Here is a 57,671-nt window from a genome sequence, read left to right on the forward strand (position 1 = left end):
CACGTTACGCTTTAAGTGCGGCTTTGCCGTGTGCGGTTAGAGTAATGCGCCAAACCCGATTTGCTGTGTTTTAAACGCACAAATCTTTACTTATTAAAAGAACTTCGGCATTATCTTGCCGGTTCAAATTACGGTAGTGATACCCCAGAGGATTAGATGGCCAAAGAAGACAATATTGAAATGCAGGGTACCGTTCTCGATACGTTACCTAATACCATGTTCCGCGTAGAGTTAGAAAACGGTCACGTGGTTACTGCACACATCTCCGGTAAAATGCGCAAAAACTATATCCGCATCCTGACGGGCGACAAAGTGACTGTTGAGCTGACCCCGTACGACCTGAGCAAAGGCCGCATTGTCTTCCGTAGTCGCTGATTGTTTTTAACGCCCGAATGGCGTCCAGATAATAAAAGGTCGGTTTAACCGGCCTTTTTTATAGGCTGAGGACAGGTATTTAATCCTCAATCATCCGCGCATATTCCTCTGTTAAGAAATCCACCAATGCGCGTACTGAGGGCAATAATCCCCGACGAGACGGAAAGACTGCGTGAATAATCTCCCGCTTAGGCTCCCAACCGTCGAGCAATGCCACCAGTTCACCCGCCGCTAATTGTTCTTTCACCATCAGTTGCGGCAGTTGTACAACCCCCACACCGGCAACCGCAGCTTCACGTAACGCCAGCATATCAGTGGTGATCATACGCGGCGTGAAATGCACCTCCGCCCGTGCGCCCTGTGGGCCAAATAACTCCCAGCGATGCACATGTTTACCCGATGCCAGACTCAGCCCCGGCCAACGGGTCAAATCCGCCGGAGAGTTGACCGCGCCCATTTGTTCAATTAATCGCGGGCTGGCATATAACCGGTGTCCCCTGTCTGCAAGTACCCGCATCACCAGGTCGCTATCCTCAAATGGACGAGGTCTGACGCGAATCGCCACATCCAGGCCTTCGCCTACCACATCAACGCGGCGGTTCGTCGCCTCAAGCTGCACGGAAACATCGGGATAACGGGCCATAAATCGGGCGAGCATTGGCCCAATATGCACATGCAACAACGTGACCGGACAAGTCAGTTTTACAACGCCGCGCGGCTCAACCTGTAAAGCCGCAATAGCATCCTGCGCCGCCTGCGCTTCCACCAGCATTGCCTTACAGTGTTCGTAAAATGTTTGTCCGACTTCAGTCACGTTAAACTGCCGGGTGGTTCGCTGAATAAGTCGAACCCCCAACCTCTCTTCAAGTTGCGCAATACGTCGGCTCAGTTTTGATTTCGGTTCATCAAGCGCACGTCCCGCCGCTGCGAATCCACCTTCCTCTACAACATGTACAAACCAAGCAAAATCATTGAGATCCGGCTTTGTCATTTTATTGTCCTATTTATGAGACAGTGAAGACCATTTTAGCGACTACTCAATTCGCTGTCATGAATATAAGCTTATTCACATCAAGACAACGCCACTGAGGAGACACAAATGAAACAAGTAACAGGCGTCTACACCGCACCTCGCCCACACTGGGTTGGCGATGGATTTCCGGTTCGCTCAATGTTCTCTTACCAGTCTCATGCAGAGCAGTTAAGTCCATTCCTGCTGCTGGATTACGCCGGTCCGCATACGTTCACACCGGGTAACGAAAAGCGCGGCGTCGGCGAACACCCTCACCGTGGTTTTGAAACGGTGACCATCGTTTACAGCGGCGAAGTTGAACACCGTGATTCAACTGGTCGCGGCGGCATTATCGGTCCCGGCGACGTGCAGTGGATGACCGCAGGTGCAGGAATATTACACGAAGAGTTCCATTCACCGGAATTTACCCGTCGGGGCGGCGAACTGGAAATGGTACAGCTGTGGGTTAACCTGCCGGCAAAAGACAAAATGGCCGCGCCGGGTTATCAGAGCATCACCAGCGATGTTATCCCCACGGTTGCTCTGCCTGATGAAACAGGAAGCGTTCGCGTTATTGCGGGTAGCTACGAGGAAACCAAAGGGCCTGCACATACCTTTTCGCCGCTGAACGTCTGGGATATGCGACTACAACGTAATCATCAGCTCACGTTGTCTCAGCCGGAAGGATGGAGCACCGCACTGGTGGTATTGAAAGGCAATATCACTGTAAACGGGACCACGCCAGCCAGCGAAGCGCAACTGGTGGTGCTAAGCCAGCAGGGGAAAACGCTGCACATTGAAGCCACCAGCGATGCCATCGTGCTGCTGCTGTCTGGCGAACCGTTGAACGAGCCGATTGTAGGTTACGGTCCGTTTGTTATGAACACGAAACAAGAAATCGCTGAAGCTGTACGCGATTTTAACTCCGGCCGTTTTGGCCAAATCTGAATCGAAGGAGAAGAATATGTCCAGTCCTGCAAACTTTAATGGCTCACGTCCGGTTATCGATGTGAATGATTCCGTCATGCTGCTTATCGATCATCAGAGTGGGCTTTTCCAGACCGTCGGCGATATGCCAATGCCTGAACTGCGTGCACGTGCCGCTGCGCTGGCTAAAATGGCGACCCTGGCGAAAATGCCGGTGATTACCACGGCATCCGTACCGCAGGGACCTAACGGCCCGTTGATCCCGGAGATCCACGCCAATGCACCGCATGCCCAATACGTAGCGCGTAAAGGTGAAATCAACGCCTGGGATAACGAAGACTTCGTGAACGCGGTAAAAGCAACGGGTCGTAAGACATTGATTATCGCCGGTACGATCACCAGTGTCTGCATGGCTTTCCCGGCCATCAGCGCAGTGGCTGAAGGTTACAAGGTCTTCGCGGTGATTGACGCGTCCGGTACCTACAGCAAGATGGCGCAGGAAATCACCCTGGCTCGCGTGGTTCAGGCTGGTGTCGTGCCGATGGATACCGCTGCAGTCGCTTCTGAAATACAGGGGACATGGAACCGTGAAGACGCCGCTGAGTGGGCGGAAGTGTATACCAAAGTCTTCCCGGCTTATCAGTTGCTGATCGAAAGCTACAGCAAAGCCCAGGAAGTTGTGACCAACGGCGAAAAACTGGACTCTCAGCGTTAATTATATCCTCCGCGCCGGTTCGGGCGGAGGAATATGTACACTGTGTAACCAAACAACAGTGAACACGTAAATTCTGCTTGACCGTTTTAGCGCAACTCCCTATAGTAGCGCCCCGTTGCCCCCCAAGCGGTCAGGCAGCAATACAATATGGTGAGGTGTCCGAGTGGCTGAAGGAGCACGCCTGGAAAGTGTGTATACGGCAACGTATCCGGGGTTCGAATCCCCGCCTCACCGCCATATTTTAAGAAGAGCTCGTACGCAAGTACGGGCTTTTTTTTTCGCATATTTCACAGCCTGGCGGGGATGAGAAGCCCGGACCGGGTTCGACTACTGGCGCAGCCAGTTGGACAGACTGAGAGCGCAGCGAACAGGCTGCCCGCAGGGCGAGCGAAGCGAGTCAATCCCCGCCTCACCGCCATATCTTAAGAAGAGCTCGTACGCAAGTACGGGCTTTTTTTTCGCATATTGCCTTTGCCGGATGCGGTGCAAGCACCTTATCCGGTCTACAAATGACGAACAGCCTGTAGGCCTGATAATCGAAGCGCCATCAGGCATAGCAGTTATTGTTTACAGAGCAGCGTTAACACTTCGTAATGCGCGGTGTGTGGGAACATATCGAAAAGCTGGACGCGTTCAATGCGGTACCCCGGCAACTGGTGAAAATCCTTCGCCATGGTTTGCGCATTGCAACTTGAATAGACAATAAAACGTGGCGCCATGCGGGAAAGAAAATCGCACAGCGGTTTGCCAATCCCACGACGCGGTGGGTTCACCAGCACCAGATCGGGTACTTCGTCCTGGGCGGTAGCAAACTGAGTCGAATCCAGCGCCTGAAAATACAGATTCTGCAACCCAAGCTCCTGCGCCGATTGTTTCGCACAGTTAATCGCCTCTGGCGCGATTTCAATACCTGTCAGTTTCATCTGCGGCGTGGCACAATGCAGACCAAAGCCCCCTACGCCGCAAAACAGATCCCACATATGAGTAACCGGAAGCTGACGCACCCAGTCGCGCGCGGTGGCATATAAATGCCCCGCCACCACTGGGTTGGTCTGGAAAAAGCTCTGCGGGCGTATCCACAACGGCACATTGTTAAAGCGTTCCGCCAGCGCCTGCTGCTCTGTCAGGAAGATTTCTGTCTCCCCTTCCATAATCGCCATATGCACCGGTTGAAAATTAACAGTGATCACTTTTAACTGTGGCAATTGTGCCTGCAACCACGGTAGCGCTGCACGCAACTGCGCCAGTTTGGCGTCTGAACGCAGGACAAAGCGCAGCATCATACCGCCATCAAACCGGCTTTCCGTTAACAGCAGATATTTCAGCTCTCCGCGTTTACGAGCCACGTTATAGGGCGTTAACCCCGCCCGGGCGATAAACGGTTTGAGCGCGGCAAATACGGGCGCAAAAGAGGCGGGATAGAGCGGACAATCACACAAATCTTCCGGCGTACCGTCACGATGCAGCATCCCAAGCAGTGGTTTTTCCACGCTGCCGCTGACCACCATTTTGGCTTTGTTGCGAAAAGCGCGTTCCGGGCCGCTGACCGGCGCGCACCATTCTCCGACCGAATAATCAGCCAGCAGATTCTGCAGATCGGCTGTTTTTGAGAGGAGTTGATCGGCGACAGGCTGTGTTATCCACTGACAGGAGCGGCAGCGCTCAGCGTCATATAGTGCGCACTGCATACAAAAACCTATAAATTAACAGGGGGCCAATATTATACACGTTATTGCAAACGGAAGAACCGCCGACTGGACGCGGGAACAAACAGTAGCAGCAACACCAGCATATCCGGCAACTTTTGCATCACCAGCGTACGCAGGATCTCACGTCTGGACTCTCCCGCAATGCTGAACAGTTCCGGATAACCATAGCCCAACGAGGCCGCCCACAGATAAACGCTGGCGATAATCTGGGTCAACAGATAGACCCAACGCGCCCAGTTACGTCCTTTTACCAGCGAAAATGCGCAGTAGATTTCGATAAACAGCAGCGCCAGGCTGCCCAGAAACACCAGCGTCAAATTCCAGGTCTGCACGCTGCGATGAATAAATTCGCTGGTGCCACGCAACCCTAGCGTATTAAAAATCATCAACAGATCGAGACAGCGGATCATGATAATAGCCAGCGCCGCCACCTGCACCAACGCAGGGACGTTTAAGCGAGCATGTGATGTGGATGATTTCTTAAAAAATCCCAACGCGTCGTCTTCCATGAAAACGGCGCAGCCACCACAGCTGCGCCGTATAGACAGGTTGGCAGATTTTAGTTTTTTCAGCCGCGTCTTGCACGTTGGATATCGCGAATCCGTTGTTTTTCTGTTCGCGCCATCAGATACCACGCGATAAATCCGATAATTCCTACCACGCCAAGAATCAGCGTCGCCAGCGCGTTGATCTCCGGGTTAACCCCCATACGTACGCTGGAGAATACCAGCATCGGTAATGTTGTGGCGCCAGGACCAGAGACAAAGCTGGCGATAACCAGATCATCAAGCGACAACGTGAAGGCCAGTAACCAGCCGGAGATCACCGCAGGCATAATCATCGGCAGCGTGATAACGAAAAAGACCTTCAGCGGCGTAGCGCCAAGATCCATCGCCGCTTCCTCAATGGAGTGATCCAGTTCGCGCAACCGTGAGGAAATCACCACCGCCACGTACGCCGTACAGAAGGTGACGTGCGCCAGCCAGATGGTCAACATACCGCGATCCGCAGGCCAGCCGATGGCGTGCGCCAGAGCTACAAACAGCAGCAGCAGCGACAAACCGGTAATGACATCCGGCATAACCAGCGGTGCGGTAATCATAAAAGCAAACCCATTCGATCCGCGAAAACGGCCAAAACGCACCATTACCACGGCGGCTATAGTGCCGAGGATTACCGCCATCGTCGCTGCACCCGCAGCAATCGTTAAACTCATGCCAACAGCGCTTATCATCGCGGTATCATGGAAAAGTTCACCATACCAACGCGTTGACCACCCCGCCCAGACCGTAACCAGCTTCGAGCTGTTAAACGAATAGATAACCAGCATCAGCATCGGCGCATACAGGAAGGTAAAGCCCAGCACCAGGATAAAAATACGCCACGGCGAGCGAACGACCGGTAAGTTATTCATCCGTGTTCCCCCATGCTTTTTTGCTGATATTTGTGGAACCACATGATTGGCACAATCAGTAACAGCAGCATAATAATGGCAACGGCAGACGCCACCGGCCAGTCGCGGTTATTGAAAAATTCCTGCCACAGCACGCGACCAATCATGATGCTATCCGGGCCGCCCAGCAGTTCCGGAATGACAAACTCACCCACAGCCGGGATAAACACCAACATCGATCCGGCGATAATCCCGCCTTTGGTCAATGGCACAATCACGCTAAAGAAGGTTTTCAACGGTCGGGCACCCAAATCCAGCGCCGCCTCTACCAGCGAATAATCAATACGCGTCAGCGCGGTGTAAATCGGCAGCACCATAAAGGGTAAATAGGCGTAAACAATCCCGATATAGACCGCCAGATTGGTGTGCAGAATCGTCAATGGTTGATCGATAACGCCCAGCCACATCAGAAAGTTATTCAGTACACCGTTATTTTTCAGGATCCCCATCCAGGCGTACACGCGAATCAAAAACGACGTCCAGGACGGCAGGATCACCAGCAACAACAGAATATTGCGTGTCGAGGGTTTACTGTGTGCGACAGCCCACGCCAGCGGATATCCCAACAGCAGACAACAGATCGTCGAAATCCCCGCCACCTGCAAAGATTGCAGGTAGGCATCAAAATAGAGCGGATCGTCCGTTAACTGCAGGAAGTTGGCTAAGTTGAGCGTGATGGATAGCTGATCGTCAGCCCATGAAACGAGGTCGGTATAGGGTGGAATAGCGCGCGCCATTTCAGCCAAACTGATTTTGAAGACGATCAGAAAAGGCAGCAGAAACAGGAGCAGCAGCCACACATACGGCAGCGCAATCACCAGCTTGCGCCCGTGTTTCATTTGCAGCCGCGACATAAACAGCGTGAATCGCCCTGCTTTATCCACGCGTGCCGGAGGTTCAAGTGTACTCATCTTCGCTCCTTAAACCGTCAACACCACACAACTGTCTGCATCCCAGCACAAACGGACCTCGTCACCCCAGGTGGGTAATCCCTTGCGATAACGATGTTCATTTTGTAGCTGAGCACTCAGCATCTGGCCGCTTTTCAAACGTACGTGATATACCGACAAATCGCCCAGATAGGCAATGTGCACCACTTCGCCTACCGCGAAGTTATAACCATCTGGCGGAGGAGCCTCACAGAGCATGATTTTTTCCGGGCGCAGCGCAACATACACCGGGACGTTATCGACAATAGACGCATCTGCATCTACTTTCAGCGGATGTACCAGTCCAGGAGACTCAATAATCAGACCATCTTCCTGGCGTTCTTTCAGTAGTCCTTCAAAGACGTTAACCGAACCGATAAACTCGGCGCTATAGCGCGTAGTCGGATGCTCGTAGATCTCTTCCGGTTCGCCGATCTGCACAAATTTGCCACGGTTCATGATCGCAATGCGCCCTGCCATCGTCATGGCTTCTTCCTGATCGTGCGTTACCATCACGCAGGTCACGCCGACGCGTTCAAGGATATCCGCCACTTCCAGTTGCATGCGGTCACGCAGCTTTTTGTCCAGCGCCCCCATGGGTTCATCAAGCAGCAGTAACTTCGGCCGTTTCGCCAGGCTACGCGCCAGGGCCACACGCTGACGCTGACCGCCAGAAAGCTGGTGCGGTTTGCGTTTGGCGAACTCCTGCATATGCACCAGGCCCAGCATCTCATTCACCCGGCTGGCGATTTCAGCCTTTGGCAGCTTGTCCTGCTTGAGGCCAAAGGCAATGTTCTGCTCAACCGTCATGTGCGGAAACAGGGCATAGGATTGAAACATCATATTGATCGGACGCAGATAAGGCGGGACGTGCGCTAAATCGACGCCATCAAGCATAATTTGCCCGGTTGTCGGCTGTTCAAATCCCGCTAACATGCGCAGCAGAGTCGATTTGCCACAGCCGGATGCGCCGAGCAGGGCAAATATTTCACCTTTGTAGATAGTAAGGTTGACGTCATCGACGGCGTGTTGGCCGTCAAACGACTTGGTCAGGTTGCGAATTTCAAGCAGCGGGGTCAGCGCCTTGCGGATTTTCGCGTGTGGGCGTGGGGTTGCATCATTCACTCAGGTGCTCTCCGGCATAAAACAAAGAAACGGTGCAAATAACGCACCACGGTGGTGCGTATTGCCGGGTTAGGTGTGTTTAGGATCAACACTGCCCGGCAGGCATCAATCCTGCCGGGTCATGTCCCAAACATCAGGTTATTTTCCGCTTTTTACCTTCGTCCACGCTCGGGTACGGACACGGTCGATCTTCGGATCCTGTACTTTCAGCGTGAACAGCTTGGCGCGCACATCCGCAGGCGGGTAGATGCCAGGGTTATCACGAACTTCCTGACTGACCAGAGCCGTCGCTTCTTTGTTGGCATTGGCATAGAACACGTGGTCGGAAATATGCGCAATCACATCAGGACGCAGCAGGTAGTTGAGGAACTGATAGGCTTCGTCTTTGTTTTTGGCATCGGCTGGCATCGCGAATACGTCAAAGAACGCCATTGCCCCTTCTTTAGGAATTGAGAAAGAGATATTGACGCCATTTTTCGCTTCTTTTGCACGGTTCGCCGCCTGCCATACGTCCCCCGCCCAGCCAATCGCTACGCAGGTATCACCGTTTGCCAGGTCGTTAATATATTGCGAAGAGTGGAAGTAGCGAATATTCGGACGCAGTTTCAACAGCAGGTCGGTCGCCGGTCCGGTGTAATCATCTGCTTTGGTACTGTTTGGATCTTTACCCAAATAGTTCAGTACGGTTGCAAACACCTCTTCAGGCGCATCAAGGAAAGAGACACCGCAACTTTTGAGTTTTTCCAGATTTTCCGGTTTGAGGATCAAATCCCAGCTATCAACCGGCGCATCTGGCCCCAGCACCGCTTTCACTTTGTCCACGTTATAGCCAATGCCGGTTGTTGCCCACATATACGGCATCGCAAACTTGTTATCCGGATCGTGTTTACCCACCAGCTTCAGCAGTTCGGGATCGAGGTTTTTCCAGCCCGGCAGTTTGCTCTTATCCAGCGGCTGGAAGACGCCTGCGGTTAGTTGACGTTCGAGGAAACTGGCGGAAGGAACAACGAGGTCAAAACCGGTGCTGCCCGCCATGAGTTTTCCTTCCAGTACTTCATTGGAATCAAATACGTCATAGATAACTTTAATTCCGGTCTCTTTTTCAAAGTTAGCCACCGTATCCGGAGCAATATAATCAGACCAGTTATAAATATGCAGCGTTTTTTGTTCAGCAGCGAGCGTGCCGGCAGAGATGGACATCAGAGCACCCACAACCAGGCCTGATAACCATTTTTTATTTAAGGCGGTCATAATCTCTTTCCTTCTGAAAGTTCGTTAACAAACGAACAAAAATGTCACACTCTAATGATATGCAAGAAACGTGCATATTCTTTCATGCGGCATCAATGAAAAGAGAGACCTCTCCCGATGCCGCTATCGCCCGCAGATATGCGCCCACTCATTCACCACGTATTGTAGCCACAGCTCAGGTCATACGGGGCAGTTAGAAAATTGACGTCTATATGCTTCGCAAGAATAACTTTAGCCAGGTTTTGTGGATATAGCCCAGATTAAAAAACGTCTTTTATCAATTTTTTATGCAGGAATTGTCTATGACATAAAGCAGAAGGAGCAGAATGGAAGTGAATAATTCTTTAATAAAAGGTTAAACACAGAATAAAAACAGGCCGTACGCAACCGCTCTGGTAGCGGCTGCGCAAAATGCGTCCAGATTCAGGGGGAATTAATGGAGGAAATAGACTTCAGCGTTGCTATTTTGCGTATCTTCTTCAGCGTTAAATAACAGCTGATGCGCCCCAGCTTCGAGGATCACCATCGATATCTGCTCTTCGCTCTGGCGAACAAAACATTCAAACTGCTCAAACGTTACGCCCGGCGTAACGGATAAAGACTGGCAAACCACCAGCTTTGGCAGATTATCATCCTGCATATCCAGAAATGCTTTTACCGTCAGTGAACTGGCATTAATCGCGGACAAATCGGCGGCCAGGGGCAGCAGTGCGGAAGGTCTGACTTCCGCCATCGCAGAAAACAGGATGACGTTATCCACCAAATCAACTTTTGCATCAAAGATGCCGTCGAAGTTCTGCATATGAGGTAAATGCAGCGCCTGACAGGTATCGCATTCAAAAAAACTCATGCCCAGGTCGTCGAGCCATTGACGCAACGTATCCAGAGTGGGAACGACCAGTGATGTCATAATAATGTGCGACCTCTAATGATGAAAAAAATACCGGCACAGCTTACGCAAAAAGAGCGTGTCATACCACGATCGCAATCTATATTGTGTTTAGCCGCCGATTTTAAGACAAAATTCAGGCGTAGCATGGCGCTCGATCCACTGGATCATCTTGCCGGCAATGTCTATCCCGGTGGTTTTCTCGACCCCTTCCAGACCCGGAGAAGCGTTAACCTCCATGACCAGCGGCCCACGTTCTGCACGCAGAATATCAACACCAGCAACATCCAGCCCCATGGTCTGAGCGGCTTTGAGCGCAATTTTTCTTTCGCGCGGCGTGATATTCGCAATCGTAGCAACCCCGCCGCGATGGAGATTAGAACGAAAATCGCCCTCTTTCGCACGGCGTTCAATGGCAGCCACCACCTCGTCACCCACCACGAAACAGCGAATATCCCGCCCTTGCGCTTCTTTGATATATTCCTGAACCAGAATATGAGCATTCAGCCCACGAAACGCATCCACGACACTTTCCGCGGCCTGCCGTGTTTCCGCCAGCACCACGCCGATCCCCTGTGTGCCTTCAACCAGTTTCACCACCAGCGGCGCGCCGCCAACCATATCAATCATGTCGCTGGTATCGTCCGGGGAGTGAGCAATCCCGGTGATGGGTAAATCAATCCCCTGACGCGCCAGCAACTGCAGCGAACGCAGCTTATCGCGCGCGCGCGTAATCGCTACCGATTCATTTAACGGATAGCTACCCAACATTTCAAACTGACGCAGCGCCGCCGTACCATAAAAGGTAATCGCTGAACCAATCCGTGGGATCACCGCGTCAAAATGGGGAAGCTGGCGGCCCTTGTAATGAATAGATGACGCCGCCGGGCTGATGTTCATATAGCAAGAAAGCGGATCGATAATTTCAACCAGGTGACCGCGCTGCATCGCCGCTTCACGCAGGCGCTTACAAGAATAGAGCGTTCCGTCCCGGGACAAAATGGCAATTTTCACCCTGTACCTCTCAATGACCTGGTAAAAGCAGGCGTATCATACACTGGGTTGAAATCTTTAGCGCGTGGCCCATCCCTGTTTATGCAAATATTCCAGGATAAAGGGACGACTTTCTTTGATGATGGTTCGACGAATGTGATCGCTCCAGGTGTCACGACGCGTATTGCTGCCGCGGGTCAGATAGTACTGCGCAAGCTGTTCGTCATACTGCGACAAAACATCTGTATCGAGCGGCTGATACTGGTTTTCGTGCACCACCAGCGACGCGGGCAGGCGCGGCTTGATATCCGGGTTATCCGCAGGCCAGCCAAGGCACAAACCAAACAGCGGCAGAACGTGCTGCGGCAATTTCAATAATTCCGTGACCGACTCAATATTGTTACGCAACCCACCAATATACACACCGCCAAGTCCCAGCGATTCTGCCGCCGTCAGCGCATTTTGCGCCATCATCGCCGTATCAACCACGCCCAGCAGCAGTTGCTCTGCCAGCCCCAACTGCGCGTCAGGGCAAATCTGCAAATGACGGTTAAAGTCAGCGCAAAACACCCAGAATTCAGCGGCCTGCGCCACATGCTTTTGACCGCCAGATAAGGTAGCCAGCGATTCACGCAGAGTTTTATCGGTTATCCGAACAATCGTTGTGCACTGTAAAAAACTGGAGCTTGAGGTGCCCTGAGCGGCGGCAATGATTGCCTCTCGCTGTGCGTCAGAAATAGCTTCATCGGTAAAATGGCGAATGGAACGGTGGCTGCGGATTAAATCAATGGTTGGCGTCATCTCTTTTTTCTCTGTCTGAACGGGAAGAATCGTCGGGAGCGCGCGACAGGAGCTGCGGCGCCAGCAGTTGAGCAATGCGCCACATCAACATCACTGCGGCGGGTAACATCAGCAGTACGCCCAGAAATATCATCACCACGCAGGCTAACGGGCTGTTAAGCGGCGCGGGTAAGGTCAGGTAATCATTAAGCGACAGCAGCGCCAGCGATAACAAAACCATCCCCATTATTTCCAGCATCAATACGCTTTTCGGTAATACACCAATGGTGCGCATAAGCGACCTCCCGGCGAAATGGCTTTTATTATAAAACGTTCCGGCTCGTCGTGTTTAACAGTTATAGCTTGAGGATATCAAAGCAACAGGCCGAACCTGCTTTCCATCCGTCACAAATCGCGGCATCATAATAAGTATTCGCCATCCGGCCTGATAAGTTCGAGGAGAGAGAGATGTTTGCCGTTATTTTTGGTCGCCCAGGGTGCCCGTATTGCGTGCGCGCAAAAGAATTAGCAGAAAAATTAAGCAATGAGCATGACGATTTTAACTTCCGCTACATTGACATCCATGCCGAAGGTATTACGAAAGCCGATCTGGAAAAGACGGTAGGTAAGCCAGTAGAAACCGTTCCGCAGATTTTTGTTGATCAAAAACACATCGGCGGATGCACGGATTTTGAGGCGTGGGCAAAAGAAAATATGAATCTGTTCGCCTGATAGCAGTTTCTACGCCCTCCGCTGGAGGGCGTGATCAGTTCTTTTTCCGTCGTTGATGCTGATTGAACAAGCTACTGATAAACAAAAAACACAATGCGCCAAGCGCGCACCAAAACACCGCACTGAATAACCACGCCAGTTCTTGCCACAATGAACGCGTCGGCATAAAAACGAACCGCATTAGCAACAGACAGCATGGCGCCGCCAACATTGCACCCAGAAGAGGTCTGAGCACCTCCCGACGGTGGGAGAAAAAGCTTGCTGCAGCACCAGGCAAGATAAAAAACAACAACCCGACCTCAGGATGCCCTGCCGCTCTGAATGCCCCTTTCACGTTTAGCGTCAATGAAAGGCACACCACAATAAAGAGCACAAAGCAGCAGATCGCCCCCGCCCAACTTTGCTTATGTTTCAATCGTTCCTCCTGACACATTCTCTATCGAACACTCTTTTCGCCCGCAGGCGTCCAGTCAGATAAAGTAACTCGGCATTCCATGCCAAAAACACACCCACACGATTCTTATAGCCGTTGATACGTAATGAGATTAAACTATCCGCATATATTGTTATGCTGCATTAATCGGGGCTGTGTGCGGTGCTGTCGCCCCTTAATTTCTGGCAAAAACATTAGCGTAAATTGCCATTTCTTTCAATAGCTTACTAGTAAACAAGAAGTTAGCCTCAGTGAATATAAACGTCGCAGATTTGTTAAATGGGAATTACATCCTGTTATTATTTGTGGTCCTGGCTCTGGGCCTCTGCCTGGGTAAATTACGCCTGGGTTCAGTCCAACTCGGTAATTCCATTGGCGTTTTAGTGGTGTCCCTATTATTAGGTCAGCAGCACTTTAGTATTAACACCGACGCATTAAATCTCGGCTTTATGCTGTTTATTTTTTGTGTCGGCGTCGAAGCCGGCCCCAACTTTTTTTCGATTTTTTTTCGCGATGGGAAAAATTATCTAATGCTTGCTCTGGTGATGGTCGGTAGCGCAATGCTGATCGCCCTGGGGCTGGGTAAGCTATTTGGCTGGGACATCGGCCTGACGGCGGGTATGCTGGCCGGTTCGATGACCTCCACGCCGGTGCTGGTCGGCGCAGGCGATACCTTGCGCCATTCCGGAATGGCAGGCTCACAGCTTTCCACCGCCCTCGATAACCTGAGTCTGGGGTACGCCCTCACCTATTTGATTGGACTGGTCAGTCTGATTGTCGGTGCGCGCTACCTGCCAAAACTTCAACATCAGGACCTGCAAACCAGCGCCCAACAAATTGCGCGTGAGCGTGGTCTGGACACTGACGCCAACCGTAAGGTTTATCTGCCGGTGATCCGCGCCTACCGCGTGGGCCCGGAGCTGGTGGCATGGGCTGATGGTAAGAATCTGCGCGAACTGGGTATTTATCGTCAGACCGGCTGCTACATTGAACGCATCCGCCGCAACGGCATCCTGGCCAACCCGGACGGTGACGCAGTGCTGCAAATGGGCGACGAAATAGCCTTAGTTGGTTATCCAGACGCGCATGCCCGCCTCGATCCCAGTTTCCGTAACGGCAAAGAAGTGTTCGATCGCGATCTGCTCGATATGCGTATCGTCACTGAAGAGATTGTGGTGAAAAACCACAATGCCGTTGGCCGTCGCCTGGCCCAGTTGAAGCTGACCGACCACGGCTGTTTCCTCAACCGCGTGATCCGCAGCCAGATCGAAATGCCTATCGATGACAACGTCGTGCTCAATAAAGGTGACGTGTTGCAGGTTAGCGGCGATGCTCGTCGCGTTAAAACGATCGCAGATCGTATCGGCTTCATTTCCATTCACAGTCAGGTGACCGATCTGCTGGCCTTCTGCGCCTTCTTTATCATTGGTCTGATGATTGGGATGATCACTTTCCAGTTCAGTAATTTCAGCTTCGGTATTGGGAATGCGGCTGGATTACTGTTCGCCGGGATTATGCTCGGCTTCCTGCGTGCCAACCATCCAACGTTTGGCTATATTCCGCAGGGCGCGCTGAACATGGTGAAAGAGTTTGGTCTGATGGTATTCATGGCAGGCGTCGGTTTGAGCGCAGGTAGCGGCATTGGCAATGGCCTTGGCGCCGTTGGTGGTCAAATGCTGATTGCCGGATTGGTTGTGAGCCTGGTTCCGGTTGTTATTTGTTTCTTGTTTGGCGCTTACGTATTGCGCATGAACCGCGCCCTGCTGTTTGGCGCCATGATGGGCGCGCGTACCTGCGCTCCGGCAATGGAAATCATCAGCGACACGGCCCGCAGCAACATCCCGGCATTAGGCTATGCTGGCACCTACGCCATTGCCAACGTTCTGCTGACATTGGCGGGGACACTCATCGTCATTGTCTGGCCAGGCCTTGGTTAGCACTGAAAATCACCCTTAAACGAAAATTTTTTGCAGTTCAGCAGAACTTTTCTTCAAGGTGTCAGTCATAACTATTGCCACTGCTTTTCTTTGATGTCCCCAATTTGTGGAGCCCATCAACCCCGCCGTTTTGGTTCAAGGTTGATGGGTTTTTTGTTGCCTGAAATTTGCTATCCCCCCTTCTCCCCATAATTCCTCCCCAAATTTGCAGCACACCGGTTATGGCACATACTTTTAATCGGTGCTTAAAGGTGACGGGAGTTTACTATGTTGCTTACTGGAAAGGTTGCGGTGATCTTCGGCGGCAGCGGCGCTATTGGTAGCGCGGTTGCACAGGCGATGGCGCGCGAAGGTGCTCATGTATACCTGGGCGCTCGCTGTCAGGAAAAGCTTGATTGGGCGGCCAGTCGCCTGCGAATGGCGGGGGGTACCGTCGATACGTTTATCACCGATGTGCTCGACGAGCACGACACCTCAACACAAGTTACCCGCCTGGTACAGCAAATCGGTGGAATTGATGTGGTGGTTAACGCGACCGGCTTTATGCATGAACAGGGCAAGCGCATCGACGCACTATCCCTCTCTGAGTTTATGAGTGGGATCACCCCTTTCCTTGCGGCGCAGTTCAATATCGCAAAAGCCGTAACGCCACACATGGGCGGCAATCGAGCTGGCGTCATTCTCACCATCGTTGCTCCCGCAGCCCCGATGGCGATGCCTGGGCATCTCGGCCATATCGTCGGTTGTGCAGGAACAGAAGCATTTATTAAAGCGCTTGCCAGCGAGACGGGCCCCATAAACATTCGTGTCGTCGGCGTGCGCTCGCATGCGATTATGGATGGGGTAGCGGCCGGTTCCTATACCGGGGAGATTTTCACCGCGAAAGCGCAGTCAATGGGTTTAACCGTCGAACAATGGTTAAGCGGTGCAGCACAAGGCACCATGATCGGACGCCTGCCTACGCTGGCACAAATCGCTGAGGTTACAACCTTTCTGGCTTCAGACCATGCTGGAGCAATGACCGCCACGGTGGTAAATATTACCGGGGGCACAACCGTAAGCTAATTTACCCGCTTTTCACGCCGTGCGCTGCTGCGAGCCTTTTTTTGCACTCGGGCGGGAACACAATGCTATACCGCACATAATAACCAACGCGCTCACCAGATGATATGAATGCAGGGTGACGTGCAAAAACATAACGCTAAATAATCCGCCACTCAGTGGGATCAAGTGCGAATAGATCTCTCCGCGGGTTGCGCCAATAGCGCTAATCCCTTTGTTCCATAACAGATATGACAGCCAGGAAGGAAAAATAACAAGGTATGCCAGCCCAGTAATAACGCCTGTATTGGCATAGCTATCCCAGCCCGGCATACCATTACGCATCAACTCCACAGCCAGTACCGGAATAAGCACCATCGCACCGAGCATCGCGCTCACGGCGACAAAGGCGTTTCCCTTCACCTCACGCGGTTTAATGCGCAAAAAGGAACAATATACGGCCCAACTTAACGCCGACCCCATGGTCCAGACATCGCCCTGATTCAGATGTGCAAATACCCGCGTATGTATCATATCGCCCTGCGACACCAGCCAGATAACACCAACAGTGCTCAGGATCACACCTGCTATATTTCGCGCAGAAATCCGCTCTTTAAAAAAGAACTTATTGATTAACAGAACGAGCGCCGGAGTCGTGGACATATAAATCGCCGCATTGAGCGAGGTTGTATATTGCAGGCCGATATACAGCGTTAAGGGGAAAAGAACCTGACCACAAAGTGCGAGGAAGACGATGGTACCCAAGGATGTTTTCATCACCGGCCATTGCTCTGCGACCTGACGAAAATAGAGCGCCATCAATAATAACGCGGTAAATATCCAGCGTGCCGCTGATAAAACAATGGGATCAACTTCAGCGACTAATAGATGACCAACCACATAATTCCCACCCCAAAAACAGGCAGCCAGACTGAGTAAAAGATAGGGCATATTTGCGCCTTATTGCCAGTTGTACGGTATGACCACAAGGCTACGGCGGCGTGAGAATGAATGCTAATATAACGTTTTTATCCATCTGCATAGATTAAAACTATGAAATTTACGCTAAGGCAACTTGAGTTTTACATCGCACTTGCAGAAACATTACAAATTTCCAAAGCTGCTGCGCGCTGTCATATTTCTCAGTCATCAATGACCATTGCCATGCGGAATCTGGAAGAAGCATTAGACGTGCAGCTATTTGTACGTTACCCCAAAGGCGTGAAGCTCACCGCCGAGGGCGAGCGCTTTCTGGCACATGCCTGCAACATCATCAACAGCAGCCACTCGGCTATTGCCGCCCTGCATGACAGGAGTGAAATTCTCACCGGCACGGTGCGCATAGGCATTGCCGAAACGCTCTCTGCCTATCTTATCCCCGATATACTCAACGATATTGAACGACGTTTCCCTTTGCTGGAGATCGTGTTTTATGAAGCTACTGCACCGGAACTGGTACAGGCGCTACGGGAACACAAGGTCGATTTTTGCCTGCTTCTGACCTCAAATATCAGCCATGATAACGACCTGGAGATCGAAACATTTATTCGTTCACAGCGCCGCCTGTGGACGTCTATTGGGCATCCGCTACAGAGCCAAGCATCAATCCGTTTAATAGACGTCGAGAAGCTACCATTTTTACTGCTGGAAACAGATAAGTACCCTGACGTAATCATCGATTACTGGCAGCAGCGTGGCTATACGCCCAATATCAGTTTTCGCAGCAACTCTTTTGAAGCAATAAGAAGCCTGGTTGCAAAAGGCAGAGGAATAACTATTTTATCCGACCTGGTGTATCGCCCGTGGTCACTGGATGGTCTGCGCGTCATGCACAGAACGATTGATGATTTTATTACTTATATGGATGTCGGGACGGTAAAAAAAGCCGCCCGACCGTTGACTACAGAGGCGGTGAAAGTCGTTGATTTTTTACGTCAGGCCATTACCCGCCTCGACAAACCATTTTGATGATTTTATCTCTGCGGCAATCCGGCAATACGCTCCACCATCATCAGAATCTCTTCCCGCGACAGCGGTTTTTTGTCGGTAACAAAATGCAGCGTCATTCCTTCGAGAAATGCATCCAGCGCCCGCGCAGTTACCGGTTCAAACCACTGTTCCAGCGTTTGTTGACTGCGTAACATCCAGTTTTGCATCACCATTTTCAACGTCGGTTTGCGACTGGCGAAAGCATACAACTGGTACATGAGTTCCATATTATCGGGCGTCGTAACCTGGGAGCTGTAAATCATCTCGGTAATGGCATGGCAGGCTGTCTGCGCATCCGCAACGTCGGCAAAAAAAGCCTGATACTGCTGAGACATCGTGTCAGTAAAGCGCCCGAACGCCTCCATTAAAAGCTCATCTATTCCCGAAAAGTAATAGGTCATTGAACCCAGCGGTACCCCGGCAATCATGGCGATTTTTCGGTGCGTAACCCCATGGACACCGTAGGCGATTACCGCCGCCAGGGTGGCCTGAACTATCTTTTCCCGCCGTAGCGGATCGTTCGCGCGTCGCACTGCATTTCCTCACCTTGCGTTTGTGTACAAATGTACACAGTCTTGCTAATGTTGTCTTCTTCCCTCTTTTCTTTGGTTCGAATTCATGACAGGCACCTCACCACGCAAAGCCTTAAGACGTCGTACCTGGGCGCTTTTCACGTTTTTCTTTTTACCCGGATTACTAATGGCTTCCTGGGCAACGCGTACTCCTGCCATCCGAGATATCCTCTCCATCTCCACTGCCGAAATGGGCGCGGTATTGTTTGGACTCTCTATTGGTTCGATGAGTGGCATTCTTTGTTCGGCCTGGCTGGTGAAACGATTTGGCACGCGTAAAGTGATCCGCACCACCATGTCCTGTGCAGTCCTCGGGATGGCTATCCTCAGCGCGGCGCTATGGTTGCATTCCGCATGGCTTTTCGCGTTTGGCCTGGGCGTGTTTGGCGCCAGCTTTGGCGCGGCGGAAGTCGCCATCAACGTCGAAGGCGCGGCAGTTGAGCGCGAAATGAACAAGACCGTGCTGCCGATGATGCATGGTTTTTACAGTCTGGGAACGCTGGCGGGAGCCGGGGTCGGGATGATGCTTACCGCCTTCAGCGTGCCTGCGACCGTACATATTTTATTGGCGGCAATGGTGGCAATCACTCCTGTCTTTATCGCCATCAAGGCCATTCCAGACGGCACGGGTAAGAATGCCTCTGACGGCGCTCACTCCAGCGAAAAAGGCGTGCCTTTCTATCGCGACATCCAGTTGCTGCTGATTGGCGTCGTGGTGCTGGCGATGGCGTTTGCTGAAGGTTCGGCCAACGACTGGCTGCCGCTGCTGATGGTGGATGGCCACGGATTTAGCCCGACATCAGGCTCGCTGATTTATGCTGGATTTACGCTGGGTATGACCGTGGGTCGATTCACCGGCGGCTGGTTTATCGACCGCTACAGCCGCGTCGCGGTGGTGCGTGCCAGCGCGCTGATGGGGGCGCTTGGCATCAGTCTGATTATTTTTGTCGATAGCACATGGGTAGCGGGTGTTTCCGTTATTCTGTGGGGGCTTGGTGCATCGCTCGGCTTCCCGCTGACCATTTCAGCAGCCAGCGACACCGGTCCCGATGCGCCAGCCCGCGTCAGCGTTGTAGCGACCACCGGCTACCTGGCATTCCTGGTAGGGCCGCCGCTGCTGGGCTATCTGGGTGAACATTACGGCCTGCGCAGCGCTATGCTGGTGGTGCTGGCGCTGGTGCTTATCGCCGCCATTGTCGCGAAAGCGGTGGCGAAACCGGATCTCAAAAATACCCCTGTGATGGAGAACAGCTAATGAGCATCAAATTAATTGCGGTCGACATGGATGGCACATTTTTAAGCGACCAAAAAACCTATAACCGTGAGCGGTTTATGGCGCAATACCATCAAATGAAAGAACAAGGGATCCGCTTTGTCGTCGCCAGCGGCAATCAGTATTACCAGCTCATCTCCTTTTTCCCTGAACTGGCCAATGAAATCTCATTTGTCGCTGAAAACGGCGGTTGGGTAGTCAGTGAAGGGAAAGATATTTTTAACGGTGAACTGGCAAAAGACGATTTCAAGGCCATCGTGGATCATCTGTTGACCCGTACGGACATCGACATTATCGCCTGCGGTAAAAACAGCGCCTATACGCTCAAAAAATACAGCGATGAGCATAAATCCGTTTCCGCCATGTACTATCATCGTCTTGAATTTGTAGATAATTTTGACAATCTCAACGACGTTTTTTTCAAATTCGGGCTGAATATTTCAGACGACCGTATCCCGCAGGTGCAGGCTGATCTCCATGAGGCAATTGGCGATATCATGGTACCGGTGCATACCGGCTACGGCAGCATCGATTTAATTATTCCAGGTGTGCATAAGGCAAACGGTCTGCGCCTGCTGCAACAACGCTGGAATATTAGCGACGACGAGGTTGTTGTGTTTGGCGATGGCGGAAATGATATTGAGATGCTGCGTCAGGCGGGATTTAGTTTCGCAATGGCCAACGCTCACGAACCGGTTGTCCAGGCGGCAAAATATCGCGCGGGATCGAACAACGAAGAGGGTGTGCTGGATGTTATCGACCGCGTATTAAAAAACGAAGCGCCGTTTACGCATTAACGCCTCAGCACAGACGGCAACAAAATGATGATATGATCTATTCATAATCCGCCTCAAATTAACCCCACTGGATTATTACCTCCAGTGATTACTTCAGGCGAGCGGATCATGAAGAAAAGTGTACTGATAGCAACATTGTTGCTGGGTTTTGCGGGGACTTCATTTGCGCAAAGCGTTACCGTGGATGTACCAAGCGGTTATAAAGTGGTGGTCGTGCCCTCTTCCGTCAGCGTTCCGCAGGCGGTCAACGTGACGACCGCGCCACAAACAGTGTATGTTGCTCCAACACCCGCCCCGGCACCTGTCTATCGCGCACATCCCTATGCGCGACATGTTGCCAGCGTAGGTGAAGGGATGGTTATCGAACATCAGATTGACGACCATCACTAAGTTTCGTCAGGCCCGGGCAACCGGGCTTTAGCCTTCCCGGGAATTCCCTACCCGTTTATCTTTCAGAAAGATAACCATCAATATCAGCCACAGTACGCCGCTTGTCAGATTAAACAGGCTGAACAAGCCGTTTCCTCCCAGCAGATAAGCATGTTTGCTCAACTCAATACCGACGGTAAAAATCAGCATCTGCAACATGCCCATAGCGGCAGAAACCGTCCCCTTACTCATTTCACTGGCAAACAACGTCAGGCGGACCAGCCCCGCATTCGCCACGCCAATGCCAAACGCATAGAGACTCAAACCCGCCGTCATCCACAAATACGCATGGGATGACACTACCGTGGCCGCCGCGGCAATCACCAGTCCGACGGCGATAGGCCAGCCACCCATGATAATCAGCGAACGCACGGTCTTGCGCGAAGTCAGACGCGCCAGCACCAGATTACCGGCAATCAGCGCCCCAAAAATCGGCACCTGCAGCAGGCCATATTCGTAACTGCTGAGGTGTTCACCGCTGATGATAATAATCGGCGACTGGGCAATCCACGCCAGTAACGGCAGGCTGACAAAACCTAATGCCAGCGCGCCGGCAACAAAACGCCCATTTTTTAGCACCAGCTTATAATCTTTACCCAGATCTTTAATGGACAGCTTTTCACCAAGCCGGGTCGCCGTTTCCGGCATCGCGCGTTGCAGGCCAAAGAAGGAGATAGCTGCAAGAGCAGCAAACAGGATAAACATCCCTTCCCACGGCAGAACATGTACCCAGGCCGCGCCAACTAACGGTCCCAGCAGCGGCGCAATCAGCGCCACGTTTGCCATCAGCGCGGTAATTTTTATACACACCGCTTCCTCAAAGGATTCCTGAATGGCGGCGTAACCCACCGCGCCAATAAAGCACAGGCTTATCCCCTGCAAGAAACGCAGAAAGGTAAATTGCTCAATATTCTGTGCCAGCAGAGTCGCAAGGCAGGTCACAATGAACCAGAGCACGCCGGTTAACATTACAGGGCGACGACCAATACGATCCGACAGCGGCCCTAACAGCCACTGTAAAAACATGCCACCCGCCAGATAGGCAGTCATGGAAGTGGGTACCCAGTCTAATCCGGCCTGATATTGCTCCACCACCGCCAACATTCCGGGCTGGATCATATCGTTACCGATATAAGTAGAGAATTCGTAAAGCACCAGACAGAGAGGGAAAAGTAATGCCTGACGCCCCAACCGGGCGCCTGAAGATAAACGGTTTTGCATGCAGTCTCTTAGCAAATGAAAAAACGCGCAAAGTGTAATAAATGCGCCGTACCGGTGATAGTGAATTATGTGATTTGAAAGCAAAATGCGCACATTTTTACATTCATTTGCTCAAGAACATTTTGCTTTAAGGTTAATTTAAGTTGAGGCCGCTATCATGCTTAATAGGTCTCATTAATTGTCTTAAAAATAGTCATTTAGCAGACAAATAAGACAAGACCGCTTTTTATCCTGTAACAGCAATTTTATGCTCTCCCCCTATGGGCCTTTTAACGAGTACACTGAGTCTGGACGTTATGCTGGAAAATCTTAATAATTCGCTGTTTTACCTGATCAACGCAACGCCGGACTCTGCGCAATGGGCTATCTCGCTCGCCATATTTATTGCCAAAGATTTAATCACCATTGTCCCGCTGTTAGCGGTTATTCTCTGGCTTTGGGGACCGCGCGCTCAGGTTACTCTCCAGCGCCAGTTGGTCATAAAAATGGCGATAGCGCTGGCAGTTGGCCTGACTATTTCATGGCTGATGGGGCATCTGTTCCCCCACGATCGTCCGTTCGTTAACCACATCGGGTACAACTTCCTCCACCATGCGGCGGATGACTCTTTCCCGAGCGATCACGGCACGGTTATCTTTACTTTTGCTCTGGCTTTCCTGTTCTGGCATCGCCTGTGGACTGGCGCGCTGCTGATGGTTGTCGCCGTGGCGATTGCCTGGTCGCGCGTATACCTTGGCGTACACTGGCCGCTGGATATGCTGGGCGGATTCCTGGCTGGGCTGATCGGCTGCCTGAGCGCCCAGATGATCTGGCAACGGTTCGGCGCGCCCCTTTACTTCGGCTTGCAGACCTGCTATCGCACCTGTTTCGCTCTGCCCATCCGTAAAGGCTGGGTGCGTGACTAACCCACGGTAAAAAGAGTAGTATTAGGCGCAATACGAGCACTTATACTACTCTCCAGGGGAACTATGGAAACTCGACGCGACGAGCGTATTGGTCAGTTGCTACAGGCGCTGAAACGCAGCGATAAATTACACCTCAAAGAAGCCGCGACGCTGCTGGGCGTATCTGAGATGACCATTCGTCGCGACCTGAATAATAACAATGCGCCTGTCGTCTTACTCGGGGGCTATATTGTTCTGGAGCCCCGCAGCGCCAACCACTATTTAATCAGCGATCAAAAATCCCGTCTGGTTGATGAAAAGCGCCGTGCCGCACAGCAGGCGGCAAGCCTCGTGCAGGCGCATCAGACCATCTTTTTCGACTGCGGCACGACCACGCCGTGGATTATTGAGGCTATCGACAATGAACTGCCTTTCACCGCAATCTGCTACTCGCTAAATACGTTTCTGGTATTGCAGGAAAAACCGCAGTGTCGCGTCATTCTATGTGGCGGGGAATTTCATGCCAGTAACGCCATCTTCAAACCGCTCGATTTTCAGGAAACACTGAATAATCTGTGCCCGGATATCGCCTTTTATTCCGCGGCAGGCGTGCACATTGAGAAAGGCGCGACCTGCTTTAATCTGGAAGAATTAGCGGTGAAACACTGGGCAATGTCGATGGCGCAGCATCACGTTCTGGTGGTCGACCACAGCAAGTTTGGGAAGGTACGTCCTGCGAGGATGGGGGAATTAAAACGTTTTGATACCATCATCAGTGACAGCCGCCCCGACGATGAGTTTGTGGAATACGCCAAGGCGCAACGCATAAAGCTGTTGTACTAGATGATACTGCCGGACAGCGATGTTAGCGCCATCCGGCAATCGATTAGATTAAGAGAACCAGCCGCCAAACCACTGGTGGAACTTCATCATCACAAAATCCCACATCCGGCTAAAGAAACCACCCTCTTCCACTGCTTCCATCACCATCAACGGACGTTGCTCGATAGATTTACCGTTCAACTGGAAGTCGATAGTCCCCACAACCTGCCCCTTTTTCAGCGGCGCGGTTAACAGTGGCTCGGTTAGCGTAAAGCTGGCTTTCAGGTTCTTAAGCTGACCGCGCGGGATAGTTACCGAACCCGCTTCCCCAGCCCCCAAATTGACTTCGCTCTTATCGCCAAACCAGACGCGCTGAGTCACGAAGGTGGCATCCGGTTTAATCGGCGTAACGGTTTCAAAGAAGCGGAAGCCCCAGGTCAGCAGTTTTTCTGATTCATTAAAACGGATACGGTCGGTTTTCGCCCCCAGCACGACGGAGATCAGACGCATATCGCCCTGGGTCGCGGAAGCGACGAGGTTATAACCCGCGCCCGCCGTGGTACCGGTTTTCATTCCGTCCACGTTCAGATTGGTGCTCCACAACAGACGGTTGCGGTTCGGCTGGCGAATTTTATTAAAGGTAAACTCTTTCTCTTTGTGGATAGCGTACTCTTCGGGCACATCGTGGATTAACGCCTTGCCGAGCAACGCCATATCACGCGCGGTACTGAACTGCCCTGCCGCATCCAGGCCATGCACCGTCTGGAACGTGGTATTGGTCAGTCCCAGTTTTTTCGCGTAACCGTTCATCAGACCGATGAAGGACTCCTGACTCCCGGCAACGTAATCAGCAAGTGCAATACAGGCATCATTACCAGACTGAATGATAACGCCTTTGTTCAGATCGGATACCGCAACCTGATCGCCAGGTTTGAGGAACATAACCGACGAACCGCGCAGGGCCGGATTACCGGTCGCCCAGGCATCTTTGCCCACGGTGACCATGTCGTTGAGGTTAATTTTTCCGGCCTTCAGCGCCTGACCGACCACATAGCTGGTCATGATTTTGGTCAGACTGGCAGGATCCAGTTTCTCATCAGCATTACCTTCCGCCAGCACCTTGCCGCTGGCGTAATCCATCAGGATCCATGCACGCGCGTCCACGCTCGGAGGAGCCGTGGGTTGCTCCGCCGCCTGTACGGTCGGTGCCAAAAGGATTAAGAGTGCAGAACCAGCAGCAAAGCTGCGAAGTGAAGAGAAGTATTGCGTCATAAATGCCACCCGAGTATCCATTCTAAAAAACCACGTCATACCACACCGTGTTTACACAAAACTGGCCAGACAATCTCGGCCAACCCATTGCAGAAAAAGTCTGATGGATGACGTGTAAAATAAGTGCGGTGAGTAATAACGCACTAACGAGCTTAAAGAAACCGTAAGTTGGTAAAGTTTTTAAAGTTTATGCAATAACGCCGCGCAGCGCTGCCCCTGGCACGATTTTTTTAGACGTTGTTGCGTAAATATTAGGTTTACCCCACCATGTGAGCGAGTCAGAGGGTATCTGCAGCCATGAAGCTGCTCAATTAATTTGCGGGGTTACTATGATTACACTGTGGGGTCGCAATAACTCGACCAACGTAAAAAAAGTATTGTGGACGCTCGAAGAACTGGAACTGCCGTATAACCAAATTCTGGCAGGCGGGCAGCATGGCGGTAACCGCGATGCCGACTATCTGGCGATGAACCCGAACGGGTTGGTCCCACTGCTACGCGATGATGAAACAGACGTTGTCCTGTGGGAATCCAATACCATTGTCCGTTATCTGGCGGCGCAGTACGGGCAAAAGCGTTTGTGGATTGAGGCACCTGCCGCGCGTGCCGTCGGCGAAAAATGGATGGATTGGGCGAACCAGACGCTGAGTCCTGCGCACCGGGTCATCTTATTTGGTCTGGTCAGAACGCCAGCCGATCAACGCGACATGGCAGCCATTGAGGCAAGTATTCAGGTTTGCGATAACCTGTTTGCTATTCTGGATAACGCGCTGGCGGACCAGCCGTGGTTCTCCGGGGCGGAATTTGGCACGGCGGATATCGCCATTGCGCCATTCGTCTATAACCTGTTCAACGTTGGTTTGACATGGACCCCGCGTCCACACCTGGAACGCTGGTATCAGCAACTGACGGAACGCCCGGCATTTCAAAAAGTGGTGATGATCCCGGTCAGTTAATCAGCTCAGGGACTCACTTTCAATAATTCCCCGTCGGACTCGTCGGTTAACACGTACAAATAGCCGTCTGGTCCGACGCGCACATCGCGGATCCGCTGTCCCCTTTCCTGCAACAGGCGTCCCTCTTCAGTGACCGTATTCCCTTTGACGCTCAGCACGATCACCTCTTTATCTTTCAACGCGCCGATAAACAGCTTCTGCCGCCACTGCGGGAAGGTATCGCTATTGTAAAAAGCCATTCCGCTAACTGCCGGTGACTTTTCCCAGTAAAAGATAGGCTGTTCTGTACCCGCAACAATTTGCCCCTTGGCTTCGGGAATTTTGAGACCACTATAGTTAATCCCCCAGGTTGCGATCGGCCAACCGTAGTTTTTGCCTCTTGCGGGGATATTGATTTCATCGCCTCCACGCGGACCATGCTCATTGAGCCACAGCGCATCGCTCCACGGATTCATTGCCATACCTTGTGGATTACGGATGCCATACGACCAAATTTCTGCCCGCGCCCCCGACTGATTCACAAACGGATTATCCGGCGGCGTTTTGCCCTCGTCGGTCAGACGTACCACCTTGCCCTGCAATTTATTTAGATCCTGGGCGGTTGCACGTTGGTTATTCTCACCCAGGCCGATAAACAGATAGCCATGACCATCAAACACCATGCGCCCACCAAAATGGTTTCCGGTTGAGAGCTTCGGCTGTTGGCGAAAAACGGTCTGGAACGCTTGCAGGTGTTTGAGATCGTCGCTCAGTCGTCCGTAACCTACCGCCGTGCCGGCTTTACCCTCACTGTCGGCTTCAGCGAAGCTGAGCCACACTCGCCGGGATCGTTCAAAGTCAGGCGCTAACGCCACATCCAACAATCCTCCTTGACCATTCGCCCAGACTTTAGGTACGCCGGTCAGCGGGTCGGAAAGTCCCTTATCAGGCTGCCAGAGTCGAAGCTGGCCGCCTTTGAGCGTAATTAACATACCGCGATTATCGGGTAAAAAAGCCAGCGACCACGGGTGATCAAGTTTGGTTTGCAGCACCTCCACCTTTACCGCGGCGGCATAAGAGGAAAATAGCGCAAGTGGGATAGCACAGAGAAAGAGTTGACGCATAACACCTCCTGAATGGCTCTGCATAAAGCGTAGCCAGCAGGGGGAATTATCCCGCTACATTTACATAATCTTAACGAAAAGGGGGAGCGCCCTCCCCCTGATTCAGACGTGTTCCAGCGTTGGATAAGATTGCAAACACTGGATGCTCAGCGTCAGCGTTGTCAGGCAGTTTTCCAGTTTATCTGCGTTAACGGCAATAAAAGTTGGACAATCGTGATGTCCACTCATAAGACAAACAGCGGCGGCGGCTAACGCCCCTTCAGCACGATGAAGGGCATTCCACTCTTCCTGATCAAGATGCATACCGTGAAGCTGTGATTGCTCGTGCAGTTCGCGATTCAGCACAAAAAAATTATCACGTAGACGATCGCTCTCGCTGACTGACATGTAGCCTTTCGCTTTTCTCAACAGCAGATAAGCGGCAAGTTCGATACGGGCGTTTATCAATTTGTTGAGAAGATCGGTTCTCAGTCTGTCAACAACCATACTTTGTTCCTCCTCTTTCCAACCATGGTGCAACTTAATAGTATGGTTGTTTTTTGAACAAATAGATGTCCTACATCAACAAAGCTCAATTGATTAACATAATTTACAATGTTACAACTCCAGGCGATGCGCTTAGCGAAAATGGTCAGTTTCTCGCTGGCATGGCATTTTTTGCTATACCTGATGTGATTACTGCCGAAGTGCTGATTATGAGGGGTCTATGTCGAAAGCAAATGATGCAGAGAAAATTCGCACACTATCAAAAATTGATCTCAATCTGCTGACGATTTTCTGTTTGATCTATAGCGTAGGCAGCATCTCCCGAGTCGCTGACATGTTGAATATCTCACCCTCTGCCGTCAGCCAGTCCTTGAGAAAACTGCGCGAAATGATGGGGGATAATCTGTTTGTCCGCAGCGGAAATGCGCTGTTACCGACGGTCTACTCTGATGAGCTTTATGATAATACGATCCCTATTATCGACAAACTGTCGTTGCTGATGCCGCTTTCCACGCCTGCCGCCAAAAAAAGGCTAACGCTCTATACGGAATCTTTTATATCCCCTATCGTCATTCCCGATGTTACCGCGAGAATAATCGATACCGACGCCGATATCAGTCTCCTGCACCTCACCGCCGACCTGAATGAACAGAGCATTATTGAGTTATTGAATATGCGCCAGGCGGATGTCGTTTTTTCAACTTTTTCCGTTGAGTCAGCAAGCCTTTCATGCCAGAAAATATGCGATATGCGCCTGGTACTGGTAGCGTCGCAGAATAACGCTTTATACGGTAGTTCCATTAGCGAAGCACAATTCAGAAACGCGAACCTGGTGGGTTATAATACCAAGAATGAAAAAATCATTTACCATCGCAGTATTGTGGATAAAAAATTCAGATCCGGGGATCGCTGCCTGCTGACCTCATCATTTACGGCGATACTGACGATTGTGTCCAATACCCATTGTATAGGGGTGATCCCGGAAAAGGTATTTGCAACACATGCTCATCTGTATGGGCTGAAAAAAATAAACACGCCGTTTCCCCTGCCGCAATTTAGTGTGTTTGCTTCATCGCGCAAAGACAGCAATACCCATAAGATCCTCTCCCCCATACTCGCCGATTTGCAAACCGCCTCCCTGTTATGAAAACCAGGGAGGCCCAGCGTTAGGGAAATTGCTATACGTGAATTTTAGCTATGCGCCAGATATGATCAGCATATTCCTGCACCGTTCTGTCAGATGAGAAATACCCCATGTTGGCAATATTGTGCAACGTCCTGGTCGTCCACTCCCGGGGTGTTCGATACAGCTCATCCACCGCATCCTGACAGTTCACATAGCTGCGGTAATCCGCCAACACCTGATAGTTGTCGCCAAAATTGATTAATGAATCCAGCACGTCTCTGTAACGTCCGGGCTCCTGCGGGCTGAACATACCCGTACCGATTTGCGTCAGCGCCTGGTGCAATTCCTCATCATTTTCAAAGATGCGTCGCGGGTCATAGCCATCGCGTCGTAAGGCTTCAACCTGATTAGCCGTATTACCAAAGATGAAGATGTTATCTTCCCCAACGTACTCGCGCATTTCAATATTCGCGCCGTCGAGCGTACCAATGGTCAACGCGCCATTCATACCAAACTTCATATTGCTGGTCCCGGAGGCTTCCGTCCCGGCCAGGGAAATTTGCTCTGACAGATCGGCAGCAGGAATAATTAGCTGTGCGAGACTGACGCTGTAATCCGGGATGAAAACCACCTTTAGTTTGCCGCCTTTTTGCGGGTCATTGTTGACTAACTGCGCCACATCATTAATTAAGCGGATAATTTGCTTCGCCATGTAATAAGACGAGGCGGCTTTTCCGGCAAAAATATTCACCCGTGGAACCCAGTTGGCATCCGGCGCGGCTTTAATCCGGTTATAGCGCGTGATCACATGCAGCACATTCATAAGCTGCCGCTTGTATTCGTGAATACGTTTCACCTGCACATCAAACAGCGCATCAGGATTCACCACCACGCCGTAATGGGCGGCAATATGTTGCGCCAATCGCTGCTTATTTTCATACTTCGCCCGGCGCACCGCCTCATTCACCGTCGGATAATCTATGTATTGCTTTAACTCGCCCAATTGCATTAATTTGGTCCGCCAGCTTTCGCCAATATTCTCATCCAGCACATTGGCAAGCGGAGGATTAGCCAACGCCAGCCAACGCCGCGCCGTGACACCATTGGTTACGTTGGTGAAACGCAGAGGAAAGATACGCGCAAAGTCAGCAAACAGGGAGTCGGTCATCAGCTTTGAATGCAACGCCGATACGCCATTTACCTTATGACTGACAACCACCGCCAGCCAGGCCATGCGCACCACGCGCCCATTAGATTCATCAATCAGCGATACGCGCTGCAGCAGTTCGCTATCATCGCGATAGCGCTCCTGTAACGTCTTCAGGAAGCGGTCGTTAATCTCAAAAATAATCTGCAAATGACGCGGTAAAAGTCGACTTAACATTTCTACCGGCCAGGTTTCCAGCGCCTCGCTCATCAACGTATGGTTGGTATAAGAAAAAATCTGACAGGTCACGTCAAACGCGTTATCCCAACTAAACTGGTGATGATCAATCAGCAAACGCATCAGCTCAGGGATCGCCAGCACCGGATGCGTATCATTGAGGTGGATAGCGATTTTATCGGCCAGATTATCGTATGTGCGGTGCAACTGATAATGACGGCTCAGGATGTCCTGAATCGTGGCCGAGGCCAGGAAATAGGCCTGGCGTAAACGCAGTTCACGTCCTGCATCGGTCGAATCATCAGGGTACAAAACTCGCGAGATCCTCTCGAAGTGATATTTGTTTTCCATTTGCGTAGCAAAGTCTTCCTGCTGATTCAGTTTGCCCGCATTGACCTCACTATTTACCTGAACGTTCCACAACCGCAATGTATTGGTGGTGTCCGTCGCATAGCCGGGAATAATCTGGTCATGGGCCACCGCCAGAATATCTTCAGTTTCTAGCCAGCGGGTTTTATTCCCTTCTTGTTGCAGTCGCCCGCCAAAGCGCACTTTATAATGCGTATTATGACGTTTGAATTCCCACGGATTACCGTATTCTAACCAATAGTCCAGCGACTCTTTTTGCACGCCATCAACGATATTTTGTTTAAACATACCGTAGTTATAGCGAATGCCGTATCCGCATCCCGGCAGACCAAGCGTTGCCAGAGAATCAAGGAAACAGGCCGCCAGTCGTCCGAGACCGCCATTTCCAAGTCCGGGATCATTTTCCTCGTCAATTAGCTCTTCCAGTTCCAGCCCCATTGCCTCCAGCGCGCTTCTGACTTCTTCGTAAATACCTAACGAGAGCAATGCATTAGACAGCGTACGGCCAATTAAAAATTCCATCGACAGATAATAAACCTGGCGCGCATCCTGAGAGAATTGTGCCCGATTAGAACGGTGCCAGCGCTCGACCATTCGATCGCGAACCGCATATAACGTCGCATTAAGCCACTCCCGTTTCGTGGCGATGGCGGGATCTTTGCCAATAGTAAATAAAAGTTTATTAGCAATATCATCTCTCAGTTTATCAACATCAGAGTCCGCCGCGAGCGGTAGTGGCGAAATATACATATTAACGTTACCTTTCAAATTTTGCAGGATGGATAATAGACAGGTGAATTATTTAAACTCTGGGTTTGCGAACGTCAGTTTTTTGCCGAATAATTTCATGACTGGCGATAAACGTTAATTCTGTCATTAATACACGCCAACTTAAGCCTGTGGCCAGTGAAATATAATATAAACTCACGCCATTAGCATAAAGAGTTTTAGCCATTTCAAGTTTCGACTGCAAAACAATATCTTTCAAATTTAACCTCATTAATAACGCTCGACGAGATAAAATTTATGCTAATTAATTTCTACAGCCAAGAAGTGACACTTAAAGCCGGAATTAGACTCGCTAAACACCTTCCGCTAACCGATCCACTATTTATAGGTATTGGTCTTTATTCTCCCGGTCTTATGCCGATCAGATATAGATGTACCGTGACGGCATCTGTATAATCCCCCGATTACGAGCAATGTACAGTATAAGAAAATGGCAAAAATTGGTTTTATATCACTAGGTTGTCCGAAAAACCTCGTCGATTCTGAGCGCATCCTGACCGAACTTCGTACCGAAGGCTATGATGTTGTGCCAAGCTACGACGACGCGGATATGGTTATCGTTAACACCTGCGGCTTTATCGACAGCGCGGTTCAGGAGTCCCTGGAAGCAATCGGTGAAGCGTTGAACGAAAACGGCAAGGTGATCGTTACCGGCTGTCTGGGCGCGAAAGTCGATCAGATCCGTGAAGTCCACCCGAAAGTACTGGAAATCACCGGTCCGCACAGCTATGAACAGGTTCTGGAGCACGTTCACCACTATGTGCCAAAACCAAAGCATAACCCGTTCCAGAGTCTGGTTCCTGAGCAGGGCGTCAAGCTGACTCCGCGCCATTATGCCTATCTGAAAATTTCTGAAGGCTGCAACCACCGCTGCACGTTCTGCATTATTCCGTCAATGCGTGGCGATCTGGTGAGCCGTCCGATCGGCGACGTTCTCAGCGAAGCCAAGCGTCTGGTAGATGCGGGCGTGAAAGAGATACTGGTCATTTCTCAGGATACCTCCGCGTACGGCGTGGATGTGAAGCATCGCACCGGTTTCCATAACGGCGAGCCGGTCAAAACCAGCATGGTTGATTTGTGCGAACAGTTATCAAAACTGGGGATCTGGACGCGTCTGCATTACGTCTATCCCTACCCGCACGTTGATGACGTAATCCCGCTGATGGCGGAAGGTAAAATCCTGCCGTATCTGGACATCCCGCTGCAGCATGCCAGCCCGCGTATTCTCAAGCTGATGAAACGCCCAGGTTCAGTCGACAGACAGCTGGCGCGCATCAAGCAGTGGCGTGAAATCTGTCCTGAACTGACGCTGCGCTCCACCTTCATTGTCGGTTTCCCGGGTGAAACAGAAGAAGACTTCCAGATGCTGCTCGACTTCCTGAAGGAAGCACGCCTGGATCGCGTCGGCTGCTTTAAGTACAGCCCGGTTGAAGGCGCTGGCGCCAATGGCCTGCCAGACCAAATCCCGGAAGAGGTGAAAGAAGAACGCTGGAATCGCTTTATGCAGTTGCAACAGCAGATCTCTGCTGAACGCTTGCAGGAGAAAGTGGGCCGCGAAATTCTGGTTATCGTTGATGAAGTTGACGAAGAAGGCGCGATTGGTCGCAGTATGGCTGACGCCCCGGAAATCGATGGCGCGGTATACCTGAATGGCGAAACCAAGGTGAAACCTGGCGATATCATTCGCGTGAGGGTCGAAAACGCAGATGAATACGATCTGTGGGGCACCCGCGTTTAAATAGCGTAACCCAACGTAGGCCGGATAAGCGTTACGCCTTATCCGGCCTACGGTTTATCCTTTTATCTTCGGGTCCAGCGCGTCGCGCAGACCATCGCCCAGTAAGTTAAACGCCAGCACCGTCAGAAATATCGCCACCGCCGGGAAAATTGCCACGTGGGGTGCTATCACCATATCGGCCCGCGCCTCATTGAGCATTGCACCCCACTCCGGGGTCGGCGGCTGCGCGCCCAATCCCAGGAATGACAAGCTCGCGGCAGAGATAATCGACGTGCCAATTCGCATGGTAAAAAAGACCACGATCGATGAGACCGTTCCCGGCAGAATATGGTTAAAGATGATGGTTGCATCGCTGGCACCAATACTGCGGGCAGATTCAATAAAGGTCTGCTGCTTCAGCACTAGCGTATTCCCGCGCACCAGGCGCGCGAAGGCCGGAATGGAAAAAATAGCCACGGCAATAATCACGTTGGCAATACCGCTTCCCAGCACCGCCACCACAGCAATCGCCAGCAAAATCCCCGGAAAGGCGAACAGTACATCGCAGATGCGCATAATCAGTCGATCCCACCAGCCTGCGTAGTATCCCGCCAGCAACCCCAGCACCGTGCCAATCGCCGCGCCAATAAATACGGCAAAGACTCCAGCCGCCAGCGAGATTTGCGCGCCAACCAGCACACGGCTAAAGATATCCCGTCCCAGGGAGTCAACGCCAAACCAGTGCAACATCGACGGTCCGTCATTCAAACGGTCATAATCGAAGTAGTTTTCGGCATCAAATGGCGTCAGCCAGCGGGCAAAAATCGCCACCATAATCAGTACAAGGACAAATAATCCCGCGAACAGCGCCATGCGCTGGCGACGGAAACGACGCCAGAACTCATGCCACGGCGTGCGTATCTGCTCTGGCTTAACAAGAGGCATCGCATTCAAAATCGCCTGTCGGCGCCAGTTAAAAAATCGCATCCTTACTTGTACCTGATAGCCGGATTAATGGCGGCGTAGAGTACATCCACCACTAAGTTAATAAGAATAAACGCCAGAGAAAACAACAGCACCTCGGCCTGTATCACTGGGTAGTCGCGCATTTCGACTGAGTCCACTAACAGTCGTCCAAGCCCAGGCCAGTTAAACACCTTCTCAACCACAATTGAGCCGCCAAGCAAAAAGCCAAACTGTAGTCCCATCATGGTAACCACCGGGATCATCGCGTTCCGCAGACCATGTTTTAACACCACCCAGGTTTCACTCACTCCTTTAGCTCGCGCGGTGCGCATATAGTCTTCACTGAGCACATCAACAAACGAGGCGCGGGTAAAGCGGGCCAATACCGCTGCCACCGCCGCCCCCAGCGTGATTGACGGCAGGATATAGTGCAGCCAGGTGTCAGCGCCCACGGTGGGCAACCAGCCGAGTTCAACAGAAAATATCTGCATAAGCAGCATGCCGAGCGCAAAGGCCGGAAAAGAGATCCCGGTGACCGCCAGCGTCATACTTAACCTGTCCGGCCAGCGATTACGCCATACGGCGGCGATAATCCCCGCCGTCATACCAAATAACACTGCCCACGCCATACTGGCAATTGTCAGCCATAGCGATGGCATAAAACGGCTGGCAATTTCTTCCGCAACCGGGCGACGAGAAACCATCGAGGTTCCAAAATCGCCTTGCAACACGTTGGTCATGTAATGCCAGAACTGAATATGCAGCGGTTGGTCCAGACCTAGTTGCTTACGCACCAGTTCAATCACCTCAGCATCAGCCTCCGGTCCGGCAATCAGCCGGGCCGGATCACCGGGTAGCATGTGAACAAATAAAAACACCAGCACCGCCACAATTAACAGCGTTGGAATCAACCCCAGCAGGCGCTTGAAAACATAGTTAAGCATCACGCTCCCTTCGCCGGCCCCTGCATTACGGGGCCGAATGCATCGCTTATTTTAAATCCGCATCATCAAAGCTAAATCCGGTATCCGGCATGATCCAAAATCCGGTCAACCTGGTACTGTGCGCCGAAATCAGTTTTTCCACCACCAGCGGGATCCACGGCGACTCTTTCCAGATAATATCCTGCGCATCTTTGTACAGCTTCGCTTTCTGCGCTGGATCGTTGGTTTGCAAAGCCGCAGCTAGATCACTGTCCACCTGCTTATTGCTGTAGAACGCCGTGTTAAACAGGGTTGGCGGCCAGTTTTGTGATGCAAACAGCGGCGACAGCGCCCAGTCCGCTTCCCCTGTAGACGCAGACCAGCCGGTGTAGAACATCCGCACTCCGCTCTCTTTCTGCGCTTTACCTTCAACTTCCGCCGCACGCTGACCAGCGTCCATCGCCGTTACCTGAGCCTTAATGCCCACCTGCGCCAGCTGCTGCTGGGTAAATTGCAACACTTTCTGTGCAGTACTGTGGTTATGCGAAGACCACAGCGTGGTGGTAAAACCATTAGGGTAGCCCGCTTCTTTCAGCAACTCGCGCGCTTTCGCTGGATCATAAGGCCACGGCGTATAGCTTTGCGCATAGGCAATCGATGGCGGGAGAACACCGGTGGCAGGCGTCGCGTACCCGGCAAAAGCCACTTTCACCAGCGCCTGACGGTTGATGGCATAATTCAGTGCCTCACGTACCTTCGGGTTATCGAACGGTTTTTGCGTGACGTTCATGCTGATATAACGTTGCATGATAGACGGACTGGCCACCAGTTCCAGGTTTTTGTTCTTCGCCAGTAGCGCCGCCTGCTCGTAAGGGATCGGGAAGGCAAACTGCGCTTCGCCGGTCTGCAGCATGGCCGCACGCGTGTTGTTGTCGGTCACTGGACGCCAGGTGATCGTATCCAGCTTTGGCAGCCCTTGCTGCCAGTAGCCCGTGAACTTCTTAACCTTCACAAAATCCGTCTGATTCCAGGTATCAAGCTGGTACGGCCCGGTCCCCACTGGGTGGAAACCTATCTCCTTACCGTATTTCTCCAGCGCGGCGGGAGAAATCATCGCCGTTGCCGGATGCGCCAGAATATTGATAAAGGCAGAGAACGGCTGTTTCAGCGTAATCTTCACCGTCGATGGGTCGACAACCTCGGTTTTATCGATATTCTTATACAGATTGTAACGTTTCAGATGGTTTTCCGGATTACTGGCCCGATCGAGGTTAGCTTTGACCGCATCGGCGTTGAAGTCAGTGCCATCCTGAAACTTCACACCCTGACGCAGCTTAAGGGTGTAAGTCAGGCCATCATCAGAAACCGTATAACTCTCCGCCAGCACATTTTTCAGCTTCATCTCTTTATCAAGGCCAAACAGTCCTTGATAAAACGACTTTGCTACCGCCTGCGACAACGTGTCGTTCGCGTCATAGGGGTCGAGCGTGGTGAAGTTAGATCCCACTGCCACCACCACGTCTTTGGCGGCCCAGCCCGGTGCGGCGGCCAGCGCCGAGGCCACTCCCACAGCAACCAGCCATTTTCGAGCAACAATTTTTGTCATGTTATTCTCCTTGAACCCTGTCTGCCTGTTATAAACGCGAAAGCGCATTTTCTTGTTGTGGACGCGCTACATAATGCCCCGGGCCAACTAACTGTAATGACACGGGGGAAATCTCTTCGCCGCGCTTGCGGATATTGCTGGGGATATCATCCGACAACAGCACGCGCTGGGGGCGATGATGTGATGGATCGGCAACGGGTACTGCCGCCATTAGTTTGCGCGTATACGGATGCTGTGGATTTTCAAATACCGCCCGCCGGGTGCCGATCTCGACGATCTGCCCCAGATACATCACCGCCACACGGTGACTGATCCGCTCCACTACCGCCATATCGTGGGAAATAAACAGATATGCGATCCCCATTTCGCGCTGCAGGTCGAGCAACAGGTTGATAATTTGCCCACGAATCGAGACATCCAGAGCCGAGACCGACTCATCGGCAATGATCACCTTGGGATTGAGCGCCAAAGCCCGGGCAATGCAGATACGCTGACGCTGACCGCCGGAAAACTCGTGCGGATAGCGCCAGGCATGCTCAGGGAGCAATCCTACGCGCTCCAGCAGCCAGGCAACCCGTTTTGCAGCCGCATCACCTTGCAGTAATCCATGCACCCGTAACGGCTCTAAAATGGAATATCCCACCGTCTGGCGAGGATCGAGCGATGCATAAGGGTCCTGGAAGATAAACTGAATATCCCGGCGCAGCGGCTGCAGTTTGCTGGCGGCCAGGGTATCAATACGCTGTCCGTTGAAGATGATCTCTCCACGCTGAGACTCAACCAGGCGCAACAACGCCCGCCCGGTGGTGGACTTGCCGCAGCCCGACTCGCCCACCAGCGAGAGCGTTTCTCCCGGCCACAGGTCAAAGCTAACGTTTTCCACCGCGTGCACCTCACGGGTTACCCGGTTAAGAATGCCGCTGCGCAGAGGAAAACGTGTCACCAGATTGCGCACCCGTAGGATAGGCTCGCCTTCAACCACGGTGTCCTGCTCGGTTTGCGGTTCGACATGACTGGGATCGTGTAAAGAAATAAGTGGAAAACGGCGCGGATACTCTTGTCCGCTCATGGAGCCAAGCTGCGGTACGGCTGCCAGCAGCGCTTTAGTATAGGGATGCTGGGGAGCATGAAAGATCTGCTCAACGCTACCGGTTTCTACCGCCTCACCCTGATACATCACCAGCACACGGTCGGCAATATCCGCTACCACCCCCATATCGTGGGTAATAAAGATCACCCCCATAGACATATCCTGTTGCAACACTTTTATCAGTTGCAGGATCTGCGCCTGAATAGTGACATCCAGCGCGGTGGTCGGCTCATCGGCAATCAGTACCGCAGGGCGGCACGACAGCGCCATAGCGATCATCACGCGCTGGCGCATGCCGCCGGAAAGCTGGTGTGGATAGCGCGATAAAATCGCCTTCGCCTCAGGAATACGGACCTGATCGAGCATCCGTTTAGCTTCCAGCATCGCCTCTTCATGACTGGCCCCCTGGTGTAAGCGGATAGACTCGGCGATCTGCTCACCCACGGTAAACACCGGATTAAGCGATGTCATTGGCTCCTGAAAGATCATCGCGATATCCGCGCCGCGCACGTGGCGCATCTGTGATGCGCTCTGTTCACCCAGCTCTATCACCTGGCGGTTGCGGCGGCGGAGGAGCATTTCATCACAGCTCACCTCGCCGCCAGCCTGTTCAATCAGACGCATCAGCGACAAAGCCGTGACCGACTTTCCTGAACCGGACTCGCCAACTATCGCCAACGTTTCGCCACGCTTGAGGCGAAATGACAGATTGCGCACCGCACTGACACGCTGCTGTTCCTGTTCAAAGGTAATGTTCAGGTTGCTCACTGCCAGTACGTCACTGGCGTCAAGCTCATCGCTGTGTGGCAACGGTATCTCCTTTTTCCCGATAAATACCGGTGGTTGGCGTATCGCCCGCGTATCCCCAGGCACGGTACATGCCTTCACTATTAAACGGTAAGGCGACGTTACCCTCATGATCGATAGCAATTAAGCCACCGCTGCCGCCCAGCGCCGGTAATTTTTCCATCACCACACGCTCGCACGCCTCAGATAAACTCAGGCCGCCATAGTCCATCAACGCCGCAATGTCATAAGCCGCCAGAGCACGAATAAAGACTTCTCCGGTTCCGGTGCAGGAAACCGCCACGTTGGCGTTATTGGCATAACAGCCGGCACCAACCAGTGGACTGTCACCCACCCGGCCCGGCAATTTGTTGGTCATCCCGCCGGTCGATGTCGCCGCCGCCAGATTACCAAACATGTCCAGCGCGACCGCCCCCACGGTACCCATTTTGTTATTTTCATCCAGTGGGGTAGCGTTATGATCCAGCATCGTTTCACCCGTCGTTCGCGCCGCCAGCAATTGAGCGTAGCGTTCTGGCGTCGAGAAAATATCCGCCGAAACGCGCTCCATACCCTGCGCAATAGCAAAATTCTCTGCCCCCTCACCAATCATCATCACGTGTGGGCTGTGTTCCATCACCAGGCGTGCCGCGAGAACTGGATTTCGCAGATGACTTACTCCCGCGACGGCTCCCGCTTGCAGGGTATTACCGTCCATCACGCAGGCGTCCAGCTCATGGGTTTCATCACGGGTATATACTGCGCCAATTCCGGCATTAAACAGCGGGCACTCTTCCAGCAGACGCACGGCCTCGGTCACCACATCCAGTGCGCTACGCCCCTCTTCGAGCATCCGCTGACCGGTTTCGACGATATCGGACAGCGCCTGTATGTAGCGCAACTCCTGCTCCTGGCTCAGCTGCGCGCGGGTAATAGCCCCAGCACCGCCATGAATTGCAATAACTGCTTTACCCATTTTTTCGTCCATTAAGGTGACTGGTTCCGGGGGTTATAAATATCAGAATTTCGGTGACTTATTGATTCGATTTTTGAATATAGAAAGATGCAGACGTCATGTAAAGGTAAAGGCCTGCACCTCATAATCGATACCATCAGGTCATACAGATAGAGTAAACAGGAATGAGATCCCCGACGACATTGAATAGCCTATTCAAGCAGATCGGTAATCTCTTTTTTTGCATAAAACACAAATCGTTGTACTGACGGCATAGATTCAGCCCAGTTCGTTTTGGTTAACCCCAGATATTCCGCACATGCAGCTTGCAGCGTGCCAGCATGCTCAACGGGCAATTGCGGCATGAGCCACGACGCGGCCTCATCCTTTGCGACAATATCGCCAGTAACGACGCTGTACCAGATACGCGCCAAAGCCAACATGATATTGCGCTCATCACCCTCTACATCTGCCGGTTTTTGCCACTGTTCGAGGGTATGTCGAAACGTTTCCAATACATCATTGGCAGGAATGGCGTTGAATAATATATCAGCGGGTTCACCGAATAACGGTACGCTGGCGCGCCGGGCCTGGGTCAGCAAAATGGCAAGATCAGGATCCGCCAGCGCCGGTTCAAATACGCCGGCACCAATATCATCACGCAACCACTCACCAAACTGCATTTCTCTGACGGGAGGGAATCGCCACGGCATGATCTGCGAGAACAGAACAACGGTGACTTCCAGCGCGCGGTAACGTTCTGAGGTCCCGGGCGGCGCTGAAATGGTCAGCAATTCCCGCATTACGGTTTCTCTTAACCGGGCATCCATTGGTTCCCGTATGGTGACCAACAAATCGATGTCGCTTTGAGGTTTTAAACCGCTTTCGACAGCAGAACCATACAGATGAATAGCAACGAGATTCTCCTCGAAAACCTGGCGGATGAGCGCGCTGGCGGCATTCACCTGTCGTCGAATTGCCTCCGGGATTGTAGTAGCCATTTAGCCCCCTGGGGAAAGAGCGGAAATATTGAGTCTATACTGCATTGTTCCTGTGTCGCTATCCTCTGGCATAAAACCTTGATCAGATCTGATTCTAAGCCTGAGGTAGCATACTGTCCGCGGCCATTTTCTGACATAATAGCCGGATTCGATTTTGCCCCGCAGGAGTCTTCTCATGGAATTTACCGCCGGACTGATGCCGCTTGAAACGGCTCTCTCTCAGATGCTGTCGCGCATTACCCCGCTCACCGCCGTCGAAACGCTGCCGCTGGTTCAATGTTTTGGCCGTATCCTGGCCGCCGACGTCGTTTCCCCCATTGATGTACCGGGATTCGATAACTCGGCAATGGATGGCTATGCGGTGCGATTAGATGATTTACGCTCGGGTCTGCCGCTTGCGGTAGCAGGCAAAGCCTTTGCCGGACAGTCTTTTCACGGCGAATGGCCCGCGGGGACCTGTATCCGCATCATGACCGGCGCTCCGGTGCCTGCCGGTTGTGAAGCAGTGGTCATGCAGGAACAAACGGAACAAACCGACGACGGTGTGCGTTTTACCGCCGAAGTCCGCAGCGGACAAAATATTCGTCTGCGCGGTGAAGATATTGCGAACGGTGCAGTCGTCTTCCCCGCCGGGACCCGCCTGACAACCGCCGAGCTCCCGGTTCTGGCCTCGCTCGGAATTGCTGATGTGCCTGTTGTGCGCAAAGTCCGCGTGGCGTTGTTTTCCACTGGTGATGAACTGCAACTGCCGGGTCAACCGCTGGGCGACGGACAGATTTATGACACCAACCGTCTGGCCGTTCACCTGATGCTGCAACAGTTGGGCTGCGAGGTGATCAACCTGGGGATTATTCGCGACGATCCCAACGCCCTGCGCGCGGCGTTTATTGAAGCCGACAGCCAGGCCGATGTCGTTATCAGCTCCGGTGGCGTTTCTGTCGGTGAAGCGGATTACACCAAAACCATTCTGGAAGAGTTGGGAGAAATTGCCTTCTGGAAGCTGGCCATCAAACCGGGCAAACCGTTTGCCTTTGGCAAACTAAGCAACAGTTGGTTTTGCGGTCTGCCAGGTAACCCGGTGTCAGCAGCCCTCACCTTTTATCAACTGGTGCAACCAATGCTGGCGAAACTCAGCGGCAACACGGGCTGTGGGTTGCCTCCTCGCCAACGCGTGCGCACCGCGTCACGTCTGAAGAAGACGCCAGGACGTCTGGATTTTCAACGTGGCGTATTGCAGCGCACCGCAGAAGGCGAACTGGAAGTCACCACCACCGGACACCAGGGTTCGCATATTTTTAGCTCCTTTAGCCTCGGCAACTGTTTTATCGTGCTGGAACGCGATCGCGGCAACGTTGAAGCCGGAGAGTGGGTTGAAGTCGAGCCGTTTAACGCGCTGTTTGGGGGCCTGTAATGGCGGAACTCAGCGACCAGGAGATGATGCGCTATAACCGGCAAATCATTCTGCGCGGCTTCGATTTTGAAGGCCAGGAAGCGCTCAAGGAGGCGCGGGTACTGGTCGTTGGTCTGGGGGGACTTGGTTGCGCCGCGACCCAATACCTGGCAGGCGCAGGCATCGGGCATTTAACGCTGCTCGACTTTGACACCGTTTCCGTGTCGAACCTCCAGCGCCAGACGCTGCACAGCGATGCAACCGTAGGGCAACCGAAAGTGCTGTCCGCCCGCGACGCGCTGGCGCGGATTAACCCTTATATCACCATTACGCCAGTGAATGCGCTGCTGGATGATAGCGAAATTCACGCGCTGATCGCCGAACACGATTTGGTGCTGGACTGTACGGATAACGTCAGTATCCGCAATCAGCTTAATGCCGGATGCTTTAGCGCAAAGGTTCCGCTGGTTTCCGGGGCGGCAATCCGCATGGAAGGGCAAATTACCGTCTTTACCTATCAGGAAGGCGAACCCTGCTACCGTTGCCTGAGCCGCCTGTTCGGTGAAAATGCCCTCACCTGCGTGGAAGCTGGCGTAATGGCTCCGCTAATCGGCGTGATCGGCTCATTACAGGCTATGGAAGCCATTAAATTATTGGCAAACTACGGTAAACCCGCATCTGGAAAAATCGTCATGTACGACGCCATGACCTGCCAGTTTCGCGAAATGAAGCTGATGCGTAACCCTGGCTGTGAGGTGTGCGGGCAATAACTGTAAGCCCCGGCGGCATTTATTTTCCGGGGCTGTACTAACATACAGTCAATGCGTCAAAGATTTAATATCTTCCTCTGATAGTCCGGTGATTCTCATGATAAGCTCCCGTGGGAGACCATCGGCCAGCATTGAGTGGGCAATGCGCTGCGCTTCCTCACGGCGACCTTCAACCCGGCCTTGACGCATCCCTTCCCGTAGCCCCTTTCGCTGCCCTGCCCTACGTATTTTTTCGACAATATTCATTGTACGCTCCTTGTGTTCGGGTACCTGCTGCGCCAGCTTACGCATAAATCGCCCAAAGCGCGGTTTGTGACCATGCTGGATTAGCAGATAATTAAACAGCGCTTTTAGCTGGCTGTCATTAGCACTTCCTGTAACCAGCAGCGTAGCCAGATTGTCCACCAGTCCTAATAAATCGCGCTGGCGAATATGCTATTGAATCAGTTCCAGCAGTGCGATACGCCGGTGCTGCATAATTTCTTCATCCGGGATCACGGTAATATCCACCAATGGAAATGCCGACAGATAAAGCTGGCGCGCCAGGAGCGGATTATCAAACTCATCCAGCCAGCATAAAGAGAAGGGATAAGGCGTATCGACGCCATGATAAAACAGCATCGGCACGACTAACGGTAAGCGGGCATGCCCAGCGTCAAGGTGGCTTTGCATTGCCGCTATCGCATAACGCATCAGGCGAAACGCCATATGCACATCAGGACGACTTTGATGTTCAATCACGACATAGATATAACCCTCCCCTTCACTGGTTTTCATCGACCAAAGCACATCTGAATAATATGCGCGTAAGTTTTCTTCAATAAAACTGGTGGGTTGCAGTTCTAACGTCGCCAGATCACAAAGCGCCCGTAGCGTGGGAGGAAGATGAATTTCAATAAAATCACGGGCTGTGGCAGGGTATTTTAAAAATGTTTTAAACAGCGCATCGTGCGGTGTGGCTGTAGGTGTTTTTTTCATGGCGGTCCGTCACCTGATAAACATGATGACGTGACTGTACCCGTCGCGATGACGGGTAGCATGCAGGCTTTACCGGTTTTACGAGGGGGATTCGCAGTTTATTGCTCTTAACTGCAACAGATTCATTTTAACGGAATCACATACGCAAATATGCCGGAGTAATCCGACCTAAAACTAGATCGACGTCCGTCCAAACGCCCCCTGCCAATCCTGCTCAAACTTCACAATCGCCGCATCCACAGCCGGAGAACTAATCATCTGCTGAGCGACGTCCAGCGGCAGCGTGATGGATTCGCAGCCTGCCAGCAGGCAATCCAGCGCCTGACGCGGCGTTTTGAAGCTGGCTGCCAGTACTTTGGCGTGCGGCGCATGCATGTTCAGTAAGGTTTGCAGATCGGTCACCGTCTGAATACCATCTCCCCCCTGCGCATCCACGCGGTTTACGTATGGCGCAACATATTCCGCTCCTGCCAGCGCCGCTAACAGCCCTTGAGCAGCACCGTATACCGCGGTACCCAGCGTCGGGATCCCTTCTTCTTTCAGTAGCTTAATCGCCGCCAGACCTTCTGCCGTCACTGGTACTTTGACCACGATATCTGCAATGATTGTCCGCAGTTTACGCGCATCGCTGACCATACCTTCGGCGGTCGTCGCCATCACCTGCGCAAACAGACGGCCTTGTCCCCCCATCGCTTCCTGCAGTTGCGGCAGCAACACTTCCAGCCTCTCTTTACCAGCCGCCACAATACTGGGGTTAGTGGTCACCCCGGCCAACGGAAAAATACGCGCCAGAGCTTTGACAGCGGCAACATCCGACGTATCTAAATAGAGTTCCATAACCTTTCCTCAAACGAATAATTAGCATGAATAAAAGGTAGCACGGCGAAACCTCACGGTTAGTTGACGCACGTCAATATAACTTTCATTCGAAAGTAATTTAATCTTTATACGAAAGAAAAGAGGCCGCTTATGATTTTCAATATCCAGCGCTATTCCACGCATGATGGTCCCGGTATCCGTACCGTGGTGTTCCTTAAGGGATGCTCCCTCGGCTGTCGTTGGTGTCAGAATCCGGAAAGCCGCGCCCGCACACAGGACCTGCTCTACGACGCACGTTTGTGTCTCGACGGTTGCGATCTCTGTGCTCAGGCGGCACCCGCGGTGATTGAGCGGGCGCTGAGCGGTCTGCTTATTTATCGCGAAAAACTGACCGATGACGATTTCGCCGCGCTGACGGACTGCTGTCCAACCCAGGCGCTGACCGTCTGCGGAGAGGTAAAAAGCGTGGATGACATCATGGCGACCGTACTGCGTGATAAACCGTTTTACGATCGTAGCGGTGGCGGGCTCACCCTCTCGGGCGGCGAACCGTTTATGCAGCCAGAACTGGCGGCAGAATTATTCCAAGCCAGCCACGACGCGGGCATTCATACGGCGGTCGAAACCTGTCTGCATGTGCCGTGGAAGTATATCGAGCCGTCATTACCTTACATTGATCTGTTCCTGGCCGATTTAAAACATGTCGCCGACGCGCCGTTTAAACAGTGGACCGATGGCAGTGCCTCTCGTGTATTAGACAATCTGAAAAAATTGGCCGCTGCGGGTAAAAAAATGATTATCCGCGTACCGCTGATTCAGGGTTTCAACGCTGACGAAGCCGCCATCCAGGCTATTACCGATTTTGCTGCCGACGAGCTTCACGTCGGGGAGATCCATTTTTTGCCCTATCACACCCTGGGCATCAATAAATACCACTTACTCAGTCAACCCTACAACGCACCGGATAAACCGCTTGAGGCGCCAGCTCTGCTCGAATTTGCTCAGCAGTATGCCCGCCATAAAGGTTTAACCGCGACCCTACGAGGATAATCGCCATGACCACTCTGAAACTGGACACACTCAGCGACCGTATCAAAGCGCATAAAACAGCCCTGATCCACATCGTGAAGCCGCCGGTTTGCACCGAGCGCGCCCAGCACTATACCGAGATGTATCAACAACATCTGGATAAGCCAATCCCGGTACGCCGCGCGCTGGCGCTGGCCCATCATCTGGCGGAACGTACCATCTGGATTAAGCATGACGAACTGATTATTGGTAACCAGGCGAGCGAAGTGCGCGCCGCGCCGATCTTCCCGGAATACACCGTCTCCTGGATTGAAAAAGAGATCGATGACCTCGCCGACAGACCTGGCGCAGGCTTCTCGGTAAGCGAAGAGAATAAACGTGTGTTGCACGAGGTATGTCCGTGGTGGCGTGGTCAGACCGTGCAGGATCGCTGCTACGGGATGTTCACCGATGAGCAGAAAGGTCTGCTGGAAACCGGCATTATCAAAGCCGAAGGCAACATGACCTCCGGCGACGCACACCTGGCGGTAAACTTCCCGCTGCTGCTGGAAAAAGGTCTCGACGGCCTGCGCCACAAAGTCGATGAACGTCGTTCCCGTATCAATCTGACATGTCTGGAAGACCTCCATGGCGATCAGTTCCTGAAAGCGATAGATATCGTGCTGGAGGCCGTCAGTCTGCACATTGAGCGCTTTGCTACCCTGGCACGTAAAATGGCATCCTCGGAGACCCGCGCCAGCCGTCGCGAGGAACTCCTGACCATGGCGGAAAACTGTGATGTGATTGCCCATGAGCCGCCAAAAACGTTCTGGCAGGCGCTGCAGTTGTGCTACTTCATCCAGTTGATCCTGCAAATTGAATCGAACGGCCATTCAGTGTCGTTTGGTCGCATGGATCAGTATCTCTATCCTTTCTACCGTCGTGATGTGGAGCTGAATCAGTCGCTGGATCGCGAGCACGCCATTGAGCTGCTGCACAGCTGCTGGCTGAAGCTGCTGGAAGTGAACAAAATCCGCTCCGGTTCCCACTCCAAAGCATCGGCGGGCAGCCCGCTGTATCAGAACGTGACCATTGGCGGACAGAATCTGGTTAACGGTCAAGCGGTGGATGCCGTCAACCCGCTCTCTTACGCCATTCTGGAATCCTGCGGTCGCCTGCGCTCTACTCAGCCTAACCTGAGCGTGCGCTATCACGCGGGGATGAGTAACGATTTCCTTGATGCCTGTGTGCAGGTCATTCGCTGCGGCTTCGGGATGCCAGCCTTTAACAACGATGAAATCGTCATACCTGAATTTATAAAGCTTGGTATTGAACCGCAGGACGCCTATGACTATGCGGCCATTGGTTGCATCGAAACCGCCGTTGGCGGCAAATGGGGCTACCGTTGTACCGGCATGAGCTTTATTAACTTTGCCCGCGTGATGCTGGCGGCGCTGGAAGGCGGACGCGATGCCACCAGCGGCAAAGTCTTCCTGCCGCAGGAAAAAGCGCTCTCGGCTGGCAACTTCAACAATTTCGATGAAGTGATGGACGCCTGGGATACACAGATTCGCTACTACACCCGTAAATCCATTGAAATCGAGTATGTCGTTGACACCATGCTGGAAGAGAACGTACACGATATTCTCTGTTCGGCGCTGGTAGACGACTGTATCGAACGCGCGAAAAGCATTAAGCAAGGCGGCGCGAAGTATGACTGGGTATCAGGTTTGCAGGTGGGTATCGCCAACCTCGGCAACAGTCTGGCGGCTGTGAAGAAACTGGTCTTCGATCAAGGCGCTATCGGCCAGCAGCAATTGGCTGCAGCACTGGCTGATGATTTTGACGGTCTGACCCACGAGCAATTACGTCAACGACTGATCAACGGCGCGCCGAAGTACGGCAACGATGACGATTCCGTTGATACACTGCTGGCCCGCGCTTATCAGACTTATATCGATGAACTGAAACAGTATCATAATCCACGTTATGGTCGCGGTCCGGTTGGCGGCAATTACTACGCCGGGACCTCTTCTATCTCCGCAAACGTGCCGTTTGGCGCGGCAACCATGGCAACGCCGGATGGCCGTAAAGCTCACACCCCGCTGGCTGAAGGCGCAAGTCCGGCTTCCGGGACGGACCATCTCGGCCCGACGGCGGTGATTGGCTCGGTGGGTAAGCTGCCGACCGGTTCCATTCTCGGCGGCGTGTTGTTAAACCAGAAGCTGAATCCGGCCACGCTGGAGAATGAATCAGATAAGCAAAAACTGATGATCCTGCTGCGCACCTTCTTTGAAGAGCACAAAGGCTGGCATATTCAGTACAACATTGTGTCCCGTGAAACGCTGCTGGAAGCAAAAAAACACCCGGATCAATACCGTGACCTGGTGGTGCGTGTCGCAGGCTATTCCGCCTTCTTCACCGCCCTGTCTCCGGATGCACAGGACGATATCATCGCCCGTACTGAACACATGTTGTAACTCCCCCGCCCGGTGGCGCTGCGCTTACCGGGCCTACATATTTCCCCCTTAGCCGGGTAAGGCGAAACTGCCACCCGGCCTTTTACTTTCATTCGAAATTAAATTTGTGCTTCAGGTCACATTGTTATTAGAATGTTTCTGGTCGCAGTTATGAGCCAGGAGCAAGTATGACCATCAAAGTTATCGTCACCGATATGGACGGAACTTTTCTCGACGACGCCAAGAAATACGATCGTGCACGTTTTATGGCGCAGTATCAGGAACTGAAAAAACGAGATATTGAATTTGTCGTGGCCAGCGGCAACCAGTATTTCCAGCTGATCTCCTTTTTCCCGGAGCTTAAAGACGAAATATCGTTTGTCGCTGAGAATGGCGCGCTGGTTTATGAGCATGGCAAGCAGCTTTTTCACGGTGAGCTCACCCGTCACGAATCACGCATTGTTATTGGCGAACTCCTCAAAGACAAGCAGCTCAATTTTGTTGCCTGTGGTCTGCAAAGTGCCTACGTCAGCGAGAATGCCCCAGAGCCTTTCGTGGCATTGATGTCGAAACACTATCATCGCCTGAAACCGGTGAAAGATTATCAGGACATTGATGATGTGCTGTTTAAGTTTTCTCTGAACTTACCCGACCAACAAATCCCGTTGGTTATCGATCACTTGCATACTGCTCTGGATGGCATAATGAAGCCCGTCACCAGCGGCTTTGGGTTTATCGATTTGATTATTCCGGGCTTACATAAAGCCAACGGTATCAGTCGCCTGCTGAAACGCTGGAACCTGTCTCCGCAAAACGTCGTCGCCATTGGCGATAGCGGCAACGATGCAGAAATGCTGAAAATGGCGCATTACTCTTTCGCCATGGCCAATGCGGCAGAGAGCATTAAAGCGATTGCCCGCTATCAGACCGACGACAATAACCATCAGGGCGCGCTGAACGTGATTCAGGCGGTGCTGGATAACACATCTCCTTTTAACGTCTGATCCTGCTAACCGGGGCGTGCTCCGGTTTTTCACTCTTTATTCATTCCGTGCCCACCATCAAGTTTTTAAACTTGCATTAACTTATTTTTAACTTATATTGCATGTGTAAGTTAAATAAGTTTCGAATGAAAGTTAATGCGAGGTGGTTATGGCTTTTACGTTTACCAGCGACACATTGCCCGCCGATCACAAAGCGGCAATCCGTCAGATGAAACAGCAGCTGCGGGCACAGCTTGGGGATGTTCAGTTGATTTTCAATCAGCTGAGCGATGCCATTGCCACTCGCGTGGCGGAAATCAACGCCCTCAAAGCGCAAGGCTCCCCGGTTTGGCCAACGTTGTCCTATGCGGATATCAAAGCGGGACGCGTAAGCGCCGAGCAGCGTGAAGAGATTAAGCGTCGCGGATGCGCGGTCATTAAGGCGCATTTCCCCCGCGAACAGGCGCTGGCATGGGACCAGTCGATGCTCGATTACCTGGATCGCAACCATTTTGATGAGGTCTACAAAGGCCCCGGTGATAACTTTTTTGGCACCCTCAGCGCATCCCGCCCGGAGATCTACCCCATCTACTGGTCCCAGGCGCAGATGCAGGCCCGCCAGAGCGAAGAAATGGCCAATGCGCAGTCATTCCTTAATCGCCTGTGGACGTTTACAAGCGAAGGGAAACAATGGTTTAACCCGGACATCAGCGTCATCTATCCTGACCGCATACGTCGTCGTCCGCCGGGAACAACGTCCAAAGGGCTGGGCGCGCATACGGATTCCGGCGCGCTGGAGCGCTGGCTTCTGCCGGCATATCAGCAGGTCTTTGCTAATGTTTTCAATGGCAAGCTGGAAGATTACGATCCATGGCAGGCGGCGCATCGCACAGAAGTTGAAGAGTACACGGTAGATAACACCACTAAATGTTCAGTATTTCGTACCTTCCAGGGCTGGACGGCACTCTCCGATATGTTGCCAGGTCAGGGATTATTGCACGTAGTCCCGATTCCTGAAGCGATGGCCTATGTGCTATTACGTCCATTGCTTGACGATGTGCCGGAAGATGAGCTTTGCGGCGTCGCGCCCGGCAGAGTTCTGCCGATTTCCACGCAATGGCATCCGCTGCTGATAGAGGCGTTAACCAGTATTCCGCAACTGGACGCCGGAGACTCCGTCTGGTGGCATTGCGATGTGATCCACTCCGTCGCGCCGGTGGAAAATCAGCAGGGCTGGGGCAATGTGATGTACATCCCTGCCGCACCGATGTGCGAAAAGAATCTGGCTTATGCCCATAAAGTGAAGGCCGCACTGGAAAAAGGCGCGTCACCGGGTGATTTCCCGCGCGAGGATTATGAAACTGACTGGGAAGGACGCTTCACGCTGGAGGATTTGAATATCCACGGTAAGCGTGCGCTGGGTATTGCTTAGCTGTCGTACAGTCCTTCCCGATCCACGGCGGTGCGTCGTTTCCCCTGACGTATCCGCCGTACTGATTCCCGTACGGCCAGCATGCCGTTAAGCAACAACGTCCCCACCGGCGCATCCGGGCGCATCAGCCGCTGCTGGAGCATATATAACGCTTCCGTTCCCAGTTCATCACGGGGAACATGAACTGCGGTTAAGGGTACATCCTGAATTGCCGCCAGATTAAAGCCGTCGATGCTCATGACAGAGACGTCCTGAGGTACGCGCAGGCCGTGTTTTTGCAGGGCACTGATGGTACCCGCCGCCATAAAATCGCCGCCAACTAAAAATGCAGTCGGCAGATCCTTACCATGCCGCTCGATAAGCCAGGCATTTACCAGCTCCTCCGTTTCACGAGCGCTAAAGCTCGGCACCACCAGCAGATCGCGCAGGTCATTAAATTTCAGGTTGTGTGACTGCCACGCGTCGCGGATCCCCGACAGGCGCAGCTCCATAGTGTAGCGGCGCAGACACATTACATTCAGCACCTCCCGGTGCCCCATTTCAAACAGATATTCCGCCGCCCGTTCGCCAATGGCGCGATGGTCCGGCGCGACGGCAGGCAGACGCATGTGCCGGTCCCGGCAGTTAATCAACATGCAGGGTTTAGCGACATCCACCGCCAGATCGTGGATATGAGGATCGTCGATACCGAGAAGAATGGCGGCCTGGGTGTCCGGCTCGTTCATTCGCGCCAGAAACAACTGCGCATCGCTGTCGTTCTCTTCCAGCGCGCAGTAGCGCAGGCGGACTTCGTGGGACGCCAGGCCTTTACTCACGCTCTGGATCACGCGGTAGTAAAAGATGTCGGACCGCTCGTCAAACGCCCGCTGCGGGGCAAAAACAACCAGACAGTTAAGCAGCAAACGCCCGGCCGCCATGCCTTCAATCACCCCTAATTCCCGCGCGCATGCCAACACCTTTGCCCGTGCTTTCTCACTGGTGTTGGCCTTCCCCGCCAGCACGCGAGAAACCGTGCTGATTGAGAGCTGAGTACGGGCTGCGATTTCGGTAATTTTTAGCCTTTTGTCCATTTTGTGATCTGGCTCCATTTGCAAAATGAAAAAATTTTCATTGCTCATTTATCAGTAAATAACTGGCATAGGAGCCATCATGCCAAATGACTTAAGTCATTTATGAGAAATTTTGCACAAAAACAACTATTTCCCGCTCATGTTCTCCCTTAAGGTGAACTTGTCACACCACTTCCATACTAGTTGTATATCAACTTGCGTATTTTAAACGTCTATAAATCAAAGTAATAAAAATTTGTGTGACACCTGAACCTCCGTCCCCTTACCGTCCGTCTTGTGGAGAGTAAAATGAGTCAGGACATCAATAACACCGTTGCGACAAACAAAACCCTTCGCGTCATCAAGAACCTGCGCTGGTACATCCTGGTGCTGTTCTTACTTGGCGTCACCGTTAACTACATCACCCGAAACTCGCTCGGGATCCTCGCCCCGGAACTGAAAGAGAGCCTTGGGATCACCACCGAGCAATACTCCTGGATCGTCGGTGCGTTCCAGATTGCCTACACCATTTTCCAGCCCCTGTGCGGCTGGCTGATTGACGTGATTGGCCTGAAGATTGGCTTCATGGTCTGCGCCGGGATCTGGGCGCTGATGTGTATTTTCCATGCGGGCGCCGGAAGCTGGCTGCACCTGGCCATACTGCGCTTCTTTATGGGGGCTTCAGAGGCCGCCGCTACCCCGGCGAACGCCAAAACCATCGGTGAATGGTTCCCGAAATCAGAGCGTCCCGTTGCTGCCGGCTGGGCGGGCGTGGGCTTCTCTATCGGCGCGATGCTGGCTCCGCCTATTATTTACTTCGCTCACGCCTCGTTCGGCTGGCAGGGGGCGTTCATGTTTACCGGCGTGCTGGCGCTGCTGTGGGTGATCCTGTGGTGGGCGTTCTACCATAACCCGGAGCAGCACCCGAACCTGAGCAAGGACGAGCTGGCGTTTATCAAGCAGGATAACGAACCGCCTGCCGTCAAACTGCCCTTCCTGACCGCGCTGAAAACCGTCTCGAAGAACAAACGCTTCTACGGTATCGCCATCCCGGCCTTTATGGCGGAACCGGCCTGGGCGGTGCTGAGCTTCTGGGTGCCGCTGTACCTTGCCAAAGAGCACGGCATGGATCTGAAGCAGATTGCGATGTTTGCCTGGCTGCCGTTCCTCGCCGCTGACCTCGGCAGCGTGGCGAGCGGTTACCTGACGCGTCTGTACACCCGTCTGTTCGGCTGCTCCCGCGTGAACTCTGTCGTCGCCAGCTCCGTGACGGGCGCGTTCCTGATGATCTCGCTGGCCATCGTGGCCATTACCCGCGACCCGTACATCACCATCGTGCTGATCTCCATCGGCGGCTTCGGGCACCAGATCATCTCCTGCATGCTCAGCGCCCTGGTCGTTGAGTCGTTCGACAAAGGCCAGATGGCGACCGTCAACGGCATGCGCGGCTCGGCGGCGTGGATCGCCAGCTTCCTGTTCTCGCTGTTAATCGGCGTAACCGCCGACAAAATCGGCTTTAACCCGCTGTTTATTGCCATGGGCTTCTTTGACCTGATTGGCGCTGTCTTCCTGGTAGCATTTATTGCTGAACGTCGCGCTAAACGCGCCTGATAGTGGATGTATTACATATGAAAACCCTGAAAAACTGGATCGTAGATAAGCAGTCAGCAAACCATCTTGAACTGCTGGTCGATAACCAGCACCGTCTGTGTCTGTATGTGCTGGAAGAGAATCTTTTCCGCGTGCTGGTTAAGCGTAAAGGCGAGCTGGCGCTGGACCGCACCTGGAGCATCGCCCCGGAACAAGACGTGCCGTGGGAAGGTCGCCGTCGTGACGATGTCAGCGGCTTCACCTGCCCGGCCTGGACGCTGACGCAGCAGGACGACACGTTAACCGTGGCAACCGAACGGCTGCGCGTGACCGTCCACCAGCCGCTGTGGCTGGAGTGGCACTACTGCAATGAGGCGGGCGAGTGGCAGCCGCTGGTCAACGACCGCCCCACCAGCGCCTACCTGCTGAATGCACACGGCGACGGCGTGGCGCACTATCTCAGCCGCCGTAAGGATGAGCGTTTCTACGGCCTGGGCGAGAAAGCGGGCGATCTGCAGCGCAACGGTAAACGTTATGAGATGCGCAACCTCGATGCGATGGGCTATAACGCAGCCAGCACTGACCCGCTGTACAAGCACATCCCGTTCACTATCGCCCGCCGTCATGATGTGAGCTTCGGCCTGTTCTACGACAACCTGAGCAGCTGCTGGCTGGATCTGGGTAACGAAATCGACAACTACCACACCGCCTATCGCCGCTGGCAGGCAGAAGCGGGCGATATCGATTACTACATTTTTACCGGCAGGCGCGTGCTGGACGTCACCAAAGCCTTTGTCCGTCTGACCGGCAAAACGTTGTTCGGACCAAAATGGAGCCTGGGCTATAGTGGCTCGACCATGCACTACACCGACGCACAGGACGCGCAGAACCAACTGATGAACTTCATCCGCCTGTGCGCAGAACACGCTATTCCGTGCGACTCGTTCCAGCTCTCTTCCGGTTACACCTCGATCAACGGAAAGCGTTACGTCTTTAACTGGAACTACGACAAAGTGCCGCAACCGAAGGTGATGAGCCAGGCGTTCCACGACGCGGGGCTGAAACTGGCGGCCAATATCAAACCGTGCCTGTTGCAGGATCACCCGCGTTATAACGAAGTAGCAGAACGCGGCCTGTTTATTCGCGATTCCGAAAGCAATACACCAGAACGTTCCAGCTTCTGGGATGACGAAGGCTCTAACCTCGACTTTACCAACCCGCAGACTATCCAGTGGTGGCAGGAAGGCGTCACCACGCAGTTGCTGGAGATGGGGATCGACTCTACCTGGAACGACAACAACGAGTTTGAAGTGTGGGACGGCGAAGCGCGCTGCCATGGCTTCGGCCAGGAAATCGCTATCAAGCACATTCGCCCGGTGATGCCGCTGCTGATGATGCGCGCCTCGCTGGAAGCGCAGCAGCGTTTCGCCCCGGAGAAGCGCCCATATCTCATCTCCCGTTCCGGCTGCGCCGGGATGCAGCGCTACGTGCAGACCTGGAGCGGCGATAACCGCACCAGTTGGGACACCCTGCGCTTTAACACCCGCATGGGGCTGGGGATGAGCTTGTCCGGGCTGTTCAACGTCGGTCACGACGTCGGCGGTTTCTCCGGCGACAAACCGGATGCCGAGCTGTTTGTCCGCTGGGTACAAAACGGCGTGATGCATCCGCGCTTTACCATTCACTCATGGAATGATGACCACACGGTGAACGAGCCGTGGATGTATCCGGGCGTGACGCCTGCCATTCGTGGTGCCATTGAACTGCGCTATCGCCTGCTGCCGTATCTTTATACCCTGCTCTGGCAGGCGCATGCCGACGACGAGCCGATGCTGCGCCCGACCTTCCTCGATCATGAGCACGATGTGCAGACCTTTGAAGAGTGCGATGACTTCCTGCTGGGCCGCGACCTGCTGGTCGCCAGCGTCGTCGAAGCCGGGCAGCGCGAGCGCCGGGTCTGGCTGCCGGATAACGAAACGGGCTGGTATGATTTTTACACCCACGCGTGGTATGCGGGCGGGCAATCCATCGTCCTCGATGCGCCGCTGGAAAAACTGCCGCTGCTGGTGCGCGCCGGAGCAGGTCTGCCGCTCAGCGAGCGCATCACGCATGTGAGTGCCGAAAAAGATACGGCCCGCGAGCTGAAGCTGTTCCCGGTTAAAGGCGTCGGCACGACCTCCGGGCTGCTGTTTGAAGACGACGGTGAAAGCTGGGGCTATCAGAACGGCAATGCGCTGTGGGTGGAATGGGAAATGGTGTGCGATGGCGCAACCATCAACCTGAAGGTGAACGCGCGCGGGGATTATCGTCCGGCGTGGAAGGCACTGAAGGTGTCGTTACCGGTAGGGGAAAAACGTAAGCTGCTGGTGAACGGGGTTGAAGGGGGTGAGTGGCTGGTGTAGTGCTGCCTGATGCCCTCACCCTACCCCTCTTCCACAGGGAGAGGGAATAAAGGCTCGACGCCTTTCCCTAAGTATTTCGCGCTGCAGGAAGGCGGCAAACCTGTGAATCCCCGGGAGCTTACATTAGTAAGTGACCGGGGTGAACAGGTGAAGCCAACACATCTGCAGCGTGAAAGACGACGGGAAATTAGCCGTCGATACCTTTACTACGCAGGTAATCTTCGTAGTTACCGGTGAAGTCGATCACGCGCTCCGGCGTAATTTCAATCACGCGGGTGGCCAGCGAGCTGACAAACTCACGGTCGTGAGAAACGAAAATCAACGTGCCCTGATACATTTCCAGCGCCATGTTCAGCGACTCAATTGATTCCATATCCAGGTGGTTGGTTGGTTCATCCATTACCAAAATATTCGGTTTCTGCATCATCAGCTTACCGAACAGCATGCGCCCTTTTTCACCACCGGAGAGCACTTTTGCAGGCTTCTTGATATCATCCTGGCTGAACAGCAGACGACCGAGGAAGCTGCGCACAACCTGCTCATCATCGCCTTCTTGTTTCCACTGACTCATCCATTCGAAGACCGTCAGATCGTTTTCAAACTCATATTCATGATCCTGCGCGTAGTAACCGACCTGCGCGTTTTCGGACCACTTCACGGTACCGTTATCCGGCTGCAAATCACCGACCAGCGTTTTCAGCATAGTGGATTTACCCACGCCGTTGGCGCCCAGAATGGCAATCTTCTCACCCACTTCGAGCAGCAGATTGAAGTTTTTAAACAATGGGCCTTCATCAAAACCTTTGGTAAGCGCTTCCACTTCCAGCGCGTTACGGAACAGTTTCTTATCCTGCTCGAAGCGGATGAACGGGTTCTGACGGCTGGAAGCTTTAACTTCTTCCAGTTTAATTTTATCGATCTGACGGGCGCGGGAAGTCGCCTGACGAGATTTCGATGCGTTAGCGCTAAAGCGGCTGACGAAGGATTGCAGGTCGGCAATCTGTGCTTTCTTCTTGGCGTTATCGGCCAGCAGACGTTCACGCGCCTGAGTCGCCGCCGTCATGTATTCGTCGTAGTTACCTGGATACACACGCAGTTCGCCGTAGTCCAGATCCGCCATGTGCGTACAGACCATGTTCAGGAAGTGACGGTCGTGCGAAATGATGATCATGGTGCTGTCACGTTCGTTCAGCGTCTGCTCCAGCCAGCGGATGGTGTCGATATCCAGGTTGTTCGTTGGTTCGTCGAGCAGCAGAATATCCGGGTTTGAGAACAGTGCCTGGGCCAGAAGCACACGCAGCTTCCAGCCGGGTGCGACTTCGCTCATCGGGCCGTAATGTTGTTCTACCGGAATACCCACGCCCAGCAGCAGTTCGCCCGCACGCGCTTCCGCAGAGTAGCCGTCCATTTCACCGTACTGAACTTCGAGGTCAGCCACTTTATAGCCGTCTTCTTCGCTCATTTCGGCCAGCGCGTATATACGATCGCGCTCCTGCTTCACTTCCCACAGTTCACCGTGACCCATGATTACGGTGTCAAGCACGGTGAATTCTTCAAAGGCGAACTGATCCTGGCGCAGCTTACCGATGCGCTCATTCGGATCGAGGGAAACGTTACCCAGCGTCGGTTCGAGATCACCGCCAAGAATTTTCATAAAAGTGGATTTACCGCTACCGTTCGCGCCAATCAGGCCGTAACGGTTGCCGCCGCCAAATTTGACGGAAATATTTTCAAACAGCGGCTTACTGCCGAACTGCATGGTGACGTTGCTGGAAACTAACACTGGCGTATCCTGAAAGAGAAAGAAATATGTGACAAACCGCTTATTATGCCATAAGTCTACGATAAGATCGCCCCTTCATGCTGAAGGGCTAAAGTGAAAGCAAAAGGAAAAAAATGTGATTTAGTACACATCCGAATTCCTTGTTGCTCAGATTGCACATATAATGCGTGCCCAACACTACATAAATCTCA

52 protein-coding genes, 1 tRNA gene and 2 pseudogenes (1 of these 55 only partly in view) are annotated in these 57,671 nt (G+C 52.8%); 25 read left to right on the forward strand and 30 right to left on the reverse strand.

Translation table 11 applies throughout. The features are described 5' to 3' along the window. Both FDX11_RS06280 and infA read left to right on the forward strand, forming a co-directional pair. Positions 1 to 229: pseudogene (locus tag FDX11_RS06280) on the forward strand (hypothetical protein) (it extends 129 nt beyond the left edge of the window). Beyond that, positions 157 to 375 carry a translation initiation factor IF-1 gene (gene infA, locus FDX11_RS06285; protein ID WP_002211347.1) on the forward strand — a complete coding sequence of 73 codons (219 nt, stop codon included), beginning with the start codon at positions 157 to 159 and terminating at the stop codon, positions 373 to 375. Before FDX11_RS06280 ends, infA begins: the two are co-directional and overlap by 73 nt. Positions 376 to 454: 79 nt before the next feature. Here the strand turns inward: infA and FDX11_RS06290 are convergent, their stop codons facing one another. Continuing rightward, positions 455 to 1,366 carry a LysR family transcriptional regulator gene (locus FDX11_RS06290; protein ID WP_137366278.1) on the reverse strand — a complete coding sequence of 304 codons (912 nt, stop codon included), beginning with the start codon at positions 1,364 to 1,366 and terminating at the stop codon, positions 455 to 457. A gap of 108 nt (positions 1,367 to 1,474) precedes the next feature. On the opposite strand from FDX11_RS06290, the gene FDX11_RS06295 reads away from it, so the two are divergent. The 3 genes from FDX11_RS06295 to FDX11_RS06305 all read left to right on the forward strand — a co-directional run bounded on the left by FDX11_RS06295 (position 1,475) and on the right by FDX11_RS06305 (position 3,266). After that, the gene (locus tag FDX11_RS06295) at positions 1,475 to 2,335 is read left to right on the forward strand and encodes a pirin family protein (protein ID WP_042309501.1); all 861 of its coding nucleotides are present in this window, start codon (positions 1,475 to 1,477) and stop codon (positions 2,333 to 2,335) included. 16 nt (positions 2,336 to 2,351) lie between these two features. Next, positions 2,352 to 3,029: an isochorismatase family protein gene (locus tag FDX11_RS06300; protein WP_042309503.1), complete on the forward strand. Its 678-nt coding sequence runs from the start codon at positions 2,352 to 2,354 to the stop codon at positions 3,027 to 3,029. Positions 3,030 to 3,178: 149 nt separating this feature from the next. After that, positions 3,179 to 3,266, forward strand: a tRNA-Ser gene (locus FDX11_RS06305). A gap of 323 nt (positions 3,267 to 3,589) precedes the next feature. On the opposite strand, the gene rlmC is transcribed toward FDX11_RS06305, so the two are convergent. The 10 genes from rlmC to FDX11_RS06360 all read right to left on the reverse strand — a co-directional run bounded on the left by rlmC (position 3,590) and on the right by FDX11_RS06360 (position 12,453). Then, positions 3,590 to 4,717 carry a 23S rRNA (uracil(747)-C(5))-methyltransferase RlmC gene (gene rlmC / locus FDX11_RS06315; RefSeq protein WP_137397641.1) on the reverse strand — a complete coding sequence of 376 codons (1,128 nt, stop codon included), beginning with the start codon at positions 4,715 to 4,717 and terminating at the stop codon, positions 3,590 to 3,592. A 41-nt stretch (positions 4,718 to 4,758) separates the two neighbouring features. Next, positions 4,759 to 5,247, reverse strand: a complete 489-nt coding sequence (locus FDX11_RS06320; RefSeq protein ID WP_038639250.1) for a YbjO family protein — start codon at positions 5,245 to 5,247, stop codon at positions 4,759 to 4,761. A gap of 59 nt (positions 5,248 to 5,306) precedes the next feature. Further along, positions 5,307 to 6,152: a putrescine ABC transporter permease PotI gene (potI, locus tag FDX11_RS06325; RefSeq protein ID WP_042309508.1), complete on the reverse strand. Its 846-nt coding sequence runs from the start codon at positions 6,150 to 6,152 to the stop codon at positions 5,307 to 5,309. After that, positions 6,149 to 7,102, reverse strand: a complete 954-nt coding sequence (gene potH, locus FDX11_RS06330; RefSeq protein WP_137349289.1) for a putrescine ABC transporter permease PotH — start codon at positions 7,100 to 7,102, stop codon at positions 6,149 to 6,151. Before potH ends, potI begins: the two co-directional genes overlap by 4 nt. 9 nt (positions 7,103 to 7,111) lie before the next feature. Continuing rightward, the gene (gene potG / locus FDX11_RS06335) at positions 7,112 to 8,245 is read right to left on the reverse strand and encodes a putrescine ABC transporter ATP-binding subunit PotG (protein WP_061381880.1); all 1,134 of its coding nucleotides are present in this window, start codon (positions 8,243 to 8,245) and stop codon (positions 7,112 to 7,114) included. 138 nt (positions 8,246 to 8,383) lie between these two features. After that, a complete protein-coding gene (gene potF, locus FDX11_RS06340; RefSeq protein ID WP_042309515.1) occupies positions 8,384 to 9,496 on the reverse strand; it encodes a spermidine/putrescine ABC transporter substrate-binding protein PotF in 1,113 nt (370 codons plus the stop codon). A gap of 433 nt (positions 9,497 to 9,929) precedes the next feature. After that, positions 9,930 to 10,406 (reverse strand): YbjN domain-containing protein, encoded by a 477-nt coding sequence (locus FDX11_RS06345; RefSeq protein ID WP_137349288.1) that lies wholly within the window; start codon positions 10,404 to 10,406, stop codon positions 9,930 to 9,932. 90 nt (positions 10,407 to 10,496) lie between these two features. Beyond that, positions 10,497 to 11,399 (reverse strand): 30S ribosomal protein S6--L-glutamate ligase, encoded by a 903-nt coding sequence (rimK, locus tag FDX11_RS06350; RefSeq protein ID WP_038639233.1) that lies wholly within the window; start codon positions 11,397 to 11,399, stop codon positions 10,497 to 10,499. Positions 11,400 to 11,456: 57 nt separating this feature from the next. Next, positions 11,457 to 12,179: a nitroreductase NfsA gene (nfsA, locus tag FDX11_RS06355; RefSeq protein WP_069323237.1), complete on the reverse strand. Its 723-nt coding sequence runs from the start codon at positions 12,177 to 12,179 to the stop codon at positions 11,457 to 11,459. Continuing rightward, positions 12,163 to 12,453, reverse strand: a complete 291-nt coding sequence (locus FDX11_RS06360) for a YbjC family protein (RefSeq protein ID WP_061381882.1) — start codon at positions 12,451 to 12,453, stop codon at positions 12,163 to 12,165. The genes nfsA and FDX11_RS06360 overlap by 17 nt, the downstream gene beginning before the upstream one ends. Positions 12,454 to 12,626: 173 nt before the next feature. Between FDX11_RS06360 and FDX11_RS06365 the strand changes: the two genes are divergently transcribed. Continuing rightward, positions 12,627 to 12,890, forward strand: a complete 264-nt coding sequence (locus FDX11_RS06365; protein WP_016152408.1) for a GrxA family glutaredoxin — start codon at positions 12,627 to 12,629, stop codon at positions 12,888 to 12,890. Between the two features lie 34 nt (positions 12,891 to 12,924). Here FDX11_RS06365 and FDX11_RS06370 read toward each other — a convergent pair whose 3' ends face one another. Beyond that, positions 12,925 to 13,305 carry an inner membrane protein YbjM gene (locus tag FDX11_RS06370; protein WP_061388467.1) on the reverse strand — a complete coding sequence of 127 codons (381 nt, stop codon included), beginning with the start codon at positions 13,303 to 13,305 and terminating at the stop codon, positions 12,925 to 12,927. A 269-nt stretch (positions 13,306 to 13,574) separates the two neighbouring features. On the opposite strand from FDX11_RS06370, the gene FDX11_RS06375 reads away from it, so the two are divergent. Beyond that, entirely contained in the window at positions 13,575 to 15,260 is a 1,686-nt protein-coding gene (locus FDX11_RS06375; protein ID WP_042309524.1) for an aspartate:alanine antiporter, read from the forward strand. Between the two features lie 267 nt (positions 15,261 to 15,527). Then, complete coding sequence (locus tag FDX11_RS06380) at positions 15,528 to 16,325, forward strand: SDR family NAD(P)-dependent oxidoreductase (protein WP_061381883.1); 798 nt, start codon at positions 15,528 to 15,530, stop codon at positions 16,323 to 16,325. A gap of 12 nt (positions 16,326 to 16,337) precedes the next feature. Here FDX11_RS06380 and FDX11_RS06385 read toward each other — a convergent pair whose 3' ends face one another. Continuing rightward, entirely contained in the window at positions 16,338 to 17,252 is a 915-nt protein-coding gene (locus tag FDX11_RS06385; protein WP_061381884.1) for a DMT family transporter, read from the reverse strand. 102 nt (positions 17,253 to 17,354) lie between these two features. On the opposite strand from FDX11_RS06385, the gene FDX11_RS06390 reads away from it, so the two are divergent. Further along, complete coding sequence (locus FDX11_RS06390) at positions 17,355 to 18,269, forward strand: LysR family transcriptional regulator (protein ID WP_137366235.1); 915 nt, start codon at positions 17,355 to 17,357, stop codon at positions 18,267 to 18,269. A gap of 5 nt (positions 18,270 to 18,274) precedes the next feature. Here the strand turns inward: FDX11_RS06390 and FDX11_RS06395 are convergent, their stop codons facing one another. Next, the gene (locus FDX11_RS06395) at positions 18,275 to 18,823 is read right to left on the reverse strand and encodes a TetR/AcrR family transcriptional regulator (protein ID WP_137366234.1); all 549 of its coding nucleotides are present in this window, start codon (positions 18,821 to 18,823) and stop codon (positions 18,275 to 18,277) included. 85 nt (positions 18,824 to 18,908) lie between these two features. Between FDX11_RS06395 and FDX11_RS06400 the strand changes: the two genes are divergently transcribed. From FDX11_RS06400 to FDX11_RS06410, 3 genes are all read left to right on the forward strand, one after another. After that, positions 18,909 to 20,117, forward strand: coding sequence for an MFS transporter (locus FDX11_RS06400; protein WP_137397642.1), 1,209 nt, complete (start codon positions 18,909 to 18,911; stop codon positions 20,115 to 20,117). Next, positions 20,117 to 20,932 (forward strand): Cof-type HAD-IIB family hydrolase, encoded by an 816-nt coding sequence (locus FDX11_RS06405; protein ID WP_137397643.1) that lies wholly within the window; start codon positions 20,117 to 20,119, stop codon positions 20,930 to 20,932. Before FDX11_RS06400 ends, FDX11_RS06405 begins: the two co-directional genes overlap by 1 nt. A 108-nt stretch (positions 20,933 to 21,040) precedes the next feature. Next, complete coding sequence (locus tag FDX11_RS06410) at positions 21,041 to 21,322, forward strand: hypothetical protein (protein ID WP_061381887.1); 282 nt, start codon at positions 21,041 to 21,043, stop codon at positions 21,320 to 21,322. Positions 21,323 to 21,349: 27 nt separating this feature from the next. Here FDX11_RS06410 and FDX11_RS06415 read toward each other — a convergent pair whose 3' ends face one another. Then, a complete protein-coding gene (locus FDX11_RS06415) occupies positions 21,350 to 22,582 on the reverse strand; it encodes an MFS transporter (protein ID WP_137397644.1) in 1,233 nt (410 codons plus the stop codon). A 296-nt stretch (positions 22,583 to 22,878) separates the two neighbouring features. Between FDX11_RS06415 and ybjG the strand changes: the two genes are divergently transcribed. Together ybjG and deoR are read left to right on the forward strand one after the other, a co-directional pair. Beyond that, a complete protein-coding gene (ybjG, locus tag FDX11_RS06420) occupies positions 22,879 to 23,487 on the forward strand; it encodes an undecaprenyl-diphosphate phosphatase (protein ID WP_061381889.1) in 609 nt (202 codons plus the stop codon). A 63-nt stretch (positions 23,488 to 23,550) separates the two neighbouring features. Next, complete coding sequence (gene deoR / locus FDX11_RS06425) at positions 23,551 to 24,309, forward strand: DNA-binding transcriptional repressor DeoR (RefSeq protein WP_042309541.1); 759 nt, start codon at positions 23,551 to 23,553, stop codon at positions 24,307 to 24,309. Positions 24,310 to 24,357: 48 nt separating this feature from the next. On the opposite strand, the gene dacC is transcribed toward deoR, so the two are convergent. After that, entirely contained in the window at positions 24,358 to 25,560 is a 1,203-nt protein-coding gene (gene dacC / locus FDX11_RS06430) for a serine-type D-Ala-D-Ala carboxypeptidase (RefSeq protein WP_137397671.1), read from the reverse strand. A 329-nt stretch (positions 25,561 to 25,889) separates the two neighbouring features. Between dacC and FDX11_RS06435 the strand changes: the two genes are divergently transcribed. Then, positions 25,890 to 26,516: a glutathione S-transferase family protein gene (locus FDX11_RS06435; RefSeq protein ID WP_061381890.1), complete on the forward strand. Its 627-nt coding sequence runs from the start codon at positions 25,890 to 25,892 to the stop codon at positions 26,514 to 26,516. A gap of 5 nt (positions 26,517 to 26,521) precedes the next feature. Here FDX11_RS06435 and FDX11_RS06440 read toward each other — a convergent pair whose 3' ends face one another. Beyond that, entirely contained in the window at positions 26,522 to 27,619 is a 1,098-nt protein-coding gene (locus FDX11_RS06440) for a PQQ-dependent sugar dehydrogenase (protein ID WP_137361325.1), read from the reverse strand. A gap of 102 nt (positions 27,620 to 27,721) precedes the next feature. Further along, positions 27,722 to 28,105, reverse strand: coding sequence for a biofilm formation regulator BssR (bssR, locus tag FDX11_RS06445; protein WP_038639191.1), 384 nt, complete (start codon positions 28,103 to 28,105; stop codon positions 27,722 to 27,724). 220 nt (positions 28,106 to 28,325) lie between these two features. On the opposite strand from bssR, the gene FDX11_RS06450 reads away from it, so the two are divergent. Then, complete coding sequence (locus FDX11_RS06450; protein ID WP_042309545.1) at positions 28,326 to 29,252, forward strand: LysR family transcriptional regulator; 927 nt, start codon at positions 28,326 to 28,328, stop codon at positions 29,250 to 29,252. Positions 29,253 to 29,283: 31 nt separating this feature from the next. Here the strand turns inward: FDX11_RS06450 and glgP are convergent, their stop codons facing one another. Then, positions 29,284 to 31,734: a glycogen phosphorylase gene (glgP, locus tag FDX11_RS06455; RefSeq protein WP_137397645.1), complete on the reverse strand. Its 2,451-nt coding sequence runs from the start codon at positions 31,732 to 31,734 to the stop codon at positions 29,284 to 29,286. 52 nt (positions 31,735 to 31,786) lie between these two features. Further along, the gene (locus tag FDX11_RS06460) at positions 31,787 to 31,972 is read right to left on the reverse strand and encodes a glycine cleavage system protein T (RefSeq protein WP_233639301.1); all 186 of its coding nucleotides are present in this window, start codon (positions 31,970 to 31,972) and stop codon (positions 31,787 to 31,789) included. A 231-nt stretch (positions 31,973 to 32,203) separates the two neighbouring features. Here FDX11_RS06460 and rimO point away from each other — a divergent pair, with 231 nt between their 5' ends. Next, a complete protein-coding gene (gene rimO, locus FDX11_RS06465; RefSeq protein WP_137397646.1) occupies positions 32,204 to 33,511 on the forward strand; it encodes a 30S ribosomal protein S12 methylthiotransferase RimO in 1,308 nt (435 codons plus the stop codon). A gap of 54 nt (positions 33,512 to 33,565) precedes the next feature. Here the strand turns inward: rimO and gsiD are convergent, their stop codons facing one another. From gsiD to FDX11_RS06495, 6 genes are all read right to left on the reverse strand, one after another. Continuing rightward, positions 33,566 to 34,477: a glutathione ABC transporter permease GsiD gene (gene gsiD, locus FDX11_RS06470; RefSeq protein ID WP_061381894.1), complete on the reverse strand. Its 912-nt coding sequence runs from the start codon at positions 34,475 to 34,477 to the stop codon at positions 33,566 to 33,568. Positions 34,478 to 34,479: 2 nt separating this feature from the next. Next, positions 34,480 to 35,400 (reverse strand): glutathione ABC transporter permease GsiC, encoded by a 921-nt coding sequence (gsiC, locus tag FDX11_RS06475; protein WP_042309550.1) that lies wholly within the window; start codon positions 35,398 to 35,400, stop codon positions 34,480 to 34,482. Between the two features lie 46 nt (positions 35,401 to 35,446). Continuing rightward, complete coding sequence (gene gsiB, locus FDX11_RS06480; protein WP_042309552.1) at positions 35,447 to 36,985, reverse strand: glutathione ABC transporter substrate-binding protein GsiB; 1,539 nt, start codon at positions 36,983 to 36,985, stop codon at positions 35,447 to 35,449. A 28-nt stretch (positions 36,986 to 37,013) separates the two neighbouring features. Next, positions 37,014 to 38,885, reverse strand: coding sequence for a glutathione ABC transporter ATP-binding protein GsiA (gene gsiA, locus FDX11_RS06485; RefSeq protein WP_137397647.1), 1,872 nt, complete (start codon positions 38,883 to 38,885; stop codon positions 37,014 to 37,016). Beyond that, positions 38,869 to 39,837: a beta-aspartyl-peptidase gene (gene iaaA / locus FDX11_RS06490; protein ID WP_042310148.1), complete on the reverse strand. Its 969-nt coding sequence runs from the start codon at positions 39,835 to 39,837 to the stop codon at positions 38,869 to 38,871. The genes gsiA and iaaA overlap by 17 nt, the downstream gene beginning before the upstream one ends. Before the next feature lie 191 nt (positions 39,838 to 40,028). Then, on the reverse strand, positions 40,029 to 40,817 hold the full coding sequence (locus FDX11_RS06495) for an aminoglycoside adenylyltransferase family protein (protein ID WP_137397648.1): 789 nt from the start codon (positions 40,815 to 40,817) through the stop codon (positions 40,029 to 40,031). 175 nt (positions 40,818 to 40,992) lie between these two features. Between FDX11_RS06495 and moeA the strand changes: the two genes are divergently transcribed. Beyond that, a complete protein-coding gene (moeA, locus tag FDX11_RS06500) occupies positions 40,993 to 42,228 on the forward strand; it encodes a molybdopterin molybdotransferase MoeA (protein ID WP_137397649.1) in 1,236 nt (411 codons plus the stop codon). After that, positions 42,228 to 42,977, forward strand: coding sequence for a molybdopterin-synthase adenylyltransferase MoeB (gene moeB, locus FDX11_RS06505; RefSeq protein ID WP_137397650.1), 750 nt, complete (start codon positions 42,228 to 42,230; stop codon positions 42,975 to 42,977). The genes moeA and moeB overlap by 1 nt, the downstream gene beginning before the upstream one ends. 48 nt (positions 42,978 to 43,025) lie before the next feature. On the opposite strand, the pseudogene FDX11_RS06510 reads toward moeB, so the two are convergent. Both FDX11_RS06510 and fsa read right to left on the reverse strand, forming a co-directional pair. Then, positions 43,026 to 43,955: pseudogene (locus FDX11_RS06510) on the reverse strand (Rpn family recombination-promoting nuclease/putative transposase). 174 nt (positions 43,956 to 44,129) lie between these two features. Then, positions 44,130 to 44,792, reverse strand: a complete 663-nt coding sequence (gene fsa / locus FDX11_RS06515; protein WP_042309562.1) for a fructose-6-phosphate aldolase — start codon at positions 44,790 to 44,792, stop codon at positions 44,130 to 44,132. Between the two features lie 132 nt (positions 44,793 to 44,924). On the opposite strand from fsa, the gene FDX11_RS06520 reads away from it, so the two are divergent. The 4 genes from FDX11_RS06520 (at position 44,925) to FDX11_RS06535 (ending at position 50,656) form a co-directional block, all read left to right on the forward strand. Further along, a complete protein-coding gene (locus tag FDX11_RS06520) occupies positions 44,925 to 45,824 on the forward strand; it encodes a glycyl-radical enzyme activating protein (RefSeq protein ID WP_137366226.1) in 900 nt (299 codons plus the stop codon). A 5-nt stretch (positions 45,825 to 45,829) separates the two neighbouring features. Then, positions 45,830 to 48,262 carry a glycyl radical protein gene (locus tag FDX11_RS06525; protein WP_137397651.1) on the forward strand — a complete coding sequence of 811 codons (2,433 nt, stop codon included), beginning with the start codon at positions 45,830 to 45,832 and terminating at the stop codon, positions 48,260 to 48,262. A gap of 167 nt (positions 48,263 to 48,429) precedes the next feature. After that, positions 48,430 to 49,245: a Cof-type HAD-IIB family hydrolase gene (locus FDX11_RS06530; protein WP_061381898.1), complete on the forward strand. Its 816-nt coding sequence runs from the start codon at positions 48,430 to 48,432 to the stop codon at positions 49,243 to 49,245. Between the two features lie 148 nt (positions 49,246 to 49,393). Continuing rightward, a complete protein-coding gene (locus FDX11_RS06535) occupies positions 49,394 to 50,656 on the forward strand; it encodes a DUF1479 domain-containing protein (RefSeq protein ID WP_042309570.1) in 1,263 nt (420 codons plus the stop codon). On the opposite strand, the gene FDX11_RS06540 is transcribed toward FDX11_RS06535, so the two are convergent. Beyond that, positions 50,653 to 51,726 (reverse strand): LacI family DNA-binding transcriptional regulator, encoded by a 1,074-nt coding sequence (locus FDX11_RS06540; protein ID WP_137397652.1) that lies wholly within the window; start codon positions 51,724 to 51,726, stop codon positions 50,653 to 50,655. The two genes, FDX11_RS06535 and FDX11_RS06540, sit on opposite strands and share 4 nt — an antisense overlap. A gap of 288 nt (positions 51,727 to 52,014) precedes the next feature. On the opposite strand from FDX11_RS06540, the gene FDX11_RS06545 reads away from it, so the two are divergent. After that, a complete protein-coding gene (locus FDX11_RS06545) occupies positions 52,015 to 53,316 on the forward strand; it encodes an MFS transporter (protein ID WP_137397653.1) in 1,302 nt (433 codons plus the stop codon). Between the two features lie 17 nt (positions 53,317 to 53,333). After that, positions 53,334 to 55,697, forward strand: a complete 2,364-nt coding sequence (locus tag FDX11_RS06550; RefSeq protein WP_137397654.1) for a TIM-barrel domain-containing protein — start codon at positions 53,334 to 53,336, stop codon at positions 55,695 to 55,697. Between the two features lie 187 nt (positions 55,698 to 55,884). Here the strand turns inward: FDX11_RS06550 and FDX11_RS06555 are convergent, their stop codons facing one another. Next, positions 55,885 to 57,480 (reverse strand): ABC-F family ATPase, encoded by a 1,596-nt coding sequence (locus tag FDX11_RS06555; protein ID WP_042309575.1) that lies wholly within the window; start codon positions 57,478 to 57,480, stop codon positions 55,885 to 55,887. Positions 57,481 to 57,671: the final 191 nt, after the last annotated feature.

The sequence above is a fragment of the Citrobacter sp. wls714 genome, from assembly GCF_005281025.1.
GTDB lineage: Bacteria > Pseudomonadota > Gammaproteobacteria > Enterobacterales > Enterobacteriaceae > Citrobacter > Citrobacter werkmanii.

Bases quoted from the DNA above. Each gene is read 5' to 3' on its own strand.
- infA (WP_002211347.1), top strand. From the start codon at position 157: ATGGCCAAAGAAGACAATATTGAAATGCAGGGTACCGTTCTCGATACG.
- FDX11_RS06290 (WP_137366278.1), bottom strand. From the start codon at position 1,366: ATGACAAAGCCGGATCTCAATGATTTTGCTTGGTTTGTACATGTTGTA.
- FDX11_RS06295 (WP_042309501.1), top strand. From the start codon at position 1,475: ATGAAACAAGTAACAGGCGTCTACACCGCACCTCGCCCACACTGGGTT.
- FDX11_RS06300 (WP_042309503.1), top strand. From the start codon at position 2,352: ATGTCCAGTCCTGCAAACTTTAATGGCTCACGTCCGGTTATCGATGTG.
- rlmC (WP_137397641.1), bottom strand. From the start codon at position 4,717: ATGCAGTGCGCACTATATGACGCTGAGCGCTGCCGCTCCTGTCAGTGG.
- FDX11_RS06320 (WP_038639250.1), bottom strand. From the start codon at position 5,247: ATGGAAGACGACGCGTTGGGATTTTTTAAGAAATCATCCACATCACAT.
- potI (WP_042309508.1), bottom strand. From the start codon at position 6,152: ATGAATAACTTACCGGTCGTTCGCTCGCCGTGGCGTATTTTTATCCTG.
- potH (WP_137349289.1), bottom strand. From the start codon at position 7,102: ATGAGTACACTTGAACCTCCGGCACGCGTGGATAAAGCAGGGCGATTC.
- potF (WP_042309515.1), bottom strand. From the start codon at position 9,496: ATGACCGCCTTAAATAAAAAATGGTTATCAGGCCTGGTTGTGGGTGCT.
- FDX11_RS06345 (WP_137349288.1), bottom strand. From the start codon at position 10,406: ATGACATCACTGGTCGTTCCCACTCTGGATACGTTGCGTCAATGGCTC.
- nfsA (WP_069323237.1), bottom strand. From the start codon at position 12,179: ATGACGCCAACCATTGATTTAATCCGCAGCCACCGTTCCATTCGCCAT.
- FDX11_RS06360 (WP_061381882.1), bottom strand. From the start codon at position 12,453: ATGCGCACCATTGGTGTATTACCGAAAAGCGTATTGATGCTGGAAATA.
- FDX11_RS06365 (WP_016152408.1), top strand. From the start codon at position 12,627: ATGTTTGCCGTTATTTTTGGTCGCCCAGGGTGCCCGTATTGCGTGCGC.
- FDX11_RS06380 (WP_061381883.1), top strand. From the start codon at position 15,528: ATGTTGCTTACTGGAAAGGTTGCGGTGATCTTCGGCGGCAGCGGCGCT.
- FDX11_RS06385 (WP_061381884.1), bottom strand. From the start codon at position 17,252: ATGCCCTATCTTTTACTCAGTCTGGCTGCCTGTTTTTGGGGTGGGAAT.
- FDX11_RS06390 (WP_137366235.1), top strand. From the start codon at position 17,355: ATGAAATTTACGCTAAGGCAACTTGAGTTTTACATCGCACTTGCAGAA.
- FDX11_RS06400 (WP_137397642.1), top strand. From the start codon at position 18,909: ATGACAGGCACCTCACCACGCAAAGCCTTAAGACGTCGTACCTGGGCG.
- FDX11_RS06405 (WP_137397643.1), top strand. From the start codon at position 20,117: ATGAGCATCAAATTAATTGCGGTCGACATGGATGGCACATTTTTAAGC.
- FDX11_RS06410 (WP_061381887.1), top strand. From the start codon at position 21,041: ATGAAGAAAAGTGTACTGATAGCAACATTGTTGCTGGGTTTTGCGGGG.
- FDX11_RS06415 (WP_137397644.1), bottom strand. From the start codon at position 22,582: ATGCAAAACCGTTTATCTTCAGGCGCCCGGTTGGGGCGTCAGGCATTA.
- ybjG (WP_061381889.1), top strand. From the start codon at position 22,879: ATGCTGGAAAATCTTAATAATTCGCTGTTTTACCTGATCAACGCAACG.
- deoR (WP_042309541.1), top strand. From the start codon at position 23,551: ATGGAAACTCGACGCGACGAGCGTATTGGTCAGTTGCTACAGGCGCTG.
- dacC (WP_137397671.1), bottom strand. From the start codon at position 25,560: ATGACGCAATACTTCTCTTCACTTCGCAGCTTTGCTGCTGGTTCTGCA.
- FDX11_RS06435 (WP_061381890.1), top strand. From the start codon at position 25,890: ATGATTACACTGTGGGGTCGCAATAACTCGACCAACGTAAAAAAAGTA.
- FDX11_RS06440 (WP_137361325.1), bottom strand. From the start codon at position 27,619: ATGCGTCAACTCTTTCTCTGTGCTATCCCACTTGCGCTATTTTCCTCT.
- bssR (WP_038639191.1), bottom strand. From the start codon at position 28,105: ATGGTTGTTGACAGACTGAGAACCGATCTTCTCAACAAATTGATAAAC.
- FDX11_RS06450 (WP_042309545.1), top strand. From the start codon at position 28,326: ATGTCGAAAGCAAATGATGCAGAGAAAATTCGCACACTATCAAAAATT.
- glgP (WP_137397645.1), bottom strand. From the start codon at position 31,734: ATGTATATTTCGCCACTACCGCTCGCGGCGGACTCTGATGTTGATAAA.
- rimO (WP_137397646.1), top strand. From the start codon at position 32,204: ATGGCAAAAATTGGTTTTATATCACTAGGTTGTCCGAAAAACCTCGTC.
- gsiD (WP_061381894.1), bottom strand. From the start codon at position 34,477: ATGCGATTTTTTAACTGGCGCCGACAGGCGATTTTGAATGCGATGCCT.
- gsiC (WP_042309550.1), bottom strand. From the start codon at position 35,400: ATGCTTAACTATGTTTTCAAGCGCCTGCTGGGGTTGATTCCAACGCTG.
- gsiB (WP_042309552.1), bottom strand. From the start codon at position 36,985: ATGACAAAAATTGTTGCTCGAAAATGGCTGGTTGCTGTGGGAGTGGCC.
- iaaA (WP_042310148.1), bottom strand. From the start codon at position 39,837: ATGGGTAAAGCAGTTATTGCAATTCATGGCGGTGCTGGGGCTATTACC.
- FDX11_RS06495 (WP_137397648.1), bottom strand. From the start codon at position 40,817: ATGGCTACTACAATCCCGGAGGCAATTCGACGACAGGTGAATGCCGCC.
- moeA (WP_137397649.1), top strand. From the start codon at position 40,993: ATGGAATTTACCGCCGGACTGATGCCGCTTGAAACGGCTCTCTCTCAG.
- moeB (WP_137397650.1), top strand. From the start codon at position 42,228: ATGGCGGAACTCAGCGACCAGGAGATGATGCGCTATAACCGGCAAATC.
- fsa (WP_042309562.1), bottom strand. From the start codon at position 44,792: ATGGAACTCTATTTAGATACGTCGGATGTTGCCGCTGTCAAAGCTCTG.
- FDX11_RS06520 (WP_137366226.1), top strand. From the start codon at position 44,925: ATGATTTTCAATATCCAGCGCTATTCCACGCATGATGGTCCCGGTATC.
- FDX11_RS06525 (WP_137397651.1), top strand. From the start codon at position 45,830: ATGACCACTCTGAAACTGGACACACTCAGCGACCGTATCAAAGCGCAT.
- FDX11_RS06530 (WP_061381898.1), top strand. From the start codon at position 48,430: ATGACCATCAAAGTTATCGTCACCGATATGGACGGAACTTTTCTCGAC.
- FDX11_RS06535 (WP_042309570.1), top strand. From the start codon at position 49,394: ATGGCTTTTACGTTTACCAGCGACACATTGCCCGCCGATCACAAAGCG.
- FDX11_RS06540 (WP_137397652.1), bottom strand. From the start codon at position 51,726: ATGGACAAAAGGCTAAAAATTACCGAAATCGCAGCCCGTACTCAGCTC.
- FDX11_RS06545 (WP_137397653.1), top strand. From the start codon at position 52,015: ATGAGTCAGGACATCAATAACACCGTTGCGACAAACAAAACCCTTCGC.
- FDX11_RS06550 (WP_137397654.1), top strand. From the start codon at position 53,334: ATGAAAACCCTGAAAAACTGGATCGTAGATAAGCAGTCAGCAAACCAT.